This is a genomic window from Bacillus sp. V2I10 (assembly GCF_030817055.1).
Lineage (GTDB): Bacteria > Bacillota > Bacilli > Bacillales > Bacillaceae > Bacillus_P.
The window spans coordinates 342248-399918 of the sequence record NZ_JAUSYV010000001.1 but is presented as its reverse complement, the minus strand read 5'-3'; the positions used below and the strand labels follow the sequence as shown (position 1 = coordinate 399918).

Sequence of the window (57671 nt, the reverse complement as noted above, 5' to 3'; positions counted from 1 at the left end):
TGCGTTTGACACTCCACGGGTAGTGACCCATTCTAAGCATGCCCACATCATGGTTGCTTTCAAAAACAAAGGCATCCGCATTATCGATGATCCCCTTCATTCTGTCACTCACATACCCTGTATCCGTAATTAGTGCCAGCTTCTTGCCTTCATGGTGAAAGGCATAAAACATCGGCTCTGCTGCATCATGTGACACGCCGAATGATTCTACATCAAGTCCTCCAAATGACTGAACGGTGCCCGTCTGGAAAATAAACTTTTGATCAGGATGAATGGCTCCAATCTGCCCTTCCATCGCATTCCACGTTTTCTCATTCGCGTAAATCGGCAAATTATATTTTCTTGCAAGAATCCCTAAACCTTTAATATGATCACTGTGCTCGTGGGTAACCAGAATACCGGATAACTGATTGATTTTCCGTCCGATCATCTGAAACAGCACTTCCATTTGTTTTCCGCTGAATCCCGCATCAACGAGCAATGAATGCTGATCTGTTTCTATATAAGTGGCATTGCCCGTGCTTCCGCTTGCGAGAACACTGAATTGCAAGCTCATCGTTTCTCACTCCAATTTTTCATTAGAACGGATCACTTGTCCTTCTAATGCATTTACATAATAATCTTCTTTCTCATTTACCACGATATGCCATGTCGGCGCTAGAATCTGTTCTCCTGATAAAGGAAAAGGTGTATAGTAGCCAAATTGCACCTCTGTCACTTTGCTGTTTGGCTTTAAATCATTTTTATTGTAGAGAGCCTCCAGTGCCTTAAGGGCAGGGAGGGTGTCCTGTCTTTCTTCCAGGTCCTCAATATTTTCAAGCATTGTCTGCTCATAGCTGACAATCTGATTTTTATCATTTAAATAGAGGGTCAGCATTCCGATGTTTTGATCAGTAGAAAGGTCCTGAAAGACCATTCTATCATTATATGTTTGAATATAGACGATCGTATTTTCGACTTTATCTGTCTTCCATAAGACATATTGATCTCCGTACAGAATGTTCTCGCGGACTATCTGATTCAATTTGCTTTGAGTATTTGTCTCAGGCAGTCCAATCGGCTTTTCAAATTCTGCTTTTAATCCGGTGAAGTTATTTTCAACATTAAGAATTTCCTGATTGGATAATGCCTTCAGTTCTTCCTCTGAGAAAACCTTGCTTTCAGCTGTGATGTAAGCCCCTTTTTCATTTCCCTTAGGAAGCTCGCCGTAGGTAATTCCCTCAGCTGCAAGCTGTTCTTCAATCGTTGCTTTTTGAATGACGTCATATCTGCTGTTTGTAATGATAATATTAAAATATTGAATCGCTAAAAATGTATTCAGAACGAGAAATGCCAGTATAAAAATGGATTTCGTCTTACTCCAATCCATCACTTTTACCTCCAAGCGCTTCATTTCCAGTTTGCAGCTTTATAAATTGGCCGCTCAACGTTTCTGCATACCAATACGGCTTAAGTTCAACTATTCTCGGCTCTGCAGTTGCAGACATTTCATAAGCAGGAAATACCCGCTTCACATTTTCTTTTTCAATGGTCTTTATCTGCTCGAGCAGAGTCAGGATTTCTTTGCTGTTTGGCATTTTCACTGCATTCCGAACAAATCCTGTATCCAAACCGTATAGAGGGCGCAAATATGTCGCAATTTCGTTATTGCCCCAGCGCATGGAAATTTCAGTCGGTCCAAACGTATTGGTGTTATTTTCAAACACGGGAATAAAGTCTACCATTAGACGAAATGAGACAAGCTGGCTGTCAGGATCCATGTTGTAAAATTGATACTCATCTGTCCAGCCGCCATGATCGTTTAAGAACTCAATGCTTTGTTTCATAGCTTTGCCCCGTTCAATAAACATGCTCGGATCAATGGTCGGATTGACAAACCTTAATCTCTCCTGGCTTGGATAAACGGTCAGTAAGCTTGTTCCGTCTGTATAGACGTTCTGAGTAGGCTTCATTTCTCTTCTTACATAGCTTGGATTCGTAAAGAGCGCTTGTTTGAAATCCTCACCGTTAATGGATTCAATGATATACTTCCTCTGATCCAATTCAATTTTGCCCTCTGGAAGAAGCAAGTTCTTATCTTCTAGGAGATCTATTGAAACGTAATGGTCCAAGTTTTCCTTTTTTTCAATGATGGATGCAATGAAGTTTTTTGCATTTTCGCTGCTGATCGATGCTTCATATACCAGTCTTTGCTCTACAGAAACGAAAATGATTTTTTGCGGCTGATTTGCTTTTCCCTGCGGCAGAACAATCCGGTCAAAAGAAGAGTAGATTGTTTTTTGCGATTTATATTGAAAGATAGATTGAAAAATTTCAAACGGAATTTTGTCACTGAAAATAAATTCTATTTTTTTCGTTTCACTTTTTCCATTCAGCCACTCATCAAGCTGATCAGAGGTATATCGGTTTGAGACATTTTTCACTTCACTGATATTCCAGTTTCTCAGCTGATTCCATACGAAATCAATATGTTCAGCTTTAAACGTCCCATAATGCTCGGCATTTTGATGGACAAACATCTGATAGGGACGGATCACATTGGCCGGCTCTTTTTTCTCTTGGCTGATAGGTTCATTTTCCAAATACTGGCTGTTTTGTATAAAGTCATAGTTAGGCTTAAAGGTCCACAGGTTATACGTAAAAAACACACTGGAGCAGACCAGCAGCACTAATATAACTGTTTTTGCTTGTTCACGATTCATCCCAATCATCCTCTTGATCCCGGGTAAATGGAAGAGTAAATAAGATAGTTGTCCCTTTGCCTTCCACACTTTTCGCCCATATTTCCCCGTCATGCGCACCGATCATCTCTTTTGCTATAGCAAGGCCGAGACCTGTTCCACCGAGCTTTCTTGTCCGCGCTTTGTCTACACGGTAAAAACGCTCAAATATCTTGTTCTCAGTTCCTTTTGGAATTCCCATCCCCTGGTCTGTTACGCTGATTTGAAGCTTATCCTCATGAACTTCAGCCTTAAAAGTTATCAGACCGCCCTCTGGTGAATATTTGAGAGCATTGGAAATAATGTTATCCAGCACTTGAGTAATCTTATCAGGATCAATGTCCACATAAAGTTTTTCCTCGGGCAGCTTACGCAAAAAAGTCACGTGCTGTTCCTTTGTCATCTCAAAGCGATCAATAATCTGATTAAAGAAATTGGTAAAGTTAATCCATTCTTTATTGAAGCGATAATCTTTGCTGTCAAGCTTAGAAAGCTGCAGCAGATCATTAACAAGACGAATCATTCGTTCTGTCTCATTTTGAGTGACGTTTAAAAATTGAGGAGCAATTTCTTTGTCTTCCCAGGCTCCATCGGCAAGTGCTTCTAAGTAACTTCTCATCGTCGTAAGCGGTGTTCTGAGTTCATGAGATACGTTTGCTACAAATTCACGTCTTTCCTCATCAATTTTTTCCTGTTCAGTAATATCATAAATAACGGCAATCAGACCATTATTCCGTTTTTGCTCTTTTTGAATAACTGAAAAGTTTACTCTCAGGATGTACGGCTTATCCTCAGTACTTGCATCTAAAATAAGTGAGTCCTGCTGTTCAATCAAACTATCAAACGTATACTCATCTTCAATTCCAAGGATTTTAGTAATTGGCACCTCATAAACGGTTTCACGTGAAACATTAAGCATTTCAAGGGCAGGATTGTTAACTAGTATGACTTCCCCAGTTCGATTTGTTGCGATGACGCCATCTGTCATATGCGCAATAACAGATGCCAGCTTCTTGCGTTCTCCTTCTGTAGATGCCTGTGCTTCTTCAAGTTTATCTGTCAGATTATTAAACGTGATTGCAAGCTGGCCAATTTCATCCTCGCCGTATACTCTAACTTTTCTGGAGAAATTCCCCTTAGCAAGCTCAATCGCCTGTTTTCTCATATCAGACATTGGCCTTGTAATAGTACGTGCAAGGAATACACCCAGAATAGCGGTAATTGCCAAGGAAATACCTGTCCCTGTTGCCAGGATTCCATTAATCACCCGCATTTGAGAAAAGACTTCTTCCATGGAAGCGACTAGGTAAAGAGCACCAATGGTTTCTTGGTCTATATTTTTAATAGGGGTTGATGAAATCCATACTCGTCTGCTTGTATCACGTTCAATATAGACTTTTTCATCAGGCTTTTCGAATACAAGCGTCCGTTTTATGAGAACTTCCGTCGTCCGTTTCCCGATAATATCACTATTATTCGGATCTGATGTAGCGATTACGCGGCTATTTTTATCAATGACTCTAATTTCCTGGATTTCATCCTTTGCAAAATCCTTTAAAATAGCCGTGATATCCTCTTCTAGTGTCGGAATTGTGTCTGTAGAATCTTCTGTTCGTTCTTTTGTCATTTCCTGTTCTATGCTGTAATTAATGAAATTAATTCTTTGTGTAATGGAGGTGTTGAAGTTTTCTGTTAAAGATCTCTCAAGCTGCTGTACAAAATAGACCCCAATGATTTGCATGGCAATCATGATCAGGAGCACATAAACCATTACGAATTTAAAATGGATTGATCTAAAAAAACCTACTTTATTCATGAAACCTACTCCTGTTCAGGGTTTCGCAAGTAATACCCGACACCTCTTCGTGTCACAATCCAAGTCGGATGACTCGGGTTATCTTCGATTTTCTCCCTAAGTCTGCGAACAGTTACATCTACAGTACGGACGTCACCAAAATAATCATAGCCCCAAACGGTTTGAAGAAGGTGTTCGCGCGTCATGACTTGTCCAATATGTTTGGCCAAATAGTGAAGCAGCTCAAACTCACGATGAGTCAGCTCAATCGTTTCACCGCGTTTAGAGACGACATAAGCATCAGGATGAATCGTTAATGAACCGATTTCAATTTCATTTTTATCTGTTTGCTGTTCTGGAGGAAGAGCCTGCAATCTTCTTAAATTGGCTTTTACGCGAGCTAATAGCTCTCTGGTGCTGAACGGTTTTGTCACATAGTCATCTGCACCCAGTTCAAGTCCAAGGACTTTATCAATTTCAGAATCTTTTGCTGTCAGCATGATAATTGGAATTTCGTATTTTTTCCGGACTTCACGGCATACTTCCATTCCATCTTTATTCGGGAGCATAATATCTAAAAGGATGAGATCAGGCTGAATTTCTTCTACCATTTCCAATGCTTCATTTCCATCATAGGCACAAAATACTTCATAACCCTCTTTTTTTAAGTTAAATTGCAGAATGTCTGCAATCGGCTTTTCATCATCAACAACTAAGATTTTCTTTTCCATGGCCAATCGCCCCTTTTATATAAGGTGTTTCTTTCCTTATTCTTAATTTACCACTTCTATCTAATAGATTCATCTTTTCAAAGCGTATTTCTTTTTAGCTATTTCCTAAATGTGCCGCGGTGAACCAGCGAAAGTGCGAAAAGAGGTTTACAGCTGAAGCTCGTATGAATTCACTGAAATTTCACCCTCACCCTTATTTCTTTCAGTGAAGACAAAAACTCGGCATTTTGCCGAGCTAAAAAGAGGAAAACCTCTAGCAAAGCTAGAGGTTATTTTTTCACGTAATCAAGCGGATTTTTCAATTTTCCATTTTGATAAACTTCGAAGTGCAAATGAACACCGGTAGAACGTCCAGTAGATCCCATCACACCGATTTTCTGGCCTTGAGATACTGTTTGTCCTACTGAAACCGAAATAGAGTCTAAATGGGCGTAAACAGTTTTCATTCCATTGCCGTGATCAATCTCTACTTTATTTCCATACGCTCCAGAGTTTCCAGCTGAAACGATTTTTCCATTGTCTGCAGCTTTTATCGTACGATCGCTTGGACGGGCAATATCTATCCCTTTATGCATTTTCCCCCAGCGGGTTCCGAGCTTGCTTGAAACATAACCGCCTACAGCTGGCCATGCTAATGATCCATTTCCGCGAGAAGGAACAACTTTCGTGCCTTTGACGATAATTTCTTTTACTGGTTCAGTCAGTGTTTCATCTTTTGTTGTTTCACGTTTCACTTCATTGCCATTTTCTTTAAAAACAATATAATTTAACAGCTTTTGACCGTCTTTACCTTCTTGCTTCGTTTTCTTGTCGCCTTTGAACATAGAAGAATCTTCAATCACTTCTGTTTCATAGGCAATCGCTTCTTTCTTTGATACTTCTTCTTTTACAAGTACATTTGTAAATGGTTTATATTCTTTTACATTCAGTTCGTCTCCAGGCTTAATGATATCCTCATCTTTTAAGCTTGGATTCAGTGCAAGCAAATCTTCTAATGTAAGCTTATATTCAGCAGCTATTTTACTGAGTACATCTGTATCATTGACTTTATGCTTTTTCTCTTCAAGAGTTCCTTTTTCAAGAAGTTTTATGCCTTCCTCAGCAGTAATCAGCTTGTCGGGAGAAACTTTTTCTTCAGTTACTGAAACTTTATCAGATAAGGAAACGTCTAATATACGTGATTGGTTTTCTTTAATAGGCTGCAGAGGCACGTTGGATTTTTTCATCGTATCCAGCTGCTTTAAAACTTCCTCTGAAACATATTTGCCTTTAAATTTTTTTAATACGCTTTCGGCTTCTTCTTTGTTTTTGAAGTAAGCAACGTTTTTATCGTCTACTTTAATGGAAGCAGCTACTGCCACAACATCAAGTTCTGCATTCAGTTTATTTAACGTTTCATCATTATTCGAAATAGGGCGAAACATTTGTTCAGGGATGATTTCAATTTCTTCAACCGTTAATTGATAATCTTTATAGTTCTTTTTGGCCTCATCAATTTTCTGCTTTGAAAGGTCATCAATTAACTGCTGACTGTCTACTGTACCTGCTAGATCTCCACCTAAATAGACATGATAAACGGTTTCAAGATTTTCTTCTGCAGATGCAGATCCAATGCCAAATGACAGACCGCAAGCCATTGCGAAACTAAAAAAAGCCTTCTTCATTATGCTGTTTTTTGTATATTGAACGTTGTTTCCAACAAATCCATTTATGCGCTTAAACACGATTTAATTTCCTCCCAATTAACCACTGCTAAGTACTTTATCTATCATTTTATAAGCAAATAGTTCTATTTCGACAAAATTCTATTTTTTTACCACTATATTAAATTAGCATATTATCAGACAATTACCTAGTGATTTTGAAAAATGTAACATTTCTGTATTATTGGTGTCATAATTTACTGTTTCCTGTAAATATATGCCCATACAAGAAGAATTTTTCATGACAAAAAAGGCACAAAAATAAAAAAGACATGCATCCTAAAAGGATCATGTCTTTTTTGAGTGGCTCGGGACGGAATCGAACCGCCGACACAAGGATTTTCAGTCCTTTGCTCTACCGACTGAGCTACCGAGCCATGTTTAAGTATGAGGTAAAATGTTATGTAAAACGCTGTTTATTACCGGACCTTTATTATTATAATTCAAGGTTTGCGGAAATACAAGAAAATTTTCGAATAATAACGGCAGATTATTTAATTTGGCAGTACTTATCATGTCATATAGCCAATTTTAGAATTTTCACAGCCGAAACTGGAAAACTTTCATCCGTTTTTTTGATTTTTTCAGCTGATATTGAAAATCTTTCAGACTGTTTTGACCTTTTATCGGCCTAACTGCAAATTCCAGCCGCTCAAGTTATAAAAAAATCGAAAGGAGGCTAGCCCCTTTCGATCAGCTGCTTAGCTATATACGCTTCTTACAACGTTTGTTTGTGTTCTGTCAGGGCCCACTGAGAATACTGAAAGAGGGATGCCTGTAAGCTGTGATACACGCTCGATGTAATTGCGGGCATTTTGAGGAAGCTCACCAAGGTCGCGAACGCCTGTGATGTCTTCTGTCCAGCCTGGAAGCTCTTCATAGACAGGCTCGCAATCAGCTAATACTTTAAGGCTTGCAGGGAAAGATTCCATGATTTCACCTTTGTATTTGTATGCTGTACAGATCTTCAATGTTTCAATGCCAGTTAATACGTCAATAGAGTTTAATGATAAATCCGTAATTCCGCTTACGCGGCGTGCATGACGGACAACGACGCTGTCAAACCAGCCTACACGGCGTGCACGGCCTGTTGTTGTACCGTATTCACGGCCGACTTCACGGATTTGATGGCCAATTTCATTATCAAGTTCAGTTGGGAACGGGCCGTCACCAACCCGTGTTGTATATGCTTTAGAAACACCGACAACATGGTTGATTTTCGTTGGTCCTACACCAGAACCGATTGTAACTCCTCCCGCTACCGGGTTTGAAGAAGTAACAAATGGATACGTACCCTGATCGATATCAAGCATAACACCCTGGGCACCTTCAAATAATACACGTCTGCCGCCGTCAAGAGCATCGTTCAATACAACAGCTGTGTCACAAACGTACTGCTTGAACTGCTGACCGTACTCATAGTACTCATCAAGGATTTCATCAATCGTGAATCCTTCTGTCTCGTAGTACTTTTCAAGCATGCGGTTCTTTTCTTCAAGGTTTCTAGTTAATTTTTCTTCAAAAGCTTCACGGTCTAATAAGTCAGCGATGCGGATTCCTACGCGTGCTGCTTTGTCCATGTAAGCAGGGCCGATCCCTTTTTTCGTTGTACCGATTTTATTGGCGCCTTTGCGTTCTTCTTCTACTTCATCAAGCTTTAAATGATAAGGAAGGATTACATGTGCTCGATTGCTGATGCGAAGATTGTCTGTGCTGACTCCGCGCTCGTGAAGATAAGCAAGCTCCGTAATTAGAGCTTTCGGGTCTACTACCATTCCATTGCCGATTACACAGGTCTTTTCACTGTAAAAGATACCTGATGGAATTAAGTGGAGCTTATATGTTTCACCGTTAAATTTAATCGTATGTCCAGCGTTATTCCCGCCTTGATAACGAGCGATAACCTCTGCATTTTCTGAAAGGAAGTCGGTAATCTTTCCTTTACCTTCATCTCCCCATTGTGTTCCAACAACTACTACTGAAGACATTAATGTGCACCTCCGTTTTTTTTCAACTCTTTCTCTTTTCGCACTATCAAACAAGCTAATTTTACCTGAAAACTTAGCTCAAGTCAACGAAAAGACGAACGTTAATGAGATTACAATTTCATTTCGTTCGTAATAAGACCTGAAAAAATAAAATAACATACCATCTTCACATAGAGTTCCCCTAATTAAGGGTTTCATTCTTAACGGTAAAGGGTTAAAGTCTTCAAAAAAAAGAGCCGTCTTTATGAAGACAGCCTAAGCACCTGGCGGAACGCCGGCATCATCGAATCGCCGTTCCAAGTTTACGAATTTATTGTATTCTTTTACGAAAGCAAGACTGACCGTACCGACTGGACCGTTACGCTGTTTTGCAATGATGATTTCGATGATATTTTTATTTTCGGATTCCTTATCGTAGTAATCATCACGATATAAGAAAGCAACAATATCCGCATCCTGCTCGATACTTCCTGATTCACGGATATCTGACATCATAGGACGCTTGTCCTGACGCTGCTCAACTCCGCGAGATAGCTGTGATAGGGCGATAACAGGCACTTTTAATTCCCTTGCCAGGGACTTAAGTGTCCGTGAAATTTCAGATACTTCCTGCTGGCGGTTATCTTTATTTCGTCCGCTTCCCTGAATCAGCTGCAGGTAGTCAATCAGAATCATCCCAAGACCGCTTTCCTGTTTGAGGCGGCGGCATTTTGCACGGATTTCACTTACCCGGATGCCTGGAGTATCATCTATAAATATACCCGAATCCGACAAGCTTCCCATCGCCATGGTAAGCTTTCCCCAGTCTTCCGGAGTTAAGTTGCCGGTACGCAAATTCTGTGCATTAATGTTGCCTTCCGCACAAAGCATCCTCATGACGAGCTGATCTGCCCCCATCTCGAGACTGAAGATCGCAACGTTCTCATCTGTTTTCGTTGCCACGTTTTGCGCGATATTCAAGGCAAAAGCGGTCTTACCGACAGAAGGACGGGCAGCTACAATAATCAGATCATTTCGCTGAAAACCGGCTGTCATTCTGTCGAGCTCCGTAAAGCCCGTGGCAATTCCAGTGATGTCCCCTTTTCTTGTGTGGAGCAATTCAATGTTATCGTACGTTTGAACAAGAACATCTTTAATATTCTGGAAAGCTCCGGCGTTTTTCCGCTGTGAAACCTCCATAATGTTTTTCTCGGCTTCATTTAATAAAACATCTACTTCATCTTCACGGGAATAACCGTCTTGAGCAATCGTTGTAGCTGTTCGGATCAATCTCCGCAAAATCGACTTCTCTTCTACGATTCTACCGTAATATTCGATATTGGCAGCAGTCGGAACCGCATTTGCCAGATCACTTAAATAAGATACTCCGCCGATTTCCTCTAATAAATTGGCATCAGCAAGCTCAGAGGTTACTGTTACTAAGTCAACAGGCTCCCCTTTATCCGCAAGCTTCAGCATCACATTGTAAATCTTTTGATGAGATGCTCTGTAAAAATCTTCTGGAATCAAAATTTCAGAAGCGGTGATTAAAGATGCGGGTTCTAGAAAAATCGCTCCGAGTACAGCTTGCTCCGCCTCAATATTTTGTGGAGGAATCCGATCATCAAACATTTCATTCATGATGATCACCGTCCTTATCATTTAATTAGAAAAGCGCGAGCGCCTAAGGTCAGCTCCGGCAGGCAGATCCATTCTGACCGAGGAGTTAGGCGCTGCAGCTAGACATGGATGAACAAAAAGTTATACTTCTCTATAATAGGAAAAAATGTGATGATGCGAAAAGAAGCAGCATCCATTCACACATCACATTTTTTATACTGATTATTTTTGTTCTGTTACGTGCACTTTAACAGTTGCTGTTACCTCCGGATGCAGTTTTACAGGTACATTTGTATAGCCTAAAGCACGGATCGCATCCGGCAGGTCAATTTTTCGTTTATCAACTTTATGGCCATGTGATTTCAGAAGCTCATCAGCGATTTGCTTGCTTGTAATGGATCCGAATAAACGGCCGCCATCTCCTGATTTCGCCTTAAGTTCAACCGTTAAGTTTTCAAGCGTTTCTTTTAGTTCAACCGATTTTGCAAGCTCTGCAGCCGCTTCTTTTTCTTCTTTTTTCTTTTGACCTTGAAGCTTGCTGATTTCTGCCTGATTGGCTTCAATCGCAAGTCCCTGCTTAATTAAAAAGTTATGTGCGTAGCCGTCAGCTACATTTTTAACTTCTCCTTTTTTCCCTTTACCTTTTACATCTTTTAAGAAAATAACTTTCACGACTTAGTTCCTCCTTCTAAATACTCTTCGATCGTATGTTTTAATCTTTCTTCTGCTTCAAGCAGCGATACATGTTCAAGCTGTGTAGCCGCATTTGTGAGGTGACCTCCGCCGTCTAAAGCTTCCATGATCAACTGCACATTGATATCCCCAAGGGAACGGGCACTGATGCCGATTGTGTGCTCGTTTCTTCTCGCAAGAACGAATGACGCCACAACACCGCTCATTGCCAAGAGCGTATCTGCTGTTTGAGCAATGATGACCTGATCGAAATAGTCCTCTGAATCAGGATCTGATTTTGCAATGGCGATGCCATCTTTAAGCATGTTGGTATTTTGAATGATCTTTGACCGCTTTACATAATGATCAATATCTTCTCTCATAAATTTTTGCACAAGAATCGTGTCAGCCCCTTTAGATCTTAAATAGGAAGCTGCATCAAATGTACGGGAACCAGTTCTGAGAGTAAAGCTTTTAGTATCGACTATAATGCCCGCAAGCAAAGATGTGGCTTCAATCATGTTCATTTTCAGACGTTTGGTCTGATATTCCAGGAGTTCTGTCACAAGCTCTGCTGTTGAAGAAGCATATGGCTCCATGTAAACCAGCAATGGATCCTTAATAAACTCTTCCCCCCGGCGGTGATGATCAATGACCACAACGTTGTCCACTTTATTCAGCAGCTTTTCATCGATGACAAGTGAAGGCTTATGAGTATCCACAACAATCAGAACTGTGTCATCTGTAGAGATTTCCAAAGCTTCTTCTCTAGTTATAAAACGGGACCACAAATCAGAATGCTGCCTTACTTCCTGAATCAGCCGCTGCACGCCTGTATCAATCTCGTTTAGATCAAGAACGATAAAGCCTTCCTTTTCATTTACCTGAGCTACTTTCAGAATGCCGATGGCTGAGCCTATCGCATCCATATCAGGGTATTTATGTCCCATAATGATGACTTTGTCACTCTCTGAAATAATTTCAGTCAGCGCATGCGAGATCACTCTTGCACGCACTCTCGTTCTTTTTTCCATCGGATTCGTCTTGCCGCCATAAAACTTCACTTTTCCATTCGTCTGTTTAATGGCAACCTGATCTCCACCGCGTCCTAAAGCGAGATCAAGACTTGATTGAGCCAAATCCCCAAGCTCAGTAAGAGAAGGCACACCTGAGCCTATACCGATGCTCAGTGTAAGGGATATGTTTTGAACAGTTGTCTGTTCCCTAACTTCGTCAAGAATGGAAAACTTTCCTTTTTCAAGCTTTATTAAAATATTTTCATTGAGAATCGCCATAAACCGTTCTGATGACGTCCTTTTCAGAAAGATGCCGTAGTCTGTTGCCCATTTATTCAGCAAGGAGGTTACTTGACTATTAATTGTGCTTTTCGTCTGGTCATCCAAACCTTGAGTGACTTCATCGTAATTATCAAGAAAAATAAGAGCAAGAACGGTCCGCTCATCCTCATACTGCTTTTCAATTTCTATCTGCTCCGTAACATCAAAGAAGTACAGCAGTCTTTCCTCGCGCTTGATGATTACTTTAAACTTCCGTTCGTGAAGAGTTATGGTTTCTGTATCGACTTCCTGCTTCACAAGGGGCACAAGTGATTCGGCTACATCATACATGGACCTGCCGACCAATGTGTCTTCATGGAAACAGGATGTCAAAAACGGATTAGTCCATTCTATATGATAATGTTCGTTAAAAAGCATAATCCCTATAGGCATTTCCATTAAAGCTTCTTCGCCAACCCGCTTCAGACGGTAAGAGAGAGTCGAAATGTAGGTTTCCAATTCAACCTTCAGCTTTTTATCGGCTATTTTTAAAAGAAATAAGATCGCACCTAATAGAAAGACTCCGGCAACACCAATCATCCATTGATAATAAAAGATGATAATGATGGCAATCACAGTCAGGCCAATTAATGCAAATAGGGGATACCTGATAAACGGTTTTTCGTAAAAACTGGGCATTTTGTTTCAGCTCCTCAAACAACAGTGAAACATACGTAAGACAGCGGCTTACTCCTTCTGCGCACTGTATGAATCTAGTTTATGCGCCTTAGTGCTATTTCTTCACGCGGCCCCGCAAATTAAAAGCTAAATCAATTATACCTAAGATTCGCACAAGATACATCAGGATCGGCAGAATCAAAGAAAGAATGATTGCTATAACAGGTATGGCTTTCGAATAATTTTTCACATGACAGTAAAAGAAAATAAAAGAGAAGCCTTGTACCACTAACAGCACCTGGAGAACAAACAGCAGATTTACAGCAGCAATATATAGAAAGCTGCCTGTATCCAAATTTAAAAAGAATAAAAAACTGACAATCAAGTAATACCAGACAATGCTTGACGGCAGCTTCCACTCTCTGAATGGCTTTAGCGGCACAAGCTGGATTTTCAGCCTTTTAAGAACAGGAATGGTTACAGCATGAGACAGTAAGGCAAAGATAAATGAAACACTTACAAGCAAACTTGGAATTAAGTAGCCTATATATTTCATTTGTTCTTCTAATTGATTAATCGCTGCTTCATTTGCTTCCTGACCAATTGCAGCCATCATTGACTTTGCCATATCAATCGTTTCGTCCATGCTGCCTGTCGCTTCTTCAATTGGATCGATTTGAAAAAATGCCACAGAGGCTGCATACATGACGACAAAGCTGATGAGAAAGGCAATTGTGCCCCCGATCAAAGCGCCTGCCGTTTGCCTCTTCTGATAAAAGTAACCCATCACGATTCCGCTCAGGGCATATGTTAAAGTTAATGGCAAAGCAAACAAAGAACCAACTATCAATGTAATGAAGATAGAAGCGGCCATTAAAGTGACAGCAGCTTTAATCCCATGTCTCACCGTATAAAGAATAAACGGCAATGGCAAAAAGACCATTAAAAATGCCCCAAACAGCGGCAGATAAAGTGTCATTAATGTTAATACAGTAAAGAGCGCAAGTAATATCGCACCTTCTGTCAGTATGTTAACCCGTTTCACTGTTTCACCTCTTTTATACTTCCAAGCTTATTTTAAATGAACCGTGTGTGACAAATCAAATGGTTGGATAAAGAGTAAATAAAAAAGCAGCAAGGAATCCTCACTGCCTTTTTCATCTTACTATTCGCCAGATACGTATGGAAGTAAAGCCATTTGACGAGAGCGTTTAATAGCAATCGTTAATTTACGTTGGTATTTAGCGCTTGTTCCTGTTACACGACGAGGTAAGATTTTACCACGCTCAGAAACGAATTTTTTAAGCAAATCTACATCTTTGTAATCGATGTTAGTGATTCCGTGTGCAGTGAAGTAGCACACTTTACGACGTTTTGCACGTCCACCTTTGCGTCCGCCTGCCATAGTTTTTTCCTCCTTCCATTATGAAATGCACGTACTATATGTTTTAAAACGGTAAGTCATCATCAGAGATATCAATCGGCTTTCCATCATTAGCGAATGGATCGTCATCAAAGTTCGAACGGCCTTGATTACGCTGATTCTGATTTTGATTTTGATTTTGGTTTTGGCTGAATGGATTTTGCTGACCGCCTTGTCCACCTTGGCCGCCGCCATAATAATTGTTGTTTCCGCCACCGCCGCCGCTGTTTCCACTGCCGCTTTTAGGTTCAAGAAACTGTACGCTTTCTGCAACCACTTCGGTTACATAAACACGTTTGCCAGTCTGGTCTTCATAGCTGCGTGATTGCAGACGTCCATCTACTCCTGCCAAACTTCCTTTTTTAAGGAAATTTGCAACATTTTCTGCCGGACGGCGCCATACGACACAGTTTATGAAGTCCGCTTCTCTTTCACCCTGCTGGTTTGTGAAGGAACGGTTTACAGCTAATGTAAAAGTAGCAACTGCAGCTCCAGCTGGTGTGTAGCGCAGTTCTGGATCTTTTGTTAGTCTGCCGACTAAAACAACCCGATTCATCATCAGAATCATCCTTTTTTAAAGATATCTAATCTATATGAATTACACTTCTTTTCTAGTTACCATGTGACGCATGATGTCTTCGTTGATTTTCGCTAAGCGGTCAAATTCTTGAACAGCTTCCGGCTTTGATGCAACTTGAAGAAGCATGTAGTAACCGTCACGCAAATCGTTGATTTCATAAGCAAGGCGACGTTTGCCCCACTCTTTTGTTTCTTCAACTTCCGCACCATTGTCAGCTAAAATTGTGTTGAAACGCTCAACTAGAGCTTTTTTAGCCTCATCTTCAATGTTTGGACGGATGATATACATGATTTCGTATTTATTCATCTCTTACACCTCCTTTTGGTCTAAACGGCCCTAAACGGGCAAGGAGCAATTAAACAATTCAATTACTCACAAGTTTAAATTATAGCAAACAAAACGACTTTAGGCAACCAAATTAAACATTAAAACGGAAATGGATAACGTCGCCATCTTTTACGATGTACTCTTTTCCTTCTAAACGCACTTTCCCGGCTTCACGTGCAGCTCCCATTGTTCCTGCATTCAGCAGATCTTCATAGGAAACTGTTTCAGCACGGATAAATCCGCGTTCGAAGTCAGAGTGAATAACGCCGGCACACTGCGGAGCCTTCATTCCTTTTTTGAAAGTCCACGCGCGGACTTCCTGTACACCCGCTGTAAAATAAGTCGCAAGACCTAGAAGATTGTATGAAGCTTTAATAAGCTGATCAAGACCTGATTCTTCAATGCCAAGTTCTTCAAGGAACATTTCTTTTTCCTCTCCATCAAGTTCGGCAATTTCGGATTCAATCTTCGCACATACAACAATGACTTCAGCTTTTTCATTCGCAGCGAATTCGCGAACTGCTTTTACATATTCATTGTTTGAAGCATCAGCCACTTCATCTTCAGAGACATTAGCTACATACAAAACAGGTTTGCTTGTCAGCAAATGAAGATGCTTAACAATTTTCATCTGTTCATCTGTGAATTCCACAGAGCGGGCCGGTTTGTCGTTTTCGAATGCATCTTTCAGCATTAACAGAACCTCGTGCTCATAAACAGCATCTTTATCTTTTTGCTTAGCAAGCTTGCCGACACGCTCAATACGCTTGTCTACAGACTCTAAATCCGCTAAAATCAACTCAAGATTGATTGTCTCAACATCATCAATCGGATCTACTTTTCCTGAAACGTGAGTAATGTTGTCGTCTGCAAAACAGCGCACAACGTGACAAATGGCATCTACTTGACGAATATGTGAAAGAAACTTGTTTCCAAGTCCTTCTCCTTTACTTGCACCCTTAACAATCCCTGCAATATCCGTAAATTCAAACGCAGTAGGAACTGTTTTCTTTGGTTTTACAAGATCTGTAAGCTTTTGAAGACGCTCATCCGGCACTTCTACAATCCCTACGTTAGGGTCAATTGTACAAAATGGGTAGTTTGCTGATTCAGCACCAGCCTGTGTAATGGCGTTAAAAAGCGTTGACTTCCCTACGTTCGGAAGTCCAACAATACCAGCGGTTAAAGCCATGGTTATTTCCACTCCTCTATATGAACAATATATAATCGATTAATCCGTTTACTGTTATCTAACCAATCTTCAACAATTATAGATACTAACGCATGAAATGACAAGCTTAAGAGGGGAAGTCTTTCATGGTAAAAGTTCATTTTTACTCATTAAAAAAAGGGGAAAACCAAACGAAAATCAAGGTTTTCTCCCTAAATAAACCAATTTAAAGCCATAAAACAGTTATTCTTCATGCTTGACTAATCTTTTTTTCATTTTCCGGGCAAATTCTCTTCTTGGAATCATCACACTGTGAGCACAGCCTTCGCATTTTATGCGGATATCCATGCCCATTCTAATGATTTTCCAGCGATTCACACCGCATGGATGAGGTTTTTTCATTTCGACAACGTCATTTATGCCAAATTCCTTGTCCACTATTCACTCATCCTTTCCTTTTGTTTAGCACCTTCATCCTGTCTTGTATACATGACCATGCGAGGGTATGGAATTTCAATGCCATGCTCATCAAGTCTCATCTTAATTTCTTTTCTCAGCACACGCGATATGTGAAAGTGCTTCATAGGAAGGACCTCACTGACTACACGCAAGACAACTTCCGATGGTCCCAGGTTTTGCACGCCAAGCAATTCAGGCGGTGCAACCATTTCTTCATACTTATCCGGCAGCTCGAGCAATAAATCTTCAATGACTCTTTCCGCTTTTGGAATATCCCCTTCATAGGCAATACTGACATCTACAAAAGCGACGCTGTTATTGACGGAGAAATTAGTCACTTCCGTAATATTTCCGTTTGGCAGAATATTGATTTCTCCTGTCCAGCTCTTGATCTTAGTCGTGCGAAGTCCAATTTCTTCAACGGTTCCTTCAAATTGGCCGACACGAATCATGTCACCAACTGAAAACTGATCTTCAAAAATAATGAAGAATCCTGTAATGATGTCTCTGACAAGATTTTGTGCACCGAATCCGACTGCGAGCCCGACAATTCCCGCTCCAGCGAGCAGAGCCTTTACATCAAAGCTTAATGTCTCAAGGATCATCAGCAGGGCAACAAAATAAACGAGGTACGTTAAAATGTTATCGAGCAGCTTGACCAGCGTATTTTCTCTCCGCTCTGAAATGCGGAGCGGTGACTTTGTTCTCAGTAAGAAAAATTTTCCAATGACTGCATTTCCGACTCGAATAAGGATCGTTGAAAGGATCATAATGCCAATAATCTTCAGCAGTCCTAGTCCAAAGTTCAGCCAGAGATCTTCGTTTAGAAGAGAGGCACCCATTTTATCTATAAGCTTATTTATAAAATCCACATCAGATCAACCTTTCCTTTAGAAAGAATTACACGCTGCATTCATAAAGATAGGTTTTATTTTAACAACTTTTCTAAGCAATTTACAGTGCTTAGCAAAAACTCTTATTATCTCTTAAATATGTATAGATTTCTATATTCTTCCGTATACTGTTACTACTATATTGAAGGAGTGAAATGATGAATTTTAAATCTGGCTTTTTAAAACCGCAGCGAGACCGAATTTATTATGAAGATGACCATGCGGCTGAACATTTATCATCAGAAATAAAACTCCTTCTTTCTGTACGGAAACCCATCGTTGTCCTATGTATTGGAACAGACCGCTCAACCGGTGACTGTTTAGGCCCTTTAGTAGGCACTAAGCTTATCGATGCTGATCTCAAGCATTTCCATGTTTACGGAACACTTAAGCATCCTGTTCATGCAGTCAACCTTGAAGAAACCATTCAAGAAATAGAACGAACGTTCGATAACCCTTTTATCCTTGCGATTGATGCCTGCTTGGGAAGACTGAAAAGTGTGGGGACATTTCAGGTTGGATCAGGTCCAATCAAGCCTGGTGCAGGTGTAAACAAGGTGCTTCCCGAGGTAGGAGACATTCACATTAATGGAATTGTCAACGTCAGCGGGTTTATGGAATTCTTTGTATTGCAAAATACAAGACTGCATCTCGTTATGACAATGGCTTCTATTATTGCAGAAAGCATCATTCTGGCTGATCAGCAGATAGAACTTAATAAAATCCCTTTAAAGACGAAGACCTCCTGGCTTGATCATGCTAAGGATGCAAACTTCAATTAAACAAATTTCATTAAAACAATAATGACTGCAACAACTGCCAGGCTTGGGAGCAGGTTTGCTACACGAATGGCTTTTATAGCAAGCATATTGATTCCAATGGCAAAGATCAGTATCCCGCCAACAGCCGTAATCTCTGAGATCAAATCCTCAAGTAAAGATTCCGGTACATACTGATGAATCACATTCGCAAATAAAGCGATGCCTCCTTCATATATGAAAACAGGAACCGCTGAAAGAAGAACACCGATGCCAAGCGTACTTGAAAGAACCATGCTCGTAAAGCCATCAATCATCGACTTTGTGTACAAAATATCATGATCCTGTCTCAATCCGCTATCAAGTGATCCCAAAATTGCCATTGCACCAATGACAAAAATAAGGGTAGCGGATACAAAGCCTTGTGCAAAATCCCCGGTTTGATTTCTGCTCAGTTTTTTCTCAAGCCAGTGTCCCACCTGATGCAGCATCTTTTCAATATCAATGGCTTCTCCAATGACCGCCCCAAAAACAAGACTGATAATCACGATAAACAGCTGTTCACTTTCCAGTGCCATATCAAGGCCTAATATCATGACAAAAAGACCTATGCCAGTCATAACCGTCTGTTTCATAGATTCTGGTATTCTGCGAAGCAATAAACCTAATAGGGAACCTATGATAATTCCAGCTGCATTTACTAAACTTCCTAATAATACCACTTTAATCCCTCTCTCTATTTATAAGGCGCAAGCCCCTTGGTCAACTTCGGCAGGCAGACAGAGATCCGCCAGAAAATGGCGGATCCTTTCTGACCGAGATGTTAGGTGCTGAAGCTGCTTTTTTCAAAACATAAAAAGAAGCCATCTATGCTGCAAGATGGCCGCTTAAGATGATTGCTCAGCTTCAAGCAACTCTAAAATTCTTTCCAGATCCTCTTTTGAAAAAAATTCAATTTCAATTTTTCCTTTTTTCTTCTGTTGCTTAATCGTAACAGAAGTGCCAAAATACTCACGCAAGTAGGATTCTCTTTCTTTAATGAAAATGTCCTGACTGCCAGCATTCTTTTTCGTTTCACGTGGAACATTTTCGTTTAGCTGCTGAACAAGAAGCTCAACTTGGCGGACATTAAGCTGTTCTTTCATGATTTTGTCCGCTAAGGCTTTTAGCTTGTCTTTTTTCTTCAGCCCGAGCAGTGTTCTGCCATGACCCATTGAAATCTTTCCTTCAGAAATAAGAGTTTGAATGGTTTCAGGAAGAGACAATAATCTTAGATGATTCGCTATATGCGGTCTGCTTTTCCCTAGACGTCTTGCAAGCTCTTCTTGTGTAATATGCAAGTGATCAAGCAAAGCCTGGTAAGCTCCCGCTTCTTCGATTGGAGATAAGTCTTCGCGCTGCAGATTTTCAAGAAGCGCAAGCTCCATCATCTGCTGCTCTGTTAGCTCTCTGATGACAGCTGGCACAACATGAAGGCCCGCTGCTTTCGCTGCACGGAAACGGCGCTCACCTACGACAATCTCATAGCCTTTAATACTCTTACGCACAATGATTGGCTGAAGGATACCATGCTGAAGGATGGACTCTTTCAGTTCTTCAATCGCTCCTGGCAAAAATGTTTTGCGGGGCTGATAGGGATTTGGACGCAGATCTTTAATTTTAATTTCCTGCAGTGTTTCGTCATTGCTTACTTCCATATTCGTAAACAAAGCATTGATTCCTTTACCTAACCCTTTAGCCATTTACAACCACTTCCTTTGCCAATTCTAAGTATACGTCAGCGCCCCTTGAGCGCGGGTCATAAATAATAATCGGCTGTCCATGACTTGGTGCTTCGCTTAAACGGACGTTTCTGGGGATAATTGTTTTATATACTTTGTCGCGAAAATATTTTTTGACTTCTTCAATAACCTGAATTCCTAAATTGGTTCGTGCATCAAGCATTGTTAAAAGAACGCCTTCTATCATTAAATCGGTATTTAAATGTTTTTGAACTAATCGCACAGTATTCAGCAGCTGACTCAATCCTTCAAGTGCATAATACTCGCATTGAACTGGAATAAGCACGGCATCTGAAGCTGTTAAAGCATTGATTGTCAGCAATCCTAAAGAGGGAGGACAGTCAATAATCATATAGTCATAATTATGTTTTACTTTTTCAAGCGCACGTTTCAGACGGACTTCTCTAGAAATGGTTGGCACAAGTTCAATTTCGGCACCTGCCAGCTGGATAGTGGCCGGAATTGCATCCAAATTTTCGACAGCAGTTGGCTTAATGACTTCTGTTACATCAACATCATCAACTAAAATATCATAAACACAATGTTCAACATCGGCTTTTTCTATTCCTATACCACTTGTCGCATTTCCTTGTGGGTCAACATCGACGAGAAGAACTCGTTTTCCTATATATGCTAAGCACGCACCAAGATTAACGGAAGTTGTCGTTTTGCCGACTCCGCCTTTCTGGTTCGCAATGGCAATAATTTTCCCCACAATGTCACCTGCTTTCACTAAACATGAACTCTATCATGCTCTCTATTTTATCATGAAACTTTCCCAATGGTTTGAACTTTTTTGCAATTTGTAAAAATGCACCTTGACCGGAAATCTCGAAATCTATGAAACTTCAAAAAGAAAAAGCCCTCTGCTGAATTTGCAGAGAGCTACTTTGGAATTTTTATAGTGAATTGAATGTATTCTTCAAATTCTTCTTCTTCAGCATTTATTTTTACGCCAGTGTCCGCTACCATTGTCAACGATTGACGGATGGTATTCATCGCAATACGGGTATCCCGGCTGAATGCTTTACGTTTTGGTTTTGCTTTTGGGCTGGTTTTCTCAAGCATTTTGACAACGCGGTCTTCTGTTTGTTTGACATTTAACTGCTTTTCAATGATTTCAGAGAGCAGTGTAATTTGCGGATCTGGTTTTTTTAAAGGAATGAGTGCTCTTGCATGTCTCTCTGTTATTTTCTTTTGGAGCAATGCATCCTGAACTTCCTGAGGCAGCTTTAAAAGCCTAAGCTTATTGGCAATTGTGGACTGTCCTTTGCCGAGACGCTGGGCAAGGGCCTCTTGGGTCAAATCGTGAAGCTCCAGCAGCTTTGCATATGCAACAGCTTCTTCAATCGCTGAAAGTTCCTCGCGCTGAAGGTTCTCAATTAAAGCAACAGAAGCTGTTTCTGTGTCGTTGAAATCCTTCACAATTGCTGGGATTGTTTCCCATCCTAGTTTTTGGACCGCTCTATACCGTCTTTCCCCGGCAATAATTTCATATCTTCCATCAACCTGACGTACAACAATCGGCTGAATAATCCCGTGCGTACGTATCGTAAGCGATAATTCTTCAATTTTTTCATCCGCGAAAACCGTACGGGGCTGAAAACGATTAGGCACGATTTCCTGCACGGAAATCTTCTTTACCTCATCAAATACTGAATCATCAATCTCTTCTGTTTCAATTACTGCTGTTTTTTCTGCTGTATCTTCTTTTTCTCCCAAACCGAAAAAACGAGAGAATGGATGCTTCATGAGCCTACACCACCTTTAGAAACTGCCATCATATTAATTCTCTTTCAATTCTCTATATTCCTGCATGCTAAGCGAACTTTTCACCTGAATGTTTTTCTATTCTAATGGAAGTTTGTTAGGCGTACCCGGTTTGCGGGGATATTTAGCAGGTGTTGATTTTTGTTTATGAATAATAATGATTGAGCGCTCACTTTTCTCAAGCGGCAGCTCAAAGGCATACTTTTCCTTCACCTTGCCTCCAAGCGTACTGATTGCTTTTTCAGCTTTGATTATTTCTTCCTCAGCTGATGCGGCTTTCATTGCTACGAAGTGACCGCCTGTTTTAGCAAGGGGCAGGCAAAGCTCGCTCAAAACAGATAGACGCGCTACGGCCCTTGCCGTCACAACGTCATACGTTTCTCTGAATGCTTTGTTTTTTCCAAACGTTTCTGCTCTGTCATGGTAAAGAGATACGCCTGAAAGGTTTAGTGATTTCGTCAGATGATCTAAAAATGTAATTCTCTTTTGAAGAGAATCCACAATTGCAATTTTCAGATGCGGAAAGCAGATTTTAATCGGCAGACTTGGAAACCCTGCACCTGCGCCTACGTCACAAATAGATAACGGTTTTGTAAAATCAAAATAGAAAGCAGCAGAAATAGAATCATAAAAATGCTTAAGATAAACTTCTTTTTTATCTGTAATCGAAGTTAAATTCATTTTTTCATTCCACTCTACAAGCAATTCGTAGTAAGTCTCAAATTGCTCCAGCTGTTCTGACGAAAGAGAGATTCCCTTTTCCTCAAGACTGGATTTAAATAAAGAAATGTCCATACTCAAAACCTTTCTGATCTGCTTTTATTCGCCTGAAACACGAGCTATTTTTCCTTGCTCCAAATAGACGAGAAGGATGGAAATATCTGCAGGGTTAACCCCTGAAATACGGGATGCCTGTGCCATTGAAAGCGGTCTGACCTCTTTCAGTTTCTGGCGAGCTTCAGAAGCAATACCTGAAATAGCATCGTAATCAATATTTTCTGGAATTCTTTTGTTTTCCATTTTCTTCAGCTTTTCAACCTGCTGAAGCGACTTTTCAATATAACCTTCATATTTAATCTGAATTTCAACCTGTTCGGCTATTTCTCCGGAAATATTTTCGTCAGCAGGAGCAAGAGCATGAATATGCTCATAGTTCATTTCAGGGCGTTTCATAAGATCTGATGCACGGATTCCGTCCTTCAGTTCACTGCCGCCTGCTCTTCTGATTAATTCCTGTGTCTGCTCATTTGGTTTGATTATAACCGAATTCAAGCGTTTTTTCTCTGCTTCAATCGCTTCTTTTTTAAGCAAGAAAGTCTTGTAGCGTTCTTCTTTTATAAGTCCAATCTTACGTCCAATATCCGTTAAACGCAAGTCTGCATTATCATGGCGAAGAAGCAGGCGATATTCCGCTCTGGAAGTCAATAAACGATAAGGCTCGTTTGTACCTTTTGTGACTAGATCATCTATTAATACTCCGATATAAGCATCAGAACGGCTTAAGATGACTTCTTCTTTGCCAAGGGCTTTGCTGGCAGCATTAATTCCGGCCATTAAGCCTTGTCCAGCTGCTTCTTCATAGCCAGATGTACCATTAATTTGTCCGGCTGTAAATAGGCCGGGAACCTTTTTCGTTTCAAGGGTTGGCCATAGCTGTGTAGGTACGATGGCATCATATTCGATTGCATATCCTGCACGCATCATTTCCACTTTTTCAAGACCGGGAATGGATGCTAGAATTCTTCGCTGTACATCCTCTGGAAGACTTGTTGATAATCCCTGCACATAAACTTCCTGTGTGTTTCTGCCTTCTGGCTCAAGGAAAATCTGATGACGCGGCTTATCATTAAAACGGACGACCTTATCTTCGATTGAAGGACAGTAGCGCGGTCCAGTTCCTTTAATCATGCCCGAATACATTGGTGAACGATGAAGATTATCGTCGATAATTTTATGAGTTTCTTCGCTTGTGTAAGTCAGCCAGCATGGAAGCTGATCTGTAATGTATTTTGTCGTCTCATAGGAAAAAGCGCGGGGAACGTCGTCACCTGGCTGAATTTCTGTTTTGCTGTAATCAATCGAATGACTGTTTACACGCGGCGGTGTTCCCGTTTTAAAACGAACCATGTCAAGTCCAATTTCCTGCAGATGCTCTGATAATTTTATAGAGGGCTGCTGGTTATTAGGTCCGCTTGAATATTGCAGTTCACCTAAAATAATTTTCCCTCTTAAAAATGTACCTGTAGTCAGAACAACTGTTTTCGCACGGTATTCCGCACCCGTTTGAGTAATAACGCCCATGCACTCTCCGTCTTCAATAATAAGACGGTCTACCATTCCTTGAAGCATTGTAAGATTCCGTTCATTTTCCATCGTCTTTTTCATTTCATGCTGATACGTAAATTTATCCGCCTGAGCACGCAGCGCACGCACAGCCGGTCCTTTGCCTGTATTCAGCATTCTCATTTGAATATGTGTTTTATCGATATTTTTAGCCATTTCTCCGCCCAAAGCATCGATTTCCCGCACAACGATTCCTTTTGCCGGTCCACCTACTGATGGATTACAAGGCATAAAAGCAACCATATCAAGATTGATCGTCAAAGCAAGCGTTTTTGCACCCATTCTCGCAGAAGCGAGGGCGGCCTCAACCCCTGCATGACCTGCACCGACGACAACTACATCATAATCACCTGCATGATATCCCATGGTATTTACCTCCTTTATGAATGAAGCACTTTTCTATTTTTTAATCTAAGTTAAAATGTACATGATTCTTTATATATACAGCCCTTATTTTCCTAAACAGAACTGAGCAAACAGCTGATCAATCAGACTTTCATGAACAGCATCTCCAATGATTTCACCGAGCAGCTCCCACGTACGCGTCAAATCGATTTGTACAAGATCAATCGGCACACCCGCTTCAATCGCTTCAAGTGCATCTTCAATGGTACGTTTTGCCTGTGACAGCAAAGCAATGTGCCTTGTGTTTGAAACATAGGTTAAATCCGAAGCGCCAACGCTGCCTTCGAAAAACAGCGAGCTGATGGATTCTTCAAGCTGATCAATTCCCTGTTCTTCAAGCAGAGAAGTCGTCACTACAGGAGATTCTTTAGCAAGCTCCCTTACCCGTTTCAAATCTACTTTTTGAGGAAGGTCTGTTTTATTGACGATAACAATTACGTCCATTCCGCTTACAGCTTCAAACAGCTGCTCATCCTCTTTTGCAAGAGCTTCACTGTAGTTTAAAACAAGCAGGATAAGATCGGCCTTTTTCAATACCTGTCTAGATTTCTCAACACCGATTCTCTCGACAATGTCCTCTGTCTCCCTAATACCAGCTGTATCAACTAAACGAAGAGGCACGCCCCGAACGTTTACATATTCCTCAATGACATCCCTTGTCGTTCCCGGTATATCTGTTACAATCGCTTTATTTTCATGAATCAGACTATTCAGAAGCGACGATTTGCCTACATTAGGTCTGCCTACGATGACCGTTGAAAGACCCTCTCTTAAAATCTTGCCCTGCTGGGATGTTTGCAGCAGCTTTTCAATCTCGTTTTTGACGAACGTTGCTTTTTCAATCAGCATGCTGTGCGTCATTTCTTCTACATCATCATATTCAGGATAATCTATGTTTACTTCCACATGTGCAAGTGTCTCAAGAATTTCCTGGCGCAGACGCAAAATGAGCTTTGATAATCTTCCTTCCATCTGTCCAAGGGCGACATTCATTGCACGATCTGTTTTTGCTCTTATTAAATCCATCACCGCTTCAGCTTGCGACAAATCAATTCGTCCATTTAAAAACGCTCTCTTCGTAAATTCACCAGGTTCTGCAAGCCGCGCCCCGTGGTTTAATGCAAGCTGCAGGACACGGTTAACTGTTACAATCCCGCCGTGGCAGTTTATTTCTACTATATCTTCCCTCGTAAATGTCTTAGGGCCTTTCAAAACCGAAACCATGACTTCTTCTACAATTTGGCCAGTATCAGGATCTGCAATATGCCCGTAATGAATCGTATGTGAAGGTACCTCTGCCAATCGTTTTCCTGAAGGACCTGAATACAATCTGTCCGCAATCTTGATCGCATCGTCCCCGCTTAATCTGACGATGGCAATTGCTCCCTCTCCCATTGGTGTGGATATTGCTGCAATTGTATCGAATTCCATACGTTTCACCCCGCTTCTTTCAAAATAAATCTATATAGAAATTTCCCATTATATACGCAGTCAAATTTATAAGATATCATAGTTATTTCTTATTGGAAAGAAAAATATATTGAATTATCCACAGACTTAAATTCCGCACAATTCTCTCATTATCATTTTAACTTATCCACATGTTAATAACAATATTTCCAAATGGAAGGTTTCTAAGCCCTTAAGCATAAAAGAAAGCACAAAAAAACCCGCTGATTAAATACCAGCAGGGTTTTGGTGTGTCAGATGAGTATTGTTCGGGCAAAGTCCCGCTAATCGCCTAATTCCTCGGCAGAACAAATCCGCCAAAAAAGTCAAAGTGTCGGATTCTTATCTGTCTTCCTGCGCTAAACAGGCGATTTTACTTTTCTTATTTAGGAGCAATCACCAAATGACGATTAGGTTCTTCTCCAACCGAGTATGTTTTAATCTTGTGCTGCTGGTTAACTAGAGCAGCATGGATAATCTTTCGTTCATATGAAGGCATGGGTTCTAAAGGAACCTCTCTTTTAGTACGAACAGCCTGATGTGCAAGCTTCTGAGCGAGCTGAATTAATGTTTCTTTGCGGCGGGTTCTGTAGTTTTCAGCATCTACTGTAATATGCAAGTAGTGATTAGAATGACGATTTGCCGCGAGCTGTGTCAAATATTGCAGAGAATTAAGCGTTTGTCCGCGCTTTCCAATTAAGAGCGCAACCTTCTCTCCTTCAATTTGAAACGTGACATTTTTGCCTTCCTGAATCATTTCAACCTTTGCTTCCACATTCATATTTCTGATCACTTCTGTCAGAAAACGATGCGCTTCTTCAGCAGGATTTGGAAGTTTTACGGCTTTTACCCTTGCAGGTTTTGCCCCAAACAGTCCTAAAAATCCCTTTTTCCCTTCATCAAGAACGGTAATTTCAACTTCTTTATCGCTTGCATTCAGTTGTGTTAAAGCGGATTGTACTGCTTCTTCGACGCTAAGTCCGGTAGCAGTTATTTCTCTCACTTTTTCGTTCCTCCCGATTTTGAAAGTGCTTTCGCTCTAATATCAGGTCCGTAGATGATCATTGTCTGCACGATCATGAATATATTTCCGACTACCCAATATAAAGATAGTGCAGCTGGGAAGCTGACAGCAAAGATGACGATCATTATTGGCATGATATATAAAAGCATAGCCATTTGCGGATTTTGATTTGCTGTTCCCGCCATTGTCAATTTTTGTTGAATAAATGTTGTAATACCTGCAATGACCGGAAGCAGGAATATTGGATCACGTGATCCCAGGTCAAACCATAGGAAGTTGTGATCTGCAATTGCTTCTGTTCTCATAATTGCATGATAAAAACCAATCAGGATTGGCATTTGAACTAATAATGGAAAACACCCTGCAAGCGGGTTCACTTTATTCTTCTGGAATAAAGCCATTGTTTCCTGCTGCAGTTTTTGCTGTGTTTTTTGATCTTTAGAGCTGTATTTTTCACGCAGCTTTTGCATTTCTGGCTGTAATTCCTGCATCGCTTTTGAGTTTTTGATCTGTTTAATCATTAAAGGCAAGATCGCTAAACGTATGATCAGCGTAACGATAACGATTGACAGTCCGTAGCTGTTACCCATTAATTCTGCAAAATATATGATCAGCCATGACAACGGATACACAATGTAGTGATTCCAGAATCCCTGACTTTCTTCTGTGATTGGCTGATTCACTTCTGTACATCCTGCAAGAAGCATCATGATGCTCATTAAGCCAAGCACTAACAATATTCTCCTTTTCAACCGGTATTCCTCCTAACAAAATAACTAAACCTGCAAGTTCTGCCGACTTTATTCAACACTTATTTTAACATCTTTTAAAAAGGAAAACTTCTTTCATTTTTCACTTTTCTATGTATTTTTTATGGAGTTTTCACGCTGGGGTCTTGCTCTGTGGACTTTTGTTTTTCTGAAAAGGTGCAATAAACTGCTTTTGACTTCATGATAGTCCATTTCGGATGCCGGCTTTCTGGCAATTACTATATAATCAATGCCTGTTTTTAAGCTGTCCTTTTCTTCGAGAAATACTTGCCGGACGAGACGCTTAATTCGGTTTCTTGTGACGGCATTCCCTATTTTTTTACTGACTGATAAACCTAAACGGAATTCTTTTTCTTCAGGCTGACCCAGCATGTAGATCACAAATTGTCTATTTGCCATCGACTTACCATGCTTGAATACTTTTTGGAAGTCTTCGTTTTTTTTGATGCGGTTTTTCTTTTTCATTTCCTCACTCCGGATCCTTGCCTGAAATTCTCCAGCCTGTTGAGAGCTTTTCCATCATTATTTCTTTAACAATATCTATTTAAACAGCTGTTTTTGAAAAACATGGCCCAATCATGAGTAGGATTGGGCCATGTAAAAAAGACCACTGATACTTTTCAGTGGCCTATGCTGATAATACTTTTCTTCCTTTACGACGACGTGCAGCTAGCACTTTACGTCCGTTTTTTGAGCTCATGCGAGCGCGGAAACCGTGAACTTTACTATGTTTGCGATTATTTGGTTGATAAGTTCTTTTCATTATAGACACCTCCCTGAGGAATAGCTGTTAAAGACAGTCTTTCTAATTATAGAGAGTGACCTAGTGAATTGTCAACCATATGACAAAAAAGATCTCACACTGAAAGACTGTTCTCATATTATTTATTGTTTTCATATAGAAATTTTTCAAGTCAGGGAAGATCTTTTCCACTTAAATTAGCAAAATCGAGATAGATTCCGCTAAAAAAAATTTAAAATTCTTTTTGCATTCTGAATCATCAAGTTTTTAAAAAAAGAGCCTAACTAATTATTGATGTACAAATCTATTAAACTTCATAGGCTGTGAATAGTTTTTTCGACATATTTTTTATCCACACCTGTTATCGACAGGTTTCACACAGAACAAACATATGTGGACAATTATTCTCAACAAAGAGCCGGATATGTGGATAAGTTTTATAAAAGCATTGCGCCGCTTCGTTTAATTTGATATTATATTTGTGTTTTCACTCTGAATATCGGAACGTCAATATCCGATTTATCCACACTCTGTGGATAACATGTGGAAAGATTATAAACACCCTGTTAAAAAACTTGTCCACATTTAACGGTTTATGTCGAAAAGACGTTTTTCTACTATATTATATATTTATGCACATTTTGTTCGTTTTGTATTTTTATTCACGGACATCCAGCTGTTGTACAAAACATGTACACATTCATTTTATAGAAAAAGGAGGGAGATGCCTCATATGGAGAATATTGATGAATTATGGAGCAAAGCTTTATCAGAAATTGAAAAAAAGCTGAGCAAGCCAAGTTTTGAAACATGGCTTAAATCCACTAAAGCTCATGCTCTTAAGGGAGATACATTAACAATCACTGCACCAAATGAATTTGCTCGTGACTGGCTTGAATCCAGGTATCTGCATTTAATTGCCAATATCATTTATGAGCTTACCGGCGAGGAATTGCTGATTAAGTTTATTATTCCCCAAAATCAGAATGACGTTGATTTTATGCCGAAGTCACCCCTAAAGCCGATGACTAAAGAGGAAGAACAGATCGAGCTTCCGCAAAATATGCTTAATCCGAAATATACATTTGACACATTCGTAATCGGATCCGGGAACCGTTTTGCCCATGCAGCTTCTCTTGCTGTAGCAGAAGCACCCGCCAAAGCTTATAATCCGCTGTTTATTTATGGGGGAGTAGGACTTGGAAAAACGCATTTAATGCACGCGATTGGCCACTATGTGATTGACCATAAGCCTAACGCTAAAGTCGTTTATTTATCATCAGAAAAGTTTACAAATGAATTTATCAATAGCATTCGCGACAACAAAGCGAAAGACTTCCGCAACAAATACCGCAGTGTCGACGTGCTGCTTATAGATGATATTCAATTTCTTGCAGGGAAAGAACAAACTCAAGAGGAGTTTTTCCATACGTTTAATACACTCCATGAAGAAAGCAAGCAAATTGTTATCTCAAGCGACCGTCCTCCAAAAGAAATTCCCACCTTGGAAGACCGTCTTCGTTCCAGGTTTGAATGGGGTTTAATCACAGATATTACACCGCCGGATTTAGAAACAAGAATTGCCATCCTCAGAAAGAAGGCAAAGGCTGAAGGACTTGATATTCCGAATGAGGTTATGCTTTACATCGCGAATCAAATTGATTCAAATATTCGTGAGCTAGAAGGAGCACTTATCCGAGTTGTAGCTTATTCATCTTTAATTAATAAGGATATAAATGCGGACCTGGCAGCAGAAGCTCTTAAGGATATAATTCCAAGCTCTAAGCCGAGAATGATTACGATTGCTGATATCCAGCGCATGGTCGGTCAGCACTTCAGTGTAAAACTAGAAGACTTCAAAGCAAAAAAACGTACAAAATCAGTGGCGTTCCCAAGACAAATCGCCATGTATCTTTCCAGAGAATTAACGGATTCCTCATTGCCCAAAATTGGCGAAGAATTCGGAGGCCGTGATCATACTACAGTTATTCATGCCCACGAAAAAATTTCTAAGCTGCTTCAGGTCGATGATCAGCTTGTTAAACAGCTAAAAGAGATCGAAAGCATGCTGAAGGGTTCTTAAAAAAGCTTGCACTTATAAAAATTAATATGGATAATGTGAATAACCAAGCACGATTCATACACAGTCTGTCCACAGGTGGATAGGCTGTGTTTCCTTTCGTCAACAGAGTTATACACATTTCCACAGGCCCTACTAGTACTTCTACTATTTTTTCTTTAAATAATATATATATTAAGTGGCTCAATGAAATATGCTCCCATACGAAAAAAAAGGAGGATTTCCCTAAATGAAATTTGTCATCCAAAAAGATCGGTTAGTTCAAAGTGTTCAAGATGTTATGAAGGCTGTATCTTCAAGAACAACGATCCCGATTTTGACAGGAATTAAAATTGTTGCAACAGAAGAAGGTGTCACACTTACAGGAAGCGATTCAGACATCTCGATTGAATCTTTTATTCCTACTGAAGAAAACGGCAAAGAAATTGTTGAAATCAAACAAACTGGAAGCATCGTTCTTCAAGCCCGCTTTTTTGGGGAAATCGTTAAAAAACTTCCGAAAGAATCGGTAGAAATAGAAGTTCTAGGCCATCATATGACCGTCATCCGTTCAGGCAAAGCAGAATTTAATCTGAATGGGCTGGATGCTGAAGAGTATCCTCATCTGCCTCAAGTAGAAGAACATAATAGTTTTAGAGTACCGACAGATTTATTAAAAACGATGATCCGTCAAACTGTATTCTCAGTCTCAACTTCAGAAACTCGTCCGATTTTGACAGGGGTTAACTGGAAGCTTGAAAATAGAGAATTAACCTGTATTGCAACAGACAGTCACCGTCTGGCGCTCCGCAAAGCAAAAATTGAAACGGAGACAGACAGCTCTTATAATGTCGTTATTCCTGGAAAAAGCTTAAATGAATTAAGCAAAATTCTTGCAGACACAAGTGATGAAATTGAAATTGTCATTACAGAAAGCCAAGTCCTTTTTAAAGCTGAAAATTTACTTTTCTTCTCAAGGCTTTTGGACGGCAACTATCCAGATACAACGAGACTTATTCCTGCTGAGAGCAAAACGGACATGGTGCTGAATACAAGAGAATTTCTTCAAGCCATCGACCGTGCATCCCTTCTTGCAAAAGAAGGAAGAAATAACGTGGTTAAGTTTTCAACCCTCGAAGAAGGCATTGTAGAAGTTTCTTCAAACACCCCGGAAATCGGAAAAGTGATTGAGGAAGTACAGACTCAGGAAATAACAGGAGAGGAATTAAAAATCTCATTCAGTGCAAAATATATGATGGATGCATTAAAAGCACTTGAAGGAACGGAAATTAAAATCAGCTTTACGGGTGCAATGAGACCATTTTTGATCCGCACTCCAGAAGATGATTCCATTCTCCAATTAATTCTTCCTGTCAGAACGTATTAATTAAACAAGCTGCTGGCACAAGCTGGCAGCTTTTCTTTTCTATTCGCAGGACCTTATACCCACTTCCTGTTCATCTGAGGTGGACACTGTGATTCTTGATAACGAACAAATGTGGAGTAAAGTTTTTAAAGGTTTAATTATGTATTGTTAAAGTATAAAGAAGTTTAGTAAAATTAACTGTTGGAGACTTAAAGAAAGAAGGCGATCCGTAGTGTCAATAAAACCAGTAAAAATTGAGACAGAATATATTACGCTTGGACAGTTCTTAAAGCTTGCTGAAGTCATTCAGACAGGCGGTATGGCCAAATGGTTTTTGCAGGAATATGCGATTTTTGTAAATGGCGAGCCTGAAAACCGCCGCGGAAAAAAACTGGTTGCTGATGATACGGTTGATATTCCAGACTTTGGCTCTTTTATCGTGAAAAACTAAGGCTCTTTTCTAAAAAGTCCGCCATTTATATATAAGATAATCTGAATGATTGAACACTCTCTTTACAAAAGAGCAAAAACTAAAGTTGGTGAACGGATTTGTTTATCAAAGAATTAACGCTGCGGAATTTCAGGAATTATGAAGAGCTGACCGTGGAGTTTGAAAATAAGGTCAATGTTATTTTAGGGGAGAATGCCCAGGGCAAGACAAATGTGATGGAAGCGATCTACGTTTTAGCCATGGCAAAGTCTCATCGCACCTCAAATGACAAAGATCTTATCTATTGGGACAAGGAATATGCTAAAATAGAAGGCAGAGTAGAAAAACACAGCGGCTCTGTCGCCATGCAGCTCGTTGTCTCGAAAAAAGGGAAAAAAGCGAAGCTGAATCATATTGAACAGCAGAAATTGAGCCAGTATGTAGGGGCAATGAATGTCATTATGTTTGCACCCGAGGATCTCAATCTCGTGAAGGGAAGCCCCCAAATCAGAAGACGTTTTATTGATATGGAAATTGGACAGGTTTCTCCTGTCTATCTGCATGATTTAAATAGATTTCAAAAAATTATGCTGCAGCGGAATCAGTATTTAAAGCAGATGCAGATGCGCAAACAAACGGATCGCACCATGCTTGATGTACTAACTTCACAGCTGGCAGAGTCTGCAGCAAAAGTTATTTTAAAACGGATTGAGTTCATAGAGAAGCTGCAAAAGTGGGCCCAGCCGATTCACACAGGCATCAGCAGAGGACTTGAAACGTTAACAATTGAGTATAAAGCATCTGTGGATGTATCAGAAGAGGCAAGTTTGTCGAAAATGATAGAAGCATATGAAGAGAAGTTTGATAAAATAAAAGATAGAGAAATCGAGCGCGGCGCAACACTTGCTGGTCCCCACAGAGATGATCTCTTATTTTTTGTGAATGGGCGCGATGTGCAGACATTCGGTTCACAGGGGCAGCAGCGGACAACCGCATTATCGCTGAAGCTGGCAGAAATCGAATTGATTCATGAGGAAATTGGAGAATACCCGATTTTGCTTCTCGATGATGTTTTATCAGAACTCGACGATTACAGACAATCGCATTTATTAAATACGATTCAAGGGAAAGTGCAGACATTTGTTACTACAACAAGTGTTGAAGGCATTGACCATCAGACGCTGAAAGAAGCAACGACATACCGTGTTGCAAAAGGCAGGCTGACACGCTGAAAAGAGGTGGTTTTTCTTGTATATTCACCTGGGAGACAATTTTGTGATTCCCTCAAAAGAAGTTGTCATGATTGTTGATCATCAATCTTCAAAAACATCCGGGATTGTCAGTGAGTTTTTAGAAAAACATCAGAATCATACAGTCAAGCTTGCGAGCGGCGAGACAAAATCTATTGTTGTAACCACAGATAAAATCTATTTTTCCCCTCTTGCTTCAGGCACGTTGAAAAAACGCGCGAAATTCACATTTGACATAGAAATGGTTGCGGATGAACCATTCAAAAATCATTCTCAATAATTTTTATAAGCCCTTAAGAAAAGTGTAGGTGATCATAGTGGCGATGGAACAAAAACAAGTCGAACAGCAAACTTATGATGAAAACCAAATACAAGTATTAGAAGGCTTAGAAGCTGTCCGGAAACGTCCTGGGATGTATATTGGATCAACAGCAGCAAAAGGTCTTCACCATCTCGTTTGGGAAATTGTTGATAACAGTATTGACGAAGCTCTTGCTGGTTATTGTGACGAAATTAACATTATTGTTGAAGAAGATAACAGCATTACCGTAAAAGACAATGGCCGCGGAATTCCGGTCGGGATTCATGAAAAGATGGGCCGCCCAGCGGTTGAAGTCATCATGACCGTTCTCCATGCCGGAGGAAAGTTCGGCGGCGGAGGCTACAAAGTATCAGGCGGACTGCATGGCGTTGGTGCATCTGTAGTTAACGCGCTTTCGACAGTCCTTGAGGTTACCGTATACCGAGAAGGCAAAATTCATTATCAAAAATTCGAGCGCGGTGTGCCTGCCGGTGATTTGGAAGTCATAGGAGAAAGTGAACTAACAGGAACGACAACTCACTTTTGCCCTGATCCGGAAATTTTCACGGAAACGGTTGAATATGACTTTGACACCCTCGCAAATCGCTTAAGAGAATTAGCTTTCTTAAACCGTAATATTAAAATTACTATTGAAGATAAACGCGAAAATAAACGCAAAAAGGAATACTTATACGAGGGCGGAATTAAGTCATATGTCGAGCATTTAAACCGTACACGTGAAGTTATTCATGAAGAGCCTGTCTACATGGAAGGCGAAAAGGACGGCATTACAGTTGAGGTTGCCTTGCAATACAATGATTCTTACACAAGCAATATTTATTCTTTTGCCAACAATATTCATACGTATGAAGGCGGAACTCATGAAGCTGGATTTAAAACAGCTCTTACTAGAGTAATTAATGACTATGCCCGTAAAAATGGCGCATTTAAAGAAAATGATGCCAATCTGACGGGTGATGATGTCCGTGAAGGAATAACTGCGATTATCTCTGTTAAGCATCCTGACCCGCAGTTTGAAGGACAAACCAAAACAAAATTAGGCAACTCGGAAACACGAACGGTTACTGATAATCTTTTTGCAGAAGGTTTTGAGAAGTTTTTATTGGAAAACCCTTCAACTGCCAAGAAAATTCTGGAAAAAGGATTAATGGCATCGAGAGCCCGTCTTGCAGCAAAAAAAGCACGTGAATTAACACGCCGCAAAAGCGCCCTTGAAATTTCGAACTTGCCGGGTAAACTGGCAGACTGTTCTTCTAAAGACCCTTCTATTTCTGAATTATATGTCGTTGAGGGTGACTCTGCGGGAGGTTCTGCAAAACAAGGCCGTGACCGTCATTTCCAGGCAATCCTTCCGTTAAGAGGAAAAATCATTAACGTTGAAAAAGCCCGTCTGGATAAAATTCTTTCCAATAACGAGATCCGCACGATCATTACCGCTCTCGGAACAGGGATCGCAGAAGATTTCGATATATCAAAGGCGCGTTATCATAAAATAATTATCATGACTGATGCTGACGTGGATGGCGCCCATATCCGGACGCTTCTGCTTACATTCTTCTACCGCTACATGCGTCAAATCATTGAAAATGGATTTGTCTACATTGCACAGCCGCCTTTATATAAAGTGCAGCAGGGTAAACGAATTGAATATGCGTACAACGACAGAGAAATGGAGAAGCTGATGGCAGAACTGCCTGCTAATCCAAAACCGGGCATCCAGCGCTATAAAGGTCTTGGGGAAATGAACCCTGAGCAGCTTTGGGAAACAACGATGGACCCTAGCACAAGAACATTCCTTCAAGTTACTTTAGAAGATGCAATGGAAGCAGACGAAACATTTGACATCCTTATGGGTGACAAAGTAGAGCCCCGCCGAAATTTCATTGAAGGCAATGCTCAATACGTAAAAAATCTGGATATCTAGCAAGAAATTCGGATTCGGAAATACGGCTTTATCATAAAGAACAGGAAAGCAGAATACGTGCTTTGCCTGTTCTTTTTTTCTCCTGCTTATGAAATTGCGAGAAGCCCACTACTTTTTAAGTTGTCCTGCATATCTTTATAAAAGTAGGCAATTTATCTAAGCAGGAGGCGTAAAGATGAATAATCAGCCATTTTATAATCAAGAAGACTTACGGCGTCCATTTTGGTTTGGAAGACCTGGATTCGGATTCGGCAGACCCGGGTTTGGTTTTGGAAGACTGGGTTTTGGGTTTCCATTTGCAACTGGGTTTATTGGAGGGCTTGCAGCAGGAGCATTATTAACTCCTGGATATGGATTTGGTTATCCATATTATCCGTATTATCCGCCGTATCCATATCCGTACTACCCTTATTACTATTAACAGCCGAAAAACATCCGGTAAGGATGTTTTTTCTTTTTGTGAAATCAAGATCTGAAAAATTTATTAATTTTTTATGATCTATATAAAAGCTCTCTCCGTTAGTCATAGTGTAAATATTCGCTAAACTAAAAGAACAAGGAGAGACCAGTTTAATTAAATTTGAAGCAGCCACATCGTGTACTTTGTAGACTACGTAAATGCAACTGCTGAAAACAATGAAGAAGGAAAAGAAATGGCTGCAGCAGAATTGGATGAGTACCGAGCAGAACAGGCGGCATTCCTTGATGCTGCAACAGAGGGACGCTTAAAAGCGGCTGACCTTGAGGCGGGCCTTAAAGAGCATATTGATCAATTAGTGAATGCATTCAACAGCTATACCGGCAAAGATTATCCTGCAGCTTATGAAACTATTCACGTTGCATAAACGCATATGTTTGGAGTAGGCCAAGCGATGTCTGGTACTATTGTTGATCAGTTTCCTGAAAAATTCGAAGGCGAAAAATCATCTGAAATGCCTAAAACAGGTATGGGCGGTATAAGCGAAACAAACAGCAGGGCAATTTTATGGAGCTTTTTTGGATTTATCCTGGCTTCCGCTGCGATTGCAATGATTGCTCGCAGAAAATCTGTAAATAACTAAGCGGGATGAAGCAAGGGGGCAGAGATGTCCTCTTTTTTCTATCTTTTATTCCTTCTTATGCTTTCCGGCTGTGAAAAAAAGGGAATAAGGCGGATCTCAGTACAGCTGAGGCAGGCGACACAAATGGTGATTCTGATAAAAATCAATTTCTTTCCCCCCCTTCTATCCCCCCCGGATAGTATGAAGTTAAAAAAGAGAGAGAAGGAATTGTACCCTCTGGAAAAACAATTATTTTAGAAGTTTTAGGTATAGGTTCTTATAATCGGAAGAATGCTCCAGTGAATAAAATTTTCGACATCTCATACACAAGCAAACTCAGGTTTAATTACATGTACCGGTACATTTAATCAAGAAGAGCGTACGCATGAAGAAAGATTGGTTGTCTATACTGAATTAAAGAATCACAAAACTGGAATCCTTGCCTCAACAGGCAGGGATTCTTTAGATGAATCGCATTTTTATCTGAATTTGACGTGTAATGTCATAGGTTTATTGATATAATGGAGAGTAGGCTATTATTTAATTTTATTCAGCCATATATAATCAGTTTGATATATTGTCAACAAGATTTAAAAGATCAAAAGTTTCCGGAGACCTTTAACTCCCGTTTTTTTTTGAGATAAGAAAGTATAAAAATTTGCGCATCTTTGTCAAAGCTCCAGCGCCTGGATCCTCGGTTAAACAAGGCGCTTCCGCTTTTCTGGCAGGAGCTATATAGCTATATAGATTAGGGAGGTTCAAACATGGAAGAAAATAAAACTCCTCAAGTAAAAGAGATTAATATTAGTCATGAAATGCGCTCATCTTTTTTGGATTATGCGATGAGTGTTATTGTTTCGCGTGCGCTTCCCGATGTTCGTGACGGGTTAAAGCCTGTTCACCGCCGTATTTTATATGCGATGAATGATTTAGGGATGACATCTGATAAACCGTTTAAGAAATCTGCCCGTATCGTCGGAGAAGTTATCGGTAAGTATCACCCTCATGGTGACAGTGCCGTTTATGATTCAATGGTCCGAATGGCACAAAATTTCAACTTCAGATATATGCTTGTAGATGGACATGGCAACTTCGGTTCAGTCGATGGCGACGGAGCTGCGGCTATGCGTTATACAGAGGCTCGCATGTCCAAAATTGCGATGGAACTTATTCGCGATATCAATAAAGATACAATCGACTATCAGGACAACTATGACGGTTCAGAACGAGAGCCGGTTGTCCTTCCGTCCCGATACCCTAATTTGCTCGTAAACGGCGCAGCGGGTATCGCAGTCGGCATGGCAACAAATATCCCTCCACATCAGCTGGGAGAAGTCATCGACGGTGTACTTGCTGTAAGTAAAGATCCGGATGTGAGCATTCCTGAGCTGATGGAAATCATTCCGGGACCGGATTTCCCAACAGCTGGTCAGATTATTGGCCGAAGCGGGATTCGCAAAGCCTATGAAACAGGCCGCGGATCTATTACAATCCGGGCTAAAGTGGAAATAGAGGAAAAGGCATCAGGTAAAGAAGTCATTATCGTAAGAGAACTTCCTTACCAGGTAAATAAAGCGAAGTTAATTGAAAAAATTGCGGAGCTTGTGCGTGACAAGAAAATTGAGGGTATCACCGATCTGCGTGATGAATCAGACCGCAACGGAATGCGTATTGTCATTGAAGTGCGTAAAGATGCTAATTCAAATGTTCTTTTAAATAATCTATACAAACAGACTGCCCTTCAGACAAGCTTCGGCATCAATATGCTCGCACTTGTAAATGGCCAGCCTCAAGTATTGAACCTTAAACAGTTCCTAGTATACTATCTGGATCATCAGAAGGTGATTATTCGCCGCCGCACAGCGTTTGAACTTCGTAAAGCGGAAGCACGTGCGCATATTTTAGAGGGCTTGAGAATTGCACTGGATCACCTGGATGAAGTGATCGCCCTGATCCGCAGCTCTCAGACAACTGATATCGCACGTCTTGGTCTGATGGATAATTTCTCCCTTTCTGAAAAACAGGCACAGGCGATTCTTGATATGCGTCTGCAGCGTTTAACAGGACTTGAAAGAGAGAAAATCGAAGAAGAGTACCAGGGACTTGTGCAGCTGATTGCAGAATTAAAAGCAATCCTCGCAGACGATGAAAAAGTCCTTGAAATTATCCGCGAGGAATTAGAAGAAATTAAAGATCGTTTTAACGATATGCGCCGTACAGAAATTGTATCCGGCGGAATTGAAATGATCGAAGATGAAGATCTGATTCCTGTTGAAAATATCGTTATTACTCTTACTCATAATGGCTATATTAAGAGACTCCCTATCTCAACCTACCGCAGCCAGCGCCGTGGAGGCAGAGGGATTCAGGGCATGGGTACGAATGAGGATGATTTCGTAGAACATCTTTTAACAACATCTACTCATGACACGATTCTTTTCTTTACGAATAAAGGGAAAGTTTACCGTACAAAAGGATATGAAATTCCAGAGTACGGAAGAACAGCTAAAGGGCTTCCGATTATTAACCTTCTGGAAATAGAAAAAGGCGAATGGGTGAATGCCATCATTCCTGTTTCTGAATTCGCAGACGATTGGTCATTATTCTTTACAACAAAAGAAGGAATATCTAAACGTTCACCTCTGACTCAATTCGCAAATATCAGAAAAGGCGGCTTGATCGCAGTTAACCTGCGTGAAAACGATGAACTTATTTCTGTCCGTTTAACAGATGGAACGAAGCACATCATGATCGGCACGAAAAAGGGAATGCTGATTCGCTTCCCTGAAACGGATGTGCGTTCAATGGGACGTACCGCGACAGGTGTAAAAGGGATTACACTCGACTCTGACGATGAAGTTGTCGGAATGGAAATCCTTGAAGAAGATGTCGATGTTCTTGTCGTAACCCGCAATGGATTCGGGAAACGAACGCCTGCAGCTGAATATCGGATTCAAAGCCGAGGCGGTAAAGGAATTAAAACATGTAACGTCACGGAGAAAAACGGTACAGTGATTTCTGTAAAACCTTCTACAGGAGAAGAGGACCTCATGCTGATTACAGCAAGCGGTGTTCTTATCCGAATGGCTATCGACAGTATCTCTACAACCGGCCGTAATACACAGGGTGTTAAGCTGATTAAACTTGGTGACGAAGAGCATGTTGCAACTGTTGCCGTCGTAGAAAAAGAAGAACTTGAACCGGAAGATGCTGAGCTTTTGGAAAATGAAGAAGGGTCACAGGAAGATTCATCTGCAGAACAAAACTTAACTGAAGAAAATTCTGTCGAAGACTCCTCTGATGAACCAGATACAGAAGAATAAGCAAATGAAAGACATAGCCTGAAAAGCTATGTCTTTTTTTATGCTCTTTTCGTAACTTTGTTGCTGTCATTTGTCAGTGAAAAAATCGGCTTTGGGCACTAATTAACTTCAATATCTGTTATACCATGATAAGAGAGCGGTATGAAACTTAATATGTGTACGGTTTTAATACGGAAAGCAATTATCATTGCGAACACAGCCTTTTTTTATTTTCAAAAACCATTTTCTACTAAATGGAATCGTTTATAATGTTGTTGGGAGGGATTCATATGAGAGTCCATATTAATCAGCTATCTGAAGGATGCATTCTTTCAAAAGACGTATTTTCCATATCGCCCAAACCTTTAATGCGAAGACAAACAATCTTAGATCAAGATCTTCTGCAAATACTGCGGGCTTTTTTAATAGATGAAGTTGATGTAGAGCCATACCTTGAAAATGGAAATGCTATTAAACCTGAAGGGGAAAACAAGATGCTTCTCTCAGTGAAAAAACAGCAGAAATAAAACAAAGCAATGATTTTGAGGGGTTGTATAGAAACGCCGTACTAGCCTTTAAGCAGTTGTATCTTGACTGGCAATCCGGCGCATTGGTTGATATCTCGAAAATCAGAAATTTATTAATTCCTGCTGCAGAGCAGGGACTGAAAGAGCCCCATGAAATATTTAAAACATACAATTATATAAAAGATGAAGACCATCTTTACCATCATTCAGTATCTGCAGCCTTAGTATGCGCTTATTTGGGAAAGGGTATGGGCTTTTCTTATGGCGATACGATACAGGTCGCTATGTCGGGTCTTCTCTGTGACTGCGGCATGACAAAAATAGAACAAGGCTTTCTGACTAAAAAGACAGCTCTCACTGACAAAGAGTTTAAAGAAATAAAGCAGCATCCTGTTTACAGCTGCAAAATGCTTAAAAATATCGTTTCTTTGAAAGAGGCTGTTAAGCTGGGAGTGCTGCAGCATCATGAACGGCTTGACGGGAGCGGGTACCCTCTGGGAGCGAAGGCTGATCAGCTTCATGTCTTCGGCAAAATATCGGCTCTTGCTCATGCGTATCAGGCAATGGTCTCCGATAGGCCGCATAGAAGCAAACAATCTCCTTTTAAAGTTCTAGAACAGCTCATGCAAGATGAGTTTGGTAAATTTGATCTGACAGCATTGAACGAATTGAAGAAAGGTCTACTAAAACTAAGTTCAGGCACAAATGTCAGATTGTCAGACGGCAGAATAGCAGAGATCGTTTTTATAGAAGATCAATATCCGACCAGACCTCTTATAAAGATAGAAGAAACGGAGGAAATTCTTGCGCTGAAAGAACAAAGACACCTATTTATTAAAGAAATCATTTAAGAGCAAACTTTTTGCTCTTTTCTTATTGCATATTTTAATAGATGCTGATATACTTCTATAAGTCAGTAACAAATCATCTACGTAAAGCAGTTAACGAAAATTATTTCTCAAAAAAATGATTGACATTAACCTAGTAGAAATGGTATATTAAAGGGGTCGCTTCGAGAGAGTGCGACACAATAAGTTCTTTGAAAACTAAACAAAACCAAAAGCGTACCAAACGTTTTAAATTTTTAAGTCAGCAACAAATTGAGTCACAAATTTTCTTCGGAGAGTTTGATCCTGGCTCAGGACGAACGCTGGCGGCGTGCCTAATACATGCAAGTCGAGCGGACCTCTTAGGAGGTCAGCGGCGGACGGGTGAGTAACACGTGGGCAACCTGCCTGTAAGACTGGGATAACTCCGGGAAACCGGAGCTAATACCGGATAGTATCTTGAACCGCATGGTTCAAGTTGGAAAGACGGTTTCGGCTGTCACTTACAGATGGGCCCGCGGCGCATTAGCTAGTTGGTGAGGTAATGGCTCACCAAGGCAACGATGCGTAGCCGACCTGAGAGGGTGATCGGCCACACTGGGACTGAGACACGGCCCAGACTCCTACGGGAGGCAGCAGTAGGGAATCTTCCGCAATGGACGAAAGTCTGACGGAGCAACGCCGCGTGAGTGATGAAGGTTTTCGGATCGTAAAACTCTGTTGTTAGGGAAGAACAAGTGCGAGAGTAACTGCTCGCACCTTGACGGTACCTAACCAGAAAGCCACGGCTAACTACGTGCCAGCAGCCGCGGTAATACGTAGGTGGCAAGCGTTGTCCGGAATTATTGGGCGTAAAGCGCGCGCAGGCGGTTTCTTAAGTCTGATGTGAAAGCCCCCGGCTCAACCGGGGAGGGTCATTGGAAACTGGGAAACTTGAGTGCAGAAGAGGAGAGTGGAATTCCACGTGTAGCGGTGAAATGCGTAGAGATGTGGAGGAACACCAGTGGCGAAGGCGACTCTCTGGTCTGTAACTGACGCTGAGGCGCGAAAGCGTGGGGAGCGAACAGGATTAGATACCCTGGTAGTCCACGCCGTAAACGATGAGTGCTAAGTGTTAGAGGGTTTCCGCCCTTTAGTGCTGCAGCTAACGCATTAAGCACTCCGCCTGGGGAGTACGGTCGCAAGACTGAAACTCAAAGGAATTGACGGGGGCCCGCACAAGCGGTGGAGCATGTGGTTTAATTCGAAGCAACGCGAAGAACCTTACCAGGTCTTGACATCCTTTGCCACTTCTAGAGATAGAAGGTTCCCCTTCGGGGGACAAAGTGACAGGTGGTGCATGGTTGTCGTCAGCTCGTGTCGTGAGATGTTGGGTTAAGTCCCGCAACGAGCGCAACCCTTGATCTTAGTTGCCAGCATTCAGTTGGGCACTCTAAGGTGACTGCCGGTGACAAACCGGAGGAAGGTGGGGATGACGTCAAATCATCATGCCCCTTATGACCTGGGCTACACACGTGCTACAATGGATGGTACAAAGGGCTGCGAGACCGCGAGGTTTAGCCAATCCCATAAAACCATTCTCAGTTCGGATTGCAGGCTGCAACTCGCCTGCATGAAGCTGGAATCGCTAGTAATCGCGGATCAGCATGCCGCGGTGAATACGTTCCCGGGCCTTGTACACACCGCCCGTCACACCACGAGAGTTTGCAACACCCGAAGTCGGTGGGGTAACCGTAAGGAGCCAGCCGCCTAAGGTGGGGTAGATGATTGGGGTGAAGTCGTAACAAGGTAGCCGTATCGGAAGGTGCGGCTGGATCACCTCCTTTCTAAGGATATATGAGGACGCTTTTGGTTTTTGTTTAGTTTTGAGAGAACTTTGTTCCCTCTAAGTGAATAGCAGTTTACTTTAGAAGTAAGCGAAGAATCATTTGCGCGTACTTTTTTGTACGTCACAAACATTCTTTTATTCATACTTATGAGATGGGCCTATAGCTCAGCTGGTTAGAGCGCACGCCTGATAAGCGTGAGGTCGATGGTTCGAGTCCATTTAGGCCCACCATCTCTTAAATTCATATGGGGCCTTAGCTCAGCTGGGAGAGCGCCTGCCTTGCACGCAGGAGGTCAGCGGTTCGATCCCGCTAGGCTCCACCAAGAAGTTGTTCTTTGAAAACTGGATAACGTAATTGATAACAAGTAATTCACTGAGATTTACGCTTACCATAATTAGTGATTTTCTAGACATTTATGTCTAAACAAACAACGAAATGCGAAACGCATCTGATGGTGCGATTGACCATTTAGGTTAAGTTATGAAGGGCGCACGGTGGATGCCTTGGCACTAGGAGCCGATGAAGGACGGGACTAACACCGATATGCTTTGGGGAGCTGTAAGTAAGCTTTGATCCAGAGATTTCCGAATGGGGAAACCCACTGTTCGTAATGGAACAGTATCTTTATCTGAATACATAGGATAATGAAGGCAGACCCGGGGAACTGAAACATCTAAGTACCCGGAGGAAGAGAAAGCAAACGCGATTTCCCAAGTAGCGGCGAGCGAAACGGAATTAGCCCAAACCAAGAGGCTTGCCTCTTGGGGTTGTAGGACACTCTATACGGAGTTACAAAGGAACGGGGTAGATGAAGTGACCTGGAAAGGTCCGTCAGAGAAGGTAATAACCCTGTAGTCGAAACTTCGTTCCCTCCAGAGTGGATCCTGAGTACGGCGGGACACGAGAAATCCCGTCGGAAGCAGGGAGGACCATCTCCCAAGGCTAAATACTCCCTAGTGACCGATAGTGAACCAGTACCGTGAGGGAAAGGTGAAAAGCACCCCGGAAGGGGAGTGAAAAGATCCTGAAACCGTGTGCTTACAAGTAGTCAGAGCCCGTTAATGGGTGATGGCGTGCCTTTTGTAGAATGAACCGGCGAGTTACGATCCCGTGCAAGGTTAAGTTGATGAGACGGAGCCGCAGCGAAAGCGAGTCTGAATAGGGCGTTTTAGTACGTGGTCGTAGACCCGAAACCAGGTGATCTACCCATGTCCAGGGTGAAGTTCAGGTAACACTGAATGGAGGCCCGAACCCACGCACGTTGAAAAGTGCGGGGATGAGGTGTGGGTAGCGGAGAAATTCCAATCGAACCTGGAGATAGCTGGTTCTCTCCGAAATAGCTTTAGGGCTAGCCTCAAGTATGAGAGTCTTGGAGGTAGAGCACTGATTGGACTAGGGGCCCTCATCGGGTTACCGAATTCAGTCAAACTCCGAATGCCAAAGACTTGCTCCTTGGGAGTCAGACTGCGAGTGATAAGATCCGTAGTCAAGAGGGAAACAGCCCAGACCACCAGCTAAGGTCCCAAAGTATACGTTAAGTGGAAAAGGATGTGGAGTTGCTTAGACAACCAGGATGTTGGCTTAGAAGCAGCCACCATTTAAAGAGTGCGTAATAGCTCACTGGTCGAGTGACTCTGCGCCGAAAATGTACCGGGGCTAAACGTATCACCGAAGCTGTGGACTGTTCTTACGAACAGTGGTAGGAGAGCGTTCTAAGGGCGTTGAAGCTAGACCGTAAGGACTGGTGGAGCGCTTAGAAGTGAGAATGCCGGTATGAGTAGCGAAAGAGGGGTGAGAATCCCCTCCACCGAATGCCTAAGGTTTCCTGAGGAAGGCTCGTCCGCTCAGGGTTAGTCGGGACCTAAGCCGAGGCCGAAAGGCGTAGGCGATGGACAACAGGTTGATATTCCTGTACCACCTCCTCACCATTTGAGCAATGGGGGGACGCAGGAGGATAGGGCAAGCGCGCTGTTGGATATGCGCGTCCAAGCAGTTAGGCTGAGAAGTAGGCAAATCCGCTTCTCATATAAGGCTGAGCTGTGATGGCGAGGGAAATTTAGTACCGAAGTTCCTGATTCCACACTGCCAAGAAAAGCCTCTAGCGAGGTGAGAGGTGCCCGTACCGCAAACCGACACAGGTAGGCGAGGAGAGAATCCTAAGGTGAGCGAGAGAACTCTCGTTAAGGAACTCGGCAAAATGACCCCGTAACTTCGGGAGAAGGGGTGCTTTTTAGGGTTCATAGCCCTGAAAAGCCGCAGTGAATAGGCCCAGGCGACTGTTTAGCAAAAACACAGGTCTCTGCGAAGCCGCAAGGCGAAGTATAGGGGCTGACGCCTGCCCGGTGCTGGAAGGTTAAGAGGAGAGGTTAGCGCAAGCGAAGCTTTGAATTGAAGCCCCAGTAAACGGCGGCCGTAACTATAACGGTCCTAAGGTAGCGAAATTCCTTGTCGGGTAAGTTCCGACCCGCACGAAAGGCGTAACGATCTGGGCACTGTCTCAACGAGAGACTCGGTGAAATTATAGTACCTGTGAAGATGCAGGTTACCCGCGACAGGACGGAAAGACCCCGTGGAGCTTTACTGTAGCCTGATATTGAATTTTGGTACAGCTTGTACAGGATAGGTAGGAGCCTTGGAAGCCGGAGCGCCAGCTTCGGTGGAGGCATTGGTGGGATACTACCCTTGCTGTATTGAAATTCTAACCCACAGCCCTGATCGGGCTGGGAGACAGTGTCAGGTGGGCAGTTTGACTGGGGCGGTCGCCTCCTAAAATGTAACGGAGGCGCCCAAAGGTTCCCTCAGAATGGTTGGAAATCATTCGCAGAGTGTAAAGGCACAAGGGAGCTTGACTGCGAGACCTACAAGTCGAGCAGGGACGAAAGTCGGGCTTAGTGATCCGGTGGTTCCGCATGGAAGGGCCATCGCTCAACGGATAAAAGCTACCCCGGGGATAACAGGCTTATCTCCCCCAAGAGTCCACATCGACGGGGAGGTTTGGCACCTCGATGTCGGCTCATCGCATCCTGGGGCTGTAGTCGGTCCCAAGGGTTGGGCTGTTCGCCCATTAAAGCGGTACGCGAGCTGGGTTCAGAACGTCGTGAGACAGTTCGGTCCCTATCCGTCGTGGGCGCAGGAAATTTGAGAGGAGCTGTCCTTAGTACGAGAGGACCGGGATGGACGCACCGCTGGTGTACCAGTTGTCTTGCCAAAGGCATCGCTGGGTAGCTATGTGCGGAAGGGATAAGTGCTGAAAGCATCTAAGCATGAAGCCCCCCTCAAGATGAGATTTCCCATCACGCAAGTGAGTAAGAACCCTGAAAGATGATCAGGTTGATAGGTCTGAGGTGGAAGCGCGGTGACGTGTGGAGCTGACAGATACTAATCGTTCGAGGACTTAACCACAGTCTAATATGTGTAAATGTAAGTGAATCTTGTTATCAAACGTTATTTAGTTTTGAAAGAATAACATTCTTTCTAATCAATTGCATATTGTCTGGTGATGATGGCAAAGAGGTCACACCCGTTCCCATGCCGAACACGGAAGTTAAGCTCTTTAGCGCCGATGGTAGTTGGGGGTTTCCCCCTGTGAGAGTAGGACGTTGCCAGGCACGCATAAAAAAGAACAGCAGAGATGCTGTTCTTTTTTTGTGTATGTAAAAGATAAAATGGCAAAGGACAGTTAAAGGGTGGCGGTTGGGGGACTGCACCGATTAGAAGGAATTGGCTGCACGGGAATAAACCGTGCAGAGCGCGCATAAATGAAAAAGTGCTCCCCTGTCCGCATAATGACTTTTTTAACCTGCCCTTGGCATCCAATAATGCGCTGGACTATTCCTTTCCCCACAATTCATTCAAAAATGTCAGTGCATACTGAGGTATTTTTTCTTTCGTCACTTCAAGAAAACGAACGATGAATACGTAATCATCCTGTGAATGGCTTAGCATTAGTTCGTACCACCATTCAGTTTCATATCTTGAGATCATGCTTAAATTGTACAGCAATAAGTAATGAGCCATGAATTCAGGCAATCCGGCTAGATCATTCATTGATGCAGGCAAGGTGTATTCGCCGGTTTGCCCATTGTACAGAAATGGAAGACTGTAAAAAGCGCTGAAGCGATCAGGCGGATAGCAAGTAATGATGTTTTCGGAATGACTTCCTCTGCTAAGCTGAAAATGATAATCGAGGTATTCAAGCAGCCTTTCCGGTGTCATGTGATAAGAGGCTGCAGCTTCAACTGGAATATGCAGCTGCTTGTTTTCATATGTGGTTCTAAAATGAACATTTTTTTGTTTATGCCTAGAAAATAAATCACTTAATTCTGGAATTCTTTTTAAAAGTTCCTGCATGGTGTATTTATCATTTTCTACATGTTCCAGCTTAAATAAATGGAAAGCTGTGTGAGCAAATAAACCATTTCTTTGGATCTTTACTTCATCCTGCAAAAAGCGATAATGCTGTTTTTTTCGCTTTCTTGTTGATACGCCATGTGCAAGGACAGAGGAAGTGGCTGGGTATTCTGGATCTGCTGTGAGAATGCAGGCTTTCATAAGCTGAGACATTCCGTAAAACAGGAGCATTGGCAGTACGGGAAGGGCAGCGCATGCTGATGAAAGATAAAAGTTTTCTGCATGCTTCAGATGGTAAACGAAAGGATAGCTGTTTTGATAGGATAATTCCGCAGGTGCTGTTTGCTGATTTTTTTTATAACTTTTTTCCAGAAACTTTTGGACCGTTTCCGTTGATTGATATGATTTTAACTGGTTCCAGACGCTTGTTTTCATCATCCTGCAGCTCCCCTTTCTTTTTTCGGAATTTTTAAACTCTTTTGCCTGTTCTTGACAGTGGGTTGGCTAGTTGTTAATCTACTAATAATATTTTGCCGTTAAGAGGGGGATTTAATGATGTGGGAAAGTAAATTTTTAAAAGAAGGCTTAACGTTTGATGATGTATTGCTTGTACCGGCTAAGTCGGAGGTTCTTCCAAGAGACGTAAATTTAAGTGTGAATTTAACACCAACATTAAAGCTGAATGTCCCAATCATTAGTGCTGGTATGGATACTGTTACTGAAGCACAGCTTGCAATTGCAATGGCAAGACAAGGCGGAATGGGCATTATTCATAAGAATATGTCGATTGAACAGCAAGCAGAGCAGGTTGATAAGGTAAAACGTTCTGAAAGAGGCGTTATTACTAATCCATTCTTTTTAACTCCAGATCATCAAGTTTTTGATGCAGAGCATTTGATGGGAAAATACCGCATTTCCGGTGTTCCTGTTGTAAATAATGTGGATGAACAGAAGCTTGTAGGCATTATCACGAATCGTGACATGAGATTTATTCAAGACTTCTCGATCAAGATCTCTGACGTTATGACAAAAGAAAACTTAGTAACGGCAGACGTCGGAACAACTCTTAAAGAAGCAGAAAGCGTTTTGCAAAAACATAAAATTGAAAAGCTTCCACTGGTTGATGACCAGGGTGTTTTAAAAGGATTAATTACAATTAAAGATATCGAAAAAGTAATCGAGTTTCCGCATTCAGCAAAAGACGAGCATGGACGTTTGCTTGTCGGTGCTGCAGTAGGTGTTACTTCAGACACGATGCTTCGCGTGAAAAAACTGGTTGAGGCTAACGTTGATGCAATCGTGCTGGATACAGCTCATGGCCATTCAAAAGGCGTTATCGAAATGGTAAGAACCATTAGAAATGAATATCCTGATCTGAATATTATTGCAGGAAATGTTGCAACAGCAGACGCTACAAGAGAGCTTGCAGAAGCTGGAGCGAATGTTGTAAAGGTAGGCATCGGACCTGGTTCTATTTGTACAACCCGTGTTGTTGCAGGTGTAGGGGTACCTCAAATAACAGCTGTATATGATTGTGCGACTGAAGCACGCAAGCTTGGCATTACTATTATCGCAGATGGCGGAATTAAATATTCAGGCGATATCGTAAAAGCATTAGCATCAGGCGGACACGCAGTTATGCTGGGCAGTCTCCTGGCTGGTACTTCGGAAAGCCCCGGCGAAACGGAAATTTACCAGGGAAGACGCTTTAAGGTCTACCGCGGTATGGGTTCTGTCGGAGCAATGGAAAAAGGAAGCAAAGACCGTTACTTCCAGGAAGATAACAAAAAATTTGTTCCTGAAGGTATTGAAGGAAGAACTCCTTATAAAGGACCTCTTTCAGATACGATCTATCAGCTGGTTGGCGGTATCCGTTCCGGTATGGGATATTGCGGAACAGCAAACTTGGAAGAGCTGCGAGAAAATACACAGTTTGTCCGCATGACGGGTGCAGGTCTTCGCGAAAGTCATCCTCATGATGTTCAAATTACAAAAGAATCACCGAACTATTCGCTTTAATAAGTGTTTCTAGGTCGATTTACCTGAAATGTAATACAATGTTCAATCTTTAGGACAGAGTCTCAGACTCTGTCTATTTTTTTTGATCATAGTGTGATAAAATCGACTTTGTTGTTTGTAACTCAGGTCAATAATTGAATATAAAAATAGATAAAAAACGGTGGAGGTTATGAATTTGAGCAACATGAAGTTAAAGCGTTTGCTGTCCATTCTGTTTGCTGCTGTTCTGGCGATAACAGTTGTTTTGCCGGCATCACAGACATCTGCGGCAGAAAATGATGCAGTTGGAGTTAATGCAAAAGGTGCAATTTTAGTAGAAGCGTCTACAGGTAAAATTTTATACGGGAAAAATGCAGACGACCTGCTGCCGATTGCAAGTATGGCTAAAATCATGACAGAATACTTGGTTCTTGAAGCAGTTGACAAAGGAAAAATCAAATGGGATCAAACTTACACTCCAAGTGAGTATGTATATAAAATTTCCCAAAACCGCGGACTTTCCAACGTTCCATTACGAAAAGACGGTACATACAATGTGAAAGAGCTTTATGAAGCGATGAGCATTTATTCTGCAAACGGAGCAGCTATTGCATTAGCTGAAATCATTTCAGGATCTGAGTCTAATTTCGTACAATTAATGAATGAAAAAGCAAAAGAGATTGGTCTTAAAAACTTCGAATTTGTGAACTCCACAGGTTTAGAAAATGGAGATCTTGCAGGAATGCATCCGGATGGAACGACAGCAGATGCTGAAAATAAAATGTCAGCGCGGGATATGGCGCTGCTTTCTCAAAAATTAATTAACGACTACCCAGAAGTTTTGGAAACAGCAAGTACTCCGAGAAAAGTATTCAGAGAAGGCACAGAAGATGCAATCAAGATGGATAACTGGAACTGGATGCTTGAAGGCCTATTATTTGAAACAGAAGGTGTAGATGGTTTAAAAACAGGTTCAACTAAATCAGCAGGTTCCTCTTTTACAGCAACTGCTGAACGAAATGGCATGAGAGTCATAACAGTAGTATTAAACGCAGCAAGTGATGACGGCAGCCTGCACACTCCTCGTTTTAAAGAAACGAAAAAAATGATTGATTATGCATATAACAATTTCAAGATGGAAGAAGTCTATCCTGAAAACTATCAAATCAAAAACAAATCTGACCTCTCTGTTGTGAAAGGGAAAGAAAAAGAAGTAGCAGTAGCAACAAAAGAACCGCTTAATCTTGTTGTTAAAAATGGTGAAAAAGAATCATATAAGCCAAGCTACGTTTTTGACCAAAAGAAGGTTAATGCTGACAATGTAGTACAGGCCCCTGTCAAAAAAGGCGAGAAAATCGGCTATATGACAGTTAAGTACACAGGTAAAGGCCAAGATCTTGGCTTCTTAGAAGAAAAAAGCGACGCCAATGTTGATATCGTAACAAAAAGCGGTGTTGAAAAAGCCAATTGGTTTGTATTATCCATGAGAGGTATCGGCGGATTCTTCGGAAGTCTTTGGGGAACAGTGACTGACACTGTCACTGGCTGGTTTTAATTGAAAAAAGACTTACTCGAGATGAGTAAGTCTTTTTATATAAATGGATATATTAGGAATTGGATAGATGGATCTGCTTTTCTTTGATTGAATTGTTTTAATTATCTCTTTAATTTTGATAGGATTTTTTTATAACTTAGGATAGAATAAGTTATATGTGCAAAATGAAATTTTACATATTATAAGGGGGATATAGAATGAATAACACAGGTACAGATCGTGTAAAACGCGGAATGGCAGAAATGCAAAAAGGCGGCGTCATTATGGACGTAGTCAATGCAGAGCAAGCAAAGATCGCTGAGGAAGCTGGAGCAGTTGCTGTTATGGCGCTTGAGCGCGTTCCTGCTGATATTCGTGCAGCAGGCGGAGTTGCCCGTATGGCAGATCCTACAATTGTTGAAGAAGTGATGAAGGCTGTAACGGTTCCAGTTATGGCAAAAGCACGTATTGGCCACATTGTTGAAGCTCGCATTTTAGAAGCGATGGGTGTCGATTACATTGATGAGAGTGAAGTGCTGACTCCTGCTGATGAGGAGTACCACTTAAATAAGCGTGATTATACAGTTCCATTTGTTTGCGGATGCCGTGATTTAGGCGAAGCTACTAGACGTATTGCAGAGGGCGCTTCTATGCTCCGCACAAAAGGCGAGCCTGGAACAGGAAATATCGTTGAGGCTGTCCGCCACATGCGTAAAGTAAATGGACAAGTGCGCAGAATCATTGGAATGAGCACGGATGAACTGATGACAGAAGCGAAGCTGTTAGGCGCGCCTTATGAGCTTCTTCTTCAAATCAAGCATGAGGGCCGCCTTCCGGTTGTAAACTTCGCAGCAGGCGGAGTAGCAACTCCGGCAGATGCTGCGCTAATGATGCAATTAGGCGCAGACGGTGTATTCGTAGGTTCAGGTATCTTCAAGTCTGAAAACCCGGCAAAATTTGCTCGTGCAATTGTTGAAGCAACAACTCACTATCAGGACTATGAGCTGATTGCAAGTCTTTCAAAGGGACTTGGAACAGCAATGAAAGGCATTGAGATCTCAACATTGCTTCCTGAGAACAGAATGCAAGAGCGCGGCTGGTAATCATAAAGGAGTAGAATACAATGCTTAAAATAGGTGTATTAGGCCTTCAAGGTGCTGTAAGAGAGCACATTCGATCAATAGAGGCAAGCGGTGCAGAAGGAGTCGTTGTGAAACGTCCTGAGCAGCTGGATGAACTGGACGGACTTATTATGCCAGGCGGAGAAAGCACGACAATGCGCCGCCTGATTGATAAATATGACTTCATGAATCCGCTGAAGGCTTTCGCTGAACAGGGAAAGCCAATGTTTGGAACCTGTGCCGGATTAATTCTTCTTGCTAAGAACATTGTGGGATACAGTGAAGGACATCTTGGCTTAATGGATATTACGGTAGAGAGAAATTCATTTGGGCGTCAGCGCGAAAGCTTTGAAGCAGAATTGAACATTACGGATGTTGCTGAAGATTTCGTTGGTGTGTTTATCAGGGCTCCTCATATTGTGGAAGTTGGAGAAGATGTGGAGATTCTGTCTAAGCATAACGGGAGAATTGTTGCAGCACGTCAAGGACAGTTCCTGGGCTGCTCATTTCATCCTGAATTAACGGATGATCACCGGATGACTGGGCTGTTTGTACGTATGGCGGAAAACGCAAAAGCAAAGTTAAGTGTATAAAACCCTTGCAACCATCCCAAACTTGTAGTAAATTATGAATTACTTAATTGAACATGAGAAACATGATGACAGGAAATAGTAGCAAGTGTATCTTTCTTAGAGAGCCGGTGGCTGGTGAAAATCGGTGTTAGAGCCTTGTGAATCCATCCTTGAATGAGATGTTGAAATCCTCGGAGAGTATACATGTCCGGTACAGGCCGTTATCCTGCTTAAGAGGAAGGCGTTTTATTTGCCTTCAATTAGGGTGGCAACGCGGATATAACTTCCGTCCCTTTACCAGGGGACGGGAGTTTTTTTATTTGCAAAAAAACATAAAAAGGAGTTTTGTCATGCTGGATATTAAATATTTGCGCGCTAACTTTGAAGAAGTAAAAGAAAAACTGTCTCATCGCGGAGAAGATTTAGGCGACTTCAGCAAGTTTGAGGAACTGGATCAAAAACGCCGTGAACTGATTTCTAAAGTAGAAGTATTTAAAAGCAAGCGAAATGAAGTTTCAGGTCAAATTGCTGTTTTAAAACGTGAAAAACAGGATGCAGATCATCTAATTAAAGAAATGCGTGAAGTTGGCGACCGCGTGAAAGAAATGGACGATGAGCTTCGCGAGGTTGAGTCACAGCTTGAAACGTTAATGCTGTCTATTCCAAATATCCCTCATGAAAGTGTGCCTGTAGGCGAGACGGAAGACGATAATCTTCTTCACCGCGAATGGGGAGAAACTCCTGTATTTGCATTTGAACCAAAGCCGCACTGGGATGTTGCCGATCACCTTGGGATTTTGGATTTTGAACGTGCTGGAAAAGTAACCGGCAGCCGATTTGTTTTCTACCGCGGCTTAGGTGCCCGTCTCGAGCGTGCACTTATCAGTTTTATGCTTGATTTGCATATTGATGAGCACGGCTATACAGAAGTGCTTCCTCCATATATCGTAAATCGTGACAGCATGACGGGAACAGGCCAGCTGCCTAAATTCGAAGAAGATGCATTTAAAATTGCGGGTGAAGATTACTTTTTAATTCCTACAGCTGAAGTGCCTGTAACCAACATGCACCGTGAAGAGATCCTCTCTATTGATCAGCTTCCGGTCAACTATGCAGCATACAGCTCTTGCTTCCGTTCTGAGGCTGGTTCTGCAGGAAGAGATACTAGAGGATTAATCCGCCAGCATCAATTTAATAAAGTAGAGCTTGTGAAATTTGTTAAGCCGGAAGATTCTTATGATGAGCTTGAAAAACTGACAGGACATGCAGAGAAAGTTCTTCAGCTGCTGGGTCTTCCTTATCGTGTGCTAAGAATGTGCACAGCTGACCTTGGATTCACTGCAGCAAAGAAATACGACATTGAAGTATGGATACCGAGCCAGGAAACGTACCGCGAAATTTCATCTTGCAGTAACTTTGAGGCTTTCCAGGCGCGCCGCGCAGGAATCCGTTTCAGACGTGAACCTAAAGGAAAACCAGAATTTGTTCATACATTGAACGGATCTGGTCTTGCGATTGGCAGAACTGTTGCCGCGATCCTTGAGAATTATCAGCAGGAAGATGGAACAGTCGTTATTCCTGAAGTCTTGCGTCCATATATGGGGAATAGAGAAGTCATTTCACGATAATAATAACCTTTTAAGAAGGGGCCAAAATCCGTTTTGTCCCCTCCTTAAATTTTTTTGAAAAAGTTTTTTAGAATCGTTGACAAGTATATTTTAGATATGCTATATTAATTCTTGTCAGTACGGAGGTATACCCAAGTCTGGCTGAAGGGATCGGTCTTGAAAACCGACAGGGGGGTCAAACCCCGCGGGGGTTCGAATCCCTCTACCTCCTCCATTTTACATATAAAATCCAATTTTTAGCGCATAAAGATTGGAGATTGATAAAACCTGCGGCAGATTCTGCTGCAGGTTTTTTGTATATCTTTTTTTGCTGGATACAAAAAAAAATAACCGATTAGACCGGTTATTTCTTAAGTAATCTTGTCTGCTCTATAAAATGGGCGACACGCTCAACTATTGGTTCAATTGAACCTTCGTTTGCCATAATGTCATAATCGTTAATGTTGAGGCGCAAGACAGGACATGCATTAAAGTTATTAATCCAATCCTCATAGCGGCGGTGCATTTCTTCCCAATAAGCAATTGGTGTCTGCTGCTCCATCGGACGTCCGCGTTCTTTGATACGGGATAAAATATCCTCAAGGCTGCCTTCTAAGTAAATCAAAAGGTCAGGATGAGGGAAGTAAGGTGTCATGACCATCGCATCGAATAAATTCGTGTATGTTTCATAATCCACTTCTGTCATCGTGCCTTTTTCATAATGCATTTTGGCAAAAATCCCAGTATCTTCATAGATTGACCGATCCTGAATAAAACCTCCGCCGTATTCAAAAATCCGCTTTTGCTCTTTAAATCTTTCAGCAAGGAAGTAGATTTGCAGATGAAAGCTCCATCTTTCAAAATCTGCGTAAAATTTATCAAGATAGGGGTTTGTGTCTACTTTTTCAAATGAGGTGCGGAAATTCAATGCATTTGCAAGTGCATTTGTCATTGTCGATTTTCCGACACCGACAGTTCCAGCTATGGTAATGACGGCGTTGTGAGGAATGCTGTATTTCTCTCTCAAATTCATTTACTAGTAACTCCTTCATGTAAAGATTCATCCAGGCGTTTAAATATATAGGTTAAATCTTTTTCGTTTTGTACAAAATCAAGCTCATCTCCGCTGAATCTTAGAACAGGGATGGATGGGTGCTCTTTTTCCCACTGAGACATGGCCACTTCGTAGTCCTCCGATAACTGCTTTAAATAGCCGGGATCGATATTTTTTTCGATCTCTCTCCCGCGTATATCAATGCGGTTAAGCAAGGTATCAAGACTTGCATTCAAGTAAATGATCAAGTTTGGCTTTGGCATGTCGCTTGTTAAAATCGAATAAATATCAAGGTATTTATCGTATTGTTCTTTTTTAAGAGTGCGCTTTGCGAAAATAAGATTTTTATAAATATGATAATCTGCCACAACAGGCTGACTCTTTTTTAGAAATAACTGAGCAATATCTTCAAGCTGTTTATATCGATTACACAGGAAGAACATCTCTGTTTGGAAACTCCACTCTTCAATGTTTTCATAAAATTTGCCGAGAAAAGGATTCTCATCAACGATCTCTTTAAGCAAATGAAATTGATAGTGTTCTGCTATCGCTCTTGCAAGCGAAGTTTTCCCAACACCAATCGGTCCTTCCACGGTAATAAACGGTACACCATTCATCACGGGTCCTCCTACGCAAAAAAATCTATCAAAACAGACAAATTTTATTGTATCACAGTGGCAATATGAAAAGAGTAAGGTTTTAACAAAAAAGAAAAGTTTCCAATTATCCTCTCATAGCAGCAAGAGTTTTATGCGGATGCAGCAACATAAGATCTAAGGTTACATCATTGCAGAAAAGCGTTATAGCTTTACTCAGCACTCTTGCTTCCATCTCTCCTTTTTCCGTATGATGTATTCGGAATAGTAATAATATTCATAAAATGGAGGGATTTATATGCGTGAGGAAACAGCAGCAAAGGACAGTCAGGTTGAAGATTTTTTTCCGGTTAAAGATGTTGACTATCTGGAAATGTATTCAGGCAATGCCAAGCAGTCGGCTCACTATTTTTGTACTGCCTTCGGTTTTAAAATCGTCGCCTATTCAGGACTTGAGACAGGGAACAGGGAAACCGTATCCTATGTGCTTCAGCAGCAAAAGGTACGCTTAGTTATTACAGGTTCTTTAAATGATACCTCACGTGTAGCTGAATTCGTCAAGAAGCACGGGGACGGGGTAAGAGATATCGCTTTAGTCGTGGATAATGTTGAAAAGGCTTACAACGAGGCTGTTTTTAGAGGAGCCATTGCTATTACTCCGCCATTTGAATTGAAGGATGAACATGGTGCCGTTAAAAAAGCCGTAATCGGTACATACGGAGACACCATTCATTCTCTAATAGAGAGGAAAGAATACAAGGGCGCATTTATGCCGGGGTTTGAAGCGGCTGAAATGAAGATTCCTTATACAGAAGCAGGAATCATCGGCGTTGACCATGTTGTAGGAAATGTAGAGAGTATGCAGGAATGGGTTTCCTATTACGAGAAAGTGATGGGTTTTAAAG

Annotated in this window: 50 protein-coding genes, 4 tRNA genes, 3 rRNA genes and 1 other annotated feature (2 of these 58 running past the window's edge); of the genes, 25 read left to right on the top strand and 32 right to left on the bottom strand. The window is 41.5% G+C overall.

Annotation, left to right across the window (positions count from 1 at the left end; all coding sequences use genetic code 11):
- The 18 genes from QFZ72_RS02210 to QFZ72_RS02125 all read right to left on the bottom strand — a co-directional run.
- Positions 1-556, bottom strand: partial view of an MBL fold metallo-hydrolase gene (locus QFZ72_RS02210; RefSeq protein ID WP_307428847.1) — the 5' portion only. The gene continues 239 nt to the left of window position 1, outside the view; the window shows 556 of its 795 coding nt (coding positions 1-556); the start codon lies at positions 554-556; its stop codon lies off the left edge, out of view.
- 6 nt (positions 557-562) lie between these two features.
- Positions 563-1369, bottom strand: coding sequence for a two-component system regulatory protein YycI (locus QFZ72_RS02205; protein WP_307428845.1), 807 nt, complete (start codon positions 1367-1369; stop codon positions 563-565).
- The gene (locus tag QFZ72_RS02200; RefSeq protein WP_307428843.1) at positions 1356-2702 is read right to left on the bottom strand and encodes a YycH family regulatory protein; all 1347 of its coding nucleotides are present in this window, start codon (positions 2700-2702) and stop codon (positions 1356-1358) included. The genes QFZ72_RS02205 and QFZ72_RS02200 overlap by 14 nt, the downstream gene beginning before the upstream one ends.
- On the bottom strand, positions 2692-4536 hold the full coding sequence (walK, locus tag QFZ72_RS02195) for a cell wall metabolism sensor histidine kinase WalK (protein WP_307428841.1): 1845 nt from the start codon (positions 4534-4536) through the stop codon (positions 2692-2694). Before walK ends, QFZ72_RS02200 begins: the two co-directional genes overlap by 11 nt.
- Positions 4537-4541: 5 nt before the next feature.
- Positions 4542-5246 (bottom strand): response regulator YycF, encoded by a 705-nt coding sequence (gene yycF, locus QFZ72_RS02190; protein ID WP_252202932.1) that lies wholly within the window; start codon positions 5244-5246, stop codon positions 4542-4544.
- 269 nt (positions 5247-5515) lie between these two features.
- Positions 5516-6970 carry a M23 family metallopeptidase gene (locus QFZ72_RS02185; RefSeq protein ID WP_307428838.1) on the bottom strand — a complete coding sequence of 485 codons (1455 nt, stop codon included), beginning with the start codon at positions 6968-6970 and terminating at the stop codon, positions 5516-5518.
- 283 nt (positions 6971-7253) lie between these two features.
- A tRNA-Phe gene (locus tag QFZ72_RS02180) sits at positions 7254-7326 on the bottom strand.
- A 324-nt stretch (positions 7327-7650) separates the two neighbouring features.
- Positions 7651-8937 carry an adenylosuccinate synthase gene (locus QFZ72_RS02175; protein ID WP_307428836.1) on the bottom strand — a complete coding sequence of 429 codons (1287 nt, stop codon included), beginning with the start codon at positions 8935-8937 and terminating at the stop codon, positions 7651-7653.
- Between the two features lie 255 nt (positions 8938-9192).
- On the bottom strand, positions 9193-10557 hold the full coding sequence (dnaB, locus tag QFZ72_RS02170) for a replicative DNA helicase (RefSeq protein ID WP_070878898.1): 1365 nt from the start codon (positions 10555-10557) through the stop codon (positions 9193-9195).
- A gap of 201 nt (positions 10558-10758) precedes the next feature.
- Positions 10759-11208 carry a 50S ribosomal protein L9 gene (gene rplI, locus QFZ72_RS02165; protein ID WP_307428829.1) on the bottom strand — a complete coding sequence of 150 codons (450 nt, stop codon included), beginning with the start codon at positions 11206-11208 and terminating at the stop codon, positions 10759-10761.
- Positions 11205-13184, bottom strand: coding sequence for a DHH family phosphoesterase (locus QFZ72_RS02160; protein ID WP_307428828.1), 1980 nt, complete (start codon positions 13182-13184; stop codon positions 11205-11207). Before QFZ72_RS02160 ends, rplI begins: the two co-directional genes overlap by 4 nt.
- A 94-nt stretch (positions 13185-13278) precedes the next feature.
- Positions 13279-14208: a YybS family protein gene (locus tag QFZ72_RS02155; RefSeq protein WP_307428825.1), complete on the bottom strand. Its 930-nt coding sequence runs from the start codon at positions 14206-14208 to the stop codon at positions 13279-13281.
- Positions 14209-14328: 120 nt separating this feature from the next.
- Entirely contained in the window at positions 14329-14568 is a 240-nt protein-coding gene (rpsR, locus tag QFZ72_RS02150) for a 30S ribosomal protein S18 (RefSeq protein WP_223438823.1), read from the bottom strand.
- Between the two features lie 43 nt (positions 14569-14611).
- Entirely contained in the window at positions 14612-15145 is a 534-nt protein-coding gene (ssb, locus tag QFZ72_RS02145; RefSeq protein ID WP_307428821.1) for a single-stranded DNA-binding protein, read from the bottom strand.
- Positions 15146-15184: 39 nt separating this feature from the next.
- Positions 15185-15472: a 30S ribosomal protein S6 gene (gene rpsF, locus QFZ72_RS02140; RefSeq protein WP_252202942.1), complete on the bottom strand. Its 288-nt coding sequence runs from the start codon at positions 15470-15472 to the stop codon at positions 15185-15187.
- A gap of 112 nt (positions 15473-15584) precedes the next feature.
- Positions 15585-16685 carry a redox-regulated ATPase YchF gene (ychF, locus tag QFZ72_RS02135; protein WP_191557523.1) on the bottom strand — a complete coding sequence of 367 codons (1101 nt, stop codon included), beginning with the start codon at positions 16683-16685 and terminating at the stop codon, positions 15585-15587.
- A gap of 222 nt (positions 16686-16907) precedes the next feature.
- Positions 16908-17105: a DUF951 domain-containing protein gene (locus QFZ72_RS02130; RefSeq protein WP_307439547.1), complete on the bottom strand. Its 198-nt coding sequence runs from the start codon at positions 17103-17105 to the stop codon at positions 16908-16910.
- Positions 17102-17995, bottom strand: a complete 894-nt coding sequence (locus QFZ72_RS02125) for a mechanosensitive ion channel family protein (RefSeq protein WP_373464395.1) — start codon at positions 17993-17995, stop codon at positions 17102-17104. The genes QFZ72_RS02130 and QFZ72_RS02125 overlap by 4 nt, the downstream gene beginning before the upstream one ends.
- A 179-nt stretch (positions 17996-18174) precedes the next feature.
- On the opposite strand from QFZ72_RS02125, the gene yyaC reads away from it, so the two are divergent.
- Positions 18175-18798 carry a spore protease YyaC gene (yyaC, locus tag QFZ72_RS02120; protein ID WP_307428814.1) on the top strand — a complete coding sequence of 208 codons (624 nt, stop codon included), beginning with the start codon at positions 18175-18177 and terminating at the stop codon, positions 18796-18798.
- On the opposite strand, the gene QFZ72_RS02115 is transcribed toward yyaC, so the two are convergent.
- From QFZ72_RS02115 to rpmH, 11 genes are all read right to left on the bottom strand, one after another.
- Complete coding sequence (locus QFZ72_RS02115) at positions 18795-19496, bottom strand: DUF554 domain-containing protein (RefSeq protein WP_307428811.1); 702 nt, start codon at positions 19494-19496, stop codon at positions 18795-18797. The genes yyaC and QFZ72_RS02115 overlap by 4 nt on opposite strands.
- Positions 19497-19661: 165 nt before the next feature.
- Positions 19662-20516 (bottom strand): ParB/RepB/Spo0J family partition protein, encoded by an 855-nt coding sequence (locus tag QFZ72_RS02110; RefSeq protein WP_307428809.1) that lies wholly within the window; start codon positions 20514-20516, stop codon positions 19662-19664.
- Complete coding sequence (locus tag QFZ72_RS02105) at positions 20509-21270, bottom strand: ParA family protein (RefSeq protein ID WP_070878939.1); 762 nt, start codon at positions 21268-21270, stop codon at positions 20509-20511. Before QFZ72_RS02105 ends, QFZ72_RS02110 begins: the two co-directional genes overlap by 8 nt.
- A 170-nt stretch (positions 21271-21440) precedes the next feature.
- The gene (gene noc, locus QFZ72_RS02100; protein ID WP_307428804.1) at positions 21441-22307 is read right to left on the bottom strand and encodes a nucleoid occlusion protein; all 867 of its coding nucleotides are present in this window, start codon (positions 22305-22307) and stop codon (positions 21441-21443) included.
- Between the two features lie 96 nt (positions 22308-22403).
- On the bottom strand, positions 22404-23120 hold the full coding sequence (gene rsmG, locus QFZ72_RS02095; RefSeq protein ID WP_307428802.1) for a 16S rRNA (guanine(527)-N(7))-methyltransferase RsmG: 717 nt from the start codon (positions 23118-23120) through the stop codon (positions 22404-22406).
- Positions 23121-23144: 24 nt separating this feature from the next.
- Positions 23145-25034 (bottom strand): tRNA uridine-5-carboxymethylaminomethyl(34) synthesis enzyme MnmG, encoded by a 1890-nt coding sequence (mnmG, locus tag QFZ72_RS02090; protein WP_307428799.1) that lies wholly within the window; start codon positions 25032-25034, stop codon positions 23145-23147.
- 84 nt (positions 25035-25118) lie between these two features.
- Positions 25119-26504: a tRNA uridine-5-carboxymethylaminomethyl(34) synthesis GTPase MnmE gene (gene mnmE / locus QFZ72_RS02085; RefSeq protein WP_307428796.1), complete on the bottom strand. Its 1386-nt coding sequence runs from the start codon at positions 26502-26504 to the stop codon at positions 25119-25121.
- Positions 26505-26904: 400 nt separating this feature from the next.
- Entirely contained in the window at positions 26905-27525 is a 621-nt protein-coding gene (jag, locus tag QFZ72_RS02080) for an RNA-binding cell elongation regulator Jag/EloR (RefSeq protein ID WP_307428793.1), read from the bottom strand.
- On the bottom strand, positions 27522-28298 hold the full coding sequence (spoIIIJ, locus tag QFZ72_RS02075; protein ID WP_307428790.1) for a YidC family membrane integrase SpoIIIJ: 777 nt from the start codon (positions 28296-28298) through the stop codon (positions 27522-27524). Before spoIIIJ ends, jag begins: the two co-directional genes overlap by 4 nt.
- Positions 28299-28406: 108 nt before the next feature.
- Entirely contained in the window at positions 28407-28781 is a 375-nt protein-coding gene (rnpA, locus tag QFZ72_RS02070; RefSeq protein ID WP_223438835.1) for a ribonuclease P protein component, read from the bottom strand.
- 163 nt (positions 28782-28944) lie between these two features.
- Positions 28945-29079, bottom strand: coding sequence for a 50S ribosomal protein L34 (rpmH, locus tag QFZ72_RS02065; RefSeq protein WP_029282916.1), 135 nt, complete (start codon positions 29077-29079; stop codon positions 28945-28947).
- A 712-nt stretch (positions 29080-29791) separates the two neighbouring features.
- On the opposite strand from rpmH, the gene dnaA reads away from it, so the two are divergent.
- The 17 genes from dnaA to rrf all read left to right on the top strand — a co-directional run bounded on the left by dnaA (position 29792) and on the right by rrf (position 47542).
- Positions 29792-31141, top strand: a complete 1350-nt coding sequence (gene dnaA / locus QFZ72_RS02060; RefSeq protein WP_307428781.1) for a chromosomal replication initiator protein DnaA — start codon at positions 29792-29794, stop codon at positions 31139-31141.
- 226 nt (positions 31142-31367) lie between these two features.
- On the top strand, positions 31368-32504 hold the full coding sequence (dnaN, locus tag QFZ72_RS02055) for a DNA polymerase III subunit beta (protein WP_307428779.1): 1137 nt from the start codon (positions 31368-31370) through the stop codon (positions 32502-32504).
- A 217-nt stretch (positions 32505-32721) separates the two neighbouring features.
- Positions 32722-32934 carry a S4 domain-containing protein YaaA gene (gene yaaA, locus QFZ72_RS02050; protein WP_223443758.1) on the top strand — a complete coding sequence of 71 codons (213 nt, stop codon included), beginning with the start codon at positions 32722-32724 and terminating at the stop codon, positions 32932-32934.
- 98 nt (positions 32935-33032) lie between these two features.
- Positions 33033-34145, top strand: a complete 1113-nt coding sequence (gene recF, locus QFZ72_RS02045; protein WP_307428776.1) for a DNA replication/repair protein RecF — start codon at positions 33033-33035, stop codon at positions 34143-34145.
- 16 nt (positions 34146-34161) lie between these two features.
- On the top strand, positions 34162-34443 hold the full coding sequence (remB, locus tag QFZ72_RS02040; RefSeq protein ID WP_223438839.1) for an extracellular matrix regulator RemB: 282 nt from the start codon (positions 34162-34164) through the stop codon (positions 34441-34443).
- A 43-nt stretch (positions 34444-34486) separates the two neighbouring features.
- Positions 34487-36409 (top strand): DNA topoisomerase (ATP-hydrolyzing) subunit B, encoded by a 1923-nt coding sequence (gene gyrB / locus QFZ72_RS02035; protein ID WP_307428771.1) that lies wholly within the window; start codon positions 34487-34489, stop codon positions 36407-36409.
- A gap of 175 nt (positions 36410-36584) precedes the next feature.
- Entirely contained in the window at positions 36585-36830 is a 246-nt protein-coding gene (locus QFZ72_RS02030) for a spore coat protein (protein ID WP_307428768.1), read from the top strand.
- Positions 36831-37005: 175 nt separating this feature from the next.
- Positions 37006-37254, top strand: a complete 249-nt coding sequence (locus QFZ72_RS02025; RefSeq protein WP_307428765.1) for a hypothetical protein — start codon at positions 37006-37008, stop codon at positions 37252-37254.
- A 27-nt stretch (positions 37255-37281) separates the two neighbouring features.
- On the top strand, positions 37282-37470 hold the full coding sequence (locus tag QFZ72_RS02020; RefSeq protein WP_307428763.1) for a hypothetical protein: 189 nt from the start codon (positions 37282-37284) through the stop codon (positions 37468-37470).
- Between the two features lie 743 nt (positions 37471-38213).
- Complete coding sequence (gyrA, locus tag QFZ72_RS02015) at positions 38214-40772, top strand: DNA gyrase subunit A (RefSeq protein ID WP_307428761.1); 2559 nt, start codon at positions 38214-38216, stop codon at positions 40770-40772.
- Positions 40773-41041: 269 nt separating this feature from the next.
- Entirely contained in the window at positions 41042-41278 is a 237-nt protein-coding gene (locus QFZ72_RS02010; protein WP_307428758.1) for a hypothetical protein, read from the top strand.
- A 23-nt stretch (positions 41279-41301) separates the two neighbouring features.
- Positions 41302-42129, top strand: coding sequence for an HD-GYP domain-containing protein (locus tag QFZ72_RS02005; protein WP_307428756.1), 828 nt, complete (start codon positions 41302-41304; stop codon positions 42127-42129).
- Positions 42130-42393: 264 nt separating this feature from the next.
- Positions 42394-43931: ribosomal RNA gene (locus tag QFZ72_RS02000) — 16S ribosomal RNA — on the top strand.
- Positions 43932-44087: 156 nt separating this feature from the next.
- Positions 44088-44164 (top strand) — tRNA-Ile (locus QFZ72_RS01995).
- 16 nt (positions 44165-44180) lie between these two features.
- Positions 44181-44256: transfer RNA gene (locus tag QFZ72_RS01990), tRNA-Ala, on the top strand.
- A gap of 149 nt (positions 44257-44405) precedes the next feature.
- Positions 44406-47336, top strand: a 23S ribosomal RNA gene (locus tag QFZ72_RS01985).
- 90 nt (positions 47337-47426) lie between these two features.
- Positions 47427-47542 (top strand): 5S ribosomal RNA (gene rrf / locus QFZ72_RS01980).
- The 16S, 23S and 5S rRNA genes sit together here with 2 tRNA genes alongside, the layout of an rRNA operon.
- A gap of 220 nt (positions 47543-47762) precedes the next feature.
- On the opposite strand, the gene QFZ72_RS01975 is transcribed toward rrf, so the two are convergent.
- A complete protein-coding gene (locus tag QFZ72_RS01975; RefSeq protein WP_307428753.1) occupies positions 47763-48722 on the bottom strand; it encodes a YaaC family protein in 960 nt (319 codons plus the stop codon).
- A gap of 117 nt (positions 48723-48839) precedes the next feature.
- On the opposite strand from QFZ72_RS01975, the gene guaB reads away from it, so the two are divergent.
- The 6 genes from guaB (at position 48840) to QFZ72_RS01945 (ending at position 55351) form a co-directional block, all read left to right on the top strand.
- Positions 48840-50303 (top strand): IMP dehydrogenase, encoded by a 1464-nt coding sequence (gene guaB / locus QFZ72_RS01970; RefSeq protein WP_307428751.1) that lies wholly within the window; start codon positions 48840-48842, stop codon positions 50301-50303.
- 175 nt (positions 50304-50478) lie between these two features.
- Complete coding sequence (locus tag QFZ72_RS01965; protein ID WP_373464394.1) at positions 50479-51837, top strand: D-alanyl-D-alanine carboxypeptidase family protein; 1359 nt, start codon at positions 50479-50481, stop codon at positions 51835-51837.
- A 197-nt stretch (positions 51838-52034) separates the two neighbouring features.
- Positions 52035-52919 (top strand): pyridoxal 5'-phosphate synthase lyase subunit PdxS, encoded by an 885-nt coding sequence (gene pdxS / locus QFZ72_RS01960; protein WP_223438848.1) that lies wholly within the window; start codon positions 52035-52037, stop codon positions 52917-52919.
- 20 nt (positions 52920-52939) lie between these two features.
- On the top strand, positions 52940-53530 hold the full coding sequence (gene pdxT, locus QFZ72_RS01955; protein WP_307428745.1) for a pyridoxal 5'-phosphate synthase glutaminase subunit PdxT: 591 nt from the start codon (positions 52940-52942) through the stop codon (positions 53528-53530).
- 56 nt (positions 53531-53586) lie between these two features.
- Positions 53587-53806, top strand: a binding site (T-box leader).
- A 53-nt stretch (positions 53807-53859) separates the two neighbouring features.
- Entirely contained in the window at positions 53860-55137 is a 1278-nt protein-coding gene (serS, locus tag QFZ72_RS01950) for a serine--tRNA ligase (protein WP_307428742.1), read from the top strand.
- Between the two features lie 121 nt (positions 55138-55258).
- Positions 55259-55351: transfer RNA gene (locus QFZ72_RS01945), tRNA-Ser, on the top strand.
- Between the two features lie 129 nt (positions 55352-55480).
- Here the strand turns inward: QFZ72_RS01945 and QFZ72_RS01940 are convergent.
- A complete protein-coding gene (locus tag QFZ72_RS01940) occupies positions 55481-56149 on the bottom strand; it encodes a deoxynucleoside kinase (RefSeq protein WP_252207824.1) in 669 nt (222 codons plus the stop codon).
- Entirely contained in the window at positions 56146-56787 is a 642-nt protein-coding gene (locus tag QFZ72_RS01935) for a deoxynucleoside kinase (RefSeq protein WP_307428736.1), read from the bottom strand. The genes QFZ72_RS01940 and QFZ72_RS01935 overlap by 4 nt, the downstream gene beginning before the upstream one ends.
- Positions 56788-57064: 277 nt before the next feature.
- On the opposite strand from QFZ72_RS01935, the gene hppD reads away from it, so the two are divergent.
- Positions 57065-57671, top strand: the 5' portion of a protein-coding gene (hppD, locus tag QFZ72_RS01930; protein ID WP_307428733.1) for a 4-hydroxyphenylpyruvate dioxygenase. 509 nt of this gene lie beyond the right edge of the window; the window shows 607 of its 1116 coding nt (coding positions 1-607); its start codon is at positions 57065-57067; the stop codon falls past the right edge of the window.

Bases quoted from the DNA above. Each gene is read 5' to 3' on its own strand.
- QFZ72_RS02020 (WP_307428763.1), top strand. From the start codon at position 37,282: ATGTCTGGTACTATTGTTGATCAGTTTCCTGAAAAATTCGAAGGCGAA.
- rpsF (WP_252202942.1), bottom strand. From the start codon at position 15,472: ATGAATAAATACGAAATCATGTATATCATCCGTCCAAACATTGAAGAT.
- rsmG (WP_307428802.1), bottom strand. From the start codon at position 23,120: ATGGACATTTCTTTATTTAAATCCAGTCTTGAGGAAAAGGGAATCTCT.
- QFZ72_RS02175 (WP_307428836.1), bottom strand. From the start codon at position 8,937: ATGTCTTCAGTAGTAGTTGTTGGAACACAATGGGGAGATGAAGGTAAA.
- QFZ72_RS02030 (WP_307428768.1), top strand. From the start codon at position 36,585: ATGAATAATCAGCCATTTTATAATCAAGAAGACTTACGGCGTCCATTT.
- QFZ72_RS01975 (WP_307428753.1), bottom strand. From the start codon at position 48,722: ATGATGAAAACAAGCGTCTGGAACCAGTTAAAATCATATCAATCAACG.
- QFZ72_RS02110 (WP_307428809.1), bottom strand. From the start codon at position 20,516: ATGGCTAAAGGGTTAGGTAAAGGAATCAATGCTTTGTTTACGAATATG.
- noc (WP_307428804.1), bottom strand. From the start codon at position 22,307: ATGAAGCATCCATTCTCTCGTTTTTTCGGTTTGGGAGAAAAAGAAGAT.
- QFZ72_RS02200 (WP_307428843.1), bottom strand. From the start codon at position 2,702: ATGAATCGTGAACAAGCAAAAACAGTTATATTAGTGCTGCTGGTCTGC.
- QFZ72_RS02010 (WP_307428758.1), top strand. From the start codon at position 41,042: ATGAGAGTCCATATTAATCAGCTATCTGAAGGATGCATTCTTTCAAAA.
- gyrA (WP_307428761.1), top strand. From the start codon at position 38,214: ATGGAAGAAAATAAAACTCCTCAAGTAAAAGAGATTAATATTAGTCAT.
- rnpA (WP_223438835.1), bottom strand. From the start codon at position 28,781: ATGAAAAAGAAAAACCGCATCAAAAAAAACGAAGACTTCCAAAAAGTA.
- yyaC (WP_307428814.1), top strand. From the start codon at position 18,175: ATGAATTTTAAATCTGGCTTTTTAAAACCGCAGCGAGACCGAATTTAT.
- QFZ72_RS02160 (WP_307428828.1), bottom strand. From the start codon at position 13,184: ATGCCCAGTTTTTACGAAAAACCGTTTATCAGGTATCCCCTATTTGCA.
- gyrB (WP_307428771.1), top strand. From the start codon at position 34,487: ATGGAACAAAAACAAGTCGAACAGCAAACTTATGATGAAAACCAAATA.
- guaB (WP_307428751.1), top strand. From the start codon at position 48,840: ATGTGGGAAAGTAAATTTTTAAAAGAAGGCTTAACGTTTGATGATGTA.
- yycF (WP_252202932.1), bottom strand. From the start codon at position 5,246: ATGGAAAAGAAAATCTTAGTTGTTGATGATGAAAAGCCGATTGCAGAC.
- QFZ72_RS01940 (WP_252207824.1), bottom strand. From the start codon at position 56,149: ATGAATTTGAGAGAGAAATACAGCATTCCTCACAACGCCGTCATTACC.
- serS (WP_307428742.1), top strand. From the start codon at position 53,860: ATGCTGGATATTAAATATTTGCGCGCTAACTTTGAAGAAGTAAAAGAA.
- mnmE (WP_307428796.1), bottom strand. From the start codon at position 26,504: ATGGAATTCGATACAATTGCAGCAATATCCACACCAATGGGAGAGGGA.
- dnaB (WP_070878898.1), bottom strand. From the start codon at position 10,557: ATGAATGAAATGTTTGATGATCGGATTCCTCCACAAAATATTGAGGCG.
- pdxT (WP_307428745.1), top strand. From the start codon at position 52,940: ATGCTTAAAATAGGTGTATTAGGCCTTCAAGGTGCTGTAAGAGAGCAC.
- pdxS (WP_223438848.1), top strand. From the start codon at position 52,035: ATGAATAACACAGGTACAGATCGTGTAAAACGCGGAATGGCAGAAATG.
- rpmH (WP_029282916.1), bottom strand. From the start codon at position 29,079: ATGAAAAGAACTTATCAACCAAATAATCGCAAACATAGTAAAGTTCAC.
- dnaN (WP_307428779.1), top strand. From the start codon at position 31,368: ATGAAATTTGTCATCCAAAAAGATCGGTTAGTTCAAAGTGTTCAAGAT.
- dnaA (WP_307428781.1), top strand. From the start codon at position 29,792: ATGGAGAATATTGATGAATTATGGAGCAAAGCTTTATCAGAAATTGAA.
- walK (WP_307428841.1), bottom strand. From the start codon at position 4,536: ATGAATAAAGTAGGTTTTTTTAGATCAATCCATTTTAAATTCGTAATG.
- QFZ72_RS02205 (WP_307428845.1), bottom strand. From the start codon at position 1,369: ATGGATTGGAGTAAGACGAAATCCATTTTTATACTGGCATTTCTCGTT.
- QFZ72_RS01935 (WP_307428736.1), bottom strand. From the start codon at position 56,787: ATGAATGGTGTACCGTTTATTACCGTGGAAGGACCGATTGGTGTTGGG.
- mnmG (WP_307428799.1), bottom strand. From the start codon at position 25,034: ATGGGATATCATGCAGGTGATTATGATGTAGTTGTCGTCGGTGCAGGT.
- rpsR (WP_223438823.1), bottom strand. From the start codon at position 14,568: ATGGCAGGCGGACGCAAAGGTGGACGTGCAAAACGTCGTAAAGTGTGC.
- ychF (WP_191557523.1), bottom strand. From the start codon at position 16,685: ATGGCTTTAACCGCTGGTATTGTTGGACTTCCGAACGTAGGGAAGTCA.
- ssb (WP_307428821.1), bottom strand. From the start codon at position 15,145: ATGATGAATCGGGTTGTTTTAGTCGGCAGACTAACAAAAGATCCAGAA.